The organism is Limnobacter sp. G6BE5S (genome assembly GCF_058448965.1).
Window position 1 is genome coordinate 461,374 of record NZ_JBZFLM010000001.1, and the last position, 57,671, is coordinate 519,044.

Here is a 57,671-nt window from a genome sequence, read left to right on the forward strand (position 1 = left end):
GAAACGCAAACCAGCAATGCCGCTGAAGCGCGCTCGGCCAAACTGCTGATTGTGGAAGATCACCCACTCAACATGGAATTGCTACTCGATTTCCTGAGTCCGGGAAATTATCAGATCCGCTGTGCAAAAGACGGACGCGAAGCCATACAGATTTTGAAAAATACACCTGAACCTTTCGACCTGATGATTTCGGATCTGGAAATGCCCTTCGTTGATGGCTATCAACTGGCCACCTGGGTGCGGGAAAACGCGGTGCATTGCGTCACACCGATCATGGCATTGACTGCTCACGCCTTTGAACAAACTCGTGTCCGCTGCGAAGAACATGGCATCAACGATGTGCTCACCAAACCCTTCCACGAGAAAAACCTGTTCGACGCCATCAAACGCTGTTTGCGCAACACAGAGGGTGTATTGACCGGGTTTGAAAGCAGACCTGAAGCATCACGACTGCCCTTGTCGGAACACGCGTCAACAGCGACCGAACCCGCCAACAGCCCGCGTCACTCCACAATTTTCAAGATGGACAGTTTTGAACCCGAACGAATGGCGAAATACCTGGGCAAGTTTTTGCAAACCAGTGAAAACCTGCTGGAACGCCTGGAAGATTGCGTGAAAACCAATGACATTCAAACCCTTAAACGGGAAATCCACTCCTTGGCAGGCGTACTGGGCATGTTGGGAACAGAAAGCGTCAAACAACAGTTTTCAAGAATGGACAAAGCGCTGGAAGACCCCGAAGCACAAACCATGGTCATGACCGAAATCAAGGATATTTGGCCGACAATCGTGGATGAAGCTGAAAAAATTCTGGTCCTGATCAACCGGTTTGGAAAACATTGACAAGCGCCGCCGCAAACAATTGTTTTCATGCACGGCATGTTTTACACTGAGTTCACAAGATTTAACAAAACAAAAAGTTCCTAGTATTTGTAGTGTCAAGAACTTACCCAAAGTAGTGAAAGTATTTTCAAGGGTTTGACGTGAAACATTTTTTGCATTCAGTAATTACCAGCCTCGCTTTGTTGACGATGGTCGGTGCCCCCGGCGTGGCTCGCGCCGATGTGGTGTTGGTAGGCTCCAGCAGCATTCATTTCAATGAAATTTCGAAAACCAAATTGCGCGATCTTTACACAGGACAAAGCCAGGCTGTCGGCAACTCCACTGTACTTGTCATTGACCGGGACGACGCGTTTGCTGAACGAAGCCGATTCATTTCAGGAACATTGGGCTTCACAACCGAAGAATTTCGCACCGTTCAGCGGCTGCTGGAATGCATCGGCATCAGCAAAGCGCCCACTGTTGCGCGCGACACGCAGCACATGATCAACTTGTTGGCCAACAATCCAAATGCGTTGGGCTACCTCAGCCAAAAGGAGTTGCAAGGTCACGCGACGAGGTCTAAATTAAAATTCATCAAGGTACTGGCCGAGTAAGTGGCCAAGTAAGCAAAACATGGACAAGTACAGCGCAAAATTTGAATGCAAGGGGCAACTACCGCGCTTTGGTTTGCTATTGGTTGTTCTGTTCTTGGCAAGTTCCGGTGCCTATGCATTTTGCGCGGGCACCTTGATCAAGGAAATCAAAGCAATTGCCGCCAGCCCGGAAGTGATCGAGACCGTTAAAGCGGCAAACTCACGCCAACTGAGCAAAGCCCAGATCATGGAACTGGATAGAAAATGGATCAAGCTGAAAGGCCGTCTGCCAGAAGCTGAACAAATCAGGGAGTCCAAAGTGTCTGCCTTGCTTAGCCAGGAAATGAACAGGCAAAGCTACTTTAAAGAAGCCATCCTGACAGGTAACCAGGGTGAAACCGTGGCCATGAATATTGTGACCAGCGACTACTGGCAGGGCGATGAAGAAAAATTCACTGCCATTTTCGACACCAATCTGCCCTCAAGAAAGCCGGACTCACACATTTCCAGAGCCCGCTGGGACGACAGCACCAAGGCCATGATCGCCCAGGTTAGCGTACCGGTTTACGATGGAGAAAACATGATTGGAACCTTGACCGTGGGTGTCGATTTAAAACGCGTTCCCCATCCCAACCATTGACGCGGTATTAGTCGCTCAGCTTCATTTTCACACTGCGCTCGGCCTTCAAGAATACATTCACCGCTTGCGCCTTGTTTGACACTTCCAGACGTTTGAAAATTTCCCGAATGTGCCCCCGAACGGTTTCAGGGCTCAGCCCAATGCGCTGGGCCACCATTTTTGCAGACAATCCTTCGGCCGTCATTCGCATGATTTCCACTTGTCGCCAAGTCAAAGGTTTGGCACCGGGATAAGCCACAATGTTCGACTGGTGTTCATTGGCTGGTGCACTGTCTGAAGAACTGCCATTCAAAATGCCCGACTTGAACAGCACCGATTCTATTTCATGAGCCAAAGCCGACTGGCTGCAGGTTTTCTCTACAACCGAGTAACCAGACTGCGCAGCACGGGCTTGAATGGCTTCACTCACAAAACCCGTGTAAATGAGGCCACATACCTTCGGGAACATGGAGTCTAGCCAATCAATGGTTTCCTGCCCTTTGGAATCAACCAGGGTCAGATCAAAAATAATCAGATCGGGCTTTTCAAACACGTGCTCACGAGCCTGAACCAGACTGGTCACCACATGGATTTGGGTATGCGGCGCCATGTCATTGCACACATCCTCAATCACCATTGAGATTAGCGGGTGATCTTCGAGCACCAATATTTTATGATTTTTCATTGTTCGCAGGCTAAGTCGGGCACACAGGACCTTGGGGTCTCTTCTTCCACCCAAAGAGTACCTGAATTCACCGTAACAATTAAGTCCGCATTTTGCCTTTTTTTACAAAGGGTTCCGCATTTCGGGGGGGCATCAGAAACAAGCATCCTCATTTCACGGAATGGGCAGGAGTTTTCAACTCCGTAAGATGGACTCATACCGAAATTTTAACGGAGCAAGCCATCATGACTATTGCACTGGTCCAGCATCACTTAAATGACAGCGAACCACTCTATTTCCGCCAGTGTGAAGCACGCGTCACCATGGAGCTGGACAACGTAGCACATGGCCTGAAACATTTTGGGCAACAATTGCGCAAGACCACTTCTGCCCAAGCGCGATTTGCCTTGGTAGTTCAACTCAAGACTTGGGCATTGAACAAGCCAACCTTGCAAACCCTGATGGCCCAATACCTTGATGAGGTTGAGCGCACCCAACAGGTGGTTCATCTGGACCCGGAAAGCCACGATGAATCAATTGAATCACTGTGTGAGCAGTTGGTATTTTTGAGTGCGGTGTTCGAACAGGAATCCGAGCTTATCGATCAAATGGCATTTGCTGACCCACAACTGGTGTTGTGCGACTAACGTCACCACTTATTTGCCGATGCAAAACCGGCTGAATATCAAACCCAGTAAATCGTCGGGCAACATGCGCCCGGTGATCTCGCCCAAGGCGTCATGAGCAAGGCGCAACTCTTCGGCAAACAAATCCAGAATCCGGTCATCCTGTTGCGCAAACTCGTGCGCAACTGCCAAATGTTCTCCGCACACCAACAGTGAATCCACATGGCGTTGACGCGCCATGAACCCATGATCTGGCGTGTGGGCAATGCCCACCTTGGTCAATATTGCGTCCTTCAACAATTCCAGCCCCAAACCATTCTTGGCAGAAACCGGCAAAACATCTTGCGGCAGCTGCGGCACCTGGGGCAGCAAGTCCACTTTGTTCAAGACTGTTACGGTAGGCAAGTGCACCGGCAATCCAAGTTGATTGTTCAGCAAATCTTGAGGCCATTGCGTTGCGTCTTTCAGGATCAGCAACAAATCCGCTTCTTCGACTGATTTGCGCGTTCGCTCAATGCCAATTTTCTCAACCTCGTCTGACGTATCGCGCAGACCGGCGGTATCTACTAAAACAAGGGGAATGCCGCGAATATTCAACTCTTGTTTGATCCGATCACGCGTGGTGCCGGCGATCGCCGACACAATCGCCACCTCTTCGCCAGCCAAGGCATTCAGCAAACTCGATTTGCCCACATTGGGCTCACCCACCAACACGATTTGCAAGCCATCACGAAACTTCACACCTTCCTGCGCTGCGCCCAGCAATTCCTTGTGATTACTCAAAATTTGAGCAAGCTGCCCTTTGGCATCTGCCTTTTCAAGAAACTCGATTTCCTCTTCGGGAAAATCCAGCGTGGCCTCCAGCAACAAACGCAAATGAACAATGCGATCGGCCAGTTCATTCACATGTTTTGAAAATACACCGCTGAGCGAAGCGGCGGCTGCTTTGGCTGTGGCCACTGAACCTGCATCGATCAGATCGGCAACCGCCTCGGCCTGCGCCAAGTCGAGCTTGTCGTTTAAGAAAGCGCGCTGCGTGAATTCACCGGGCATGGCATGCCGCAAGGGAATGTTCAACTGCCTGGACAATGCCAGCGCATGGGCCACCACACCTTGTAATACCGCTTGCCCACCGTGACCCTGAAATTCGAGTACATGTTCACCTGTGAACGAAGCTGGCGCATTGAAAAGTAGCGCGATGCCTTCATCGATGGCATGTTGCTCAAAGTCTCGAAGTGTTAACAGCGTTGCCATGCGTGCTTTAAGCGACTTGCCGCAAAAAGCCGTACAAAACGAATGAAAATCGGAAGGGGAAGGAAATGAAAACCGCACCACCCCCACCCCGCCCTTTCCGGGCGCGGTGGCGATGGCCACGATGGGATCACCGTGCGGTGGCTGGTGCTGACTCAATTTGACGCGTAATTACCCACTGCTGGGCAATGGACAAGATGTTGTTTACAACCCAGTAAAGTACCAAACCGGCCGGGAAGAAAATAAACATGACCGAGAACACTAAGGGCATAACCATCATGATCTTCGCTTGAACAGGATCGGGTGGTGTTGGATTCAATTTCGTTTGAATGAACATGGTCACCGCCATGATCACCGGCAAGATGTAAAAGGGATCGGGTGCCGCCAAATCGGTAACCCAGCCAAGCCATGGCGCATTGCGCATTTCAACGCTGGCAAGCAAAACCCAATACAAGGAAATAAATACGGGGATCTGAACCAAAATTGGCATACAACCACCCAAGGGGTTGATTTTCTCGCGCTTGTACATTTCCATCATGGCGCGCTGAAAACCCATTTTGTCATCGCCATACTGCTCTTTCAGTTTTTGCATGCGCGGACCCACCTTGCGCATTTTTGCCATGGATTTGTAACTGGCTGCCGACAAGGGGAAAAACACCAGCTTGATCAAAATGGTGAGCACAACAATGGCCCAACCCCAATTTCCTACAAAACCATGAATTTTTTCCAGCAACCAGTAAATGGGTTGGGCAATCACGGTCAACCAGCCGTAATCCACGACCAGATCCAAGCCAGGGGACAATGCTTCCAATACACCCTGATCCTGAGGGCCGGTGTACAACTTGGCGGTGTAGGTGGCCGATTGCTCAGGCGCCAGGTTGCCCAGGCTGCTGACCAAGCCAATGGAGTACAAATTGGAATCCACTTGTCGCGTGTAATTCTCTCGAGGGCCATCTTGACCAATAATGGCCGATACAAAGTAATGCTGAATCATTGCCAGCCAGCCTGAATCAGCTGTTTTCACATATTCGGCACTGCGATCAGCAATGTCTTCAAACTGGATTTTTTGATACTTTTTCTCGGGTGTGTAAACAGCCGGGCCAGTGAAGGTGGCATACAGGGAAGAATCGCTTTCAAGGGGATTACCGTCGCGGGTAATTTGCACATACGCACTGGGTGAAACAGGTTCAGTGCCTACATTGCGCGCCGTGATGACCAAATCAATGTCGTAGCGGTTCTTGAAAATAGTATACGTAGCGGTGTTTTCAACACCGCCACTGGTGGCCTTGAACACCAATTTCAACTGATCCTGGCCGGGCGCAAATTCTGTAGAACCCGACACCAGGTCAAACAAGGTGCGGTGGTTGGGTGCATCTGGCACACCCACCAACCCCGCTTGGCCTACGTAAGTTCGATTGGTTGTTTGCTCAAACAGTTGAACTGGCAGTTCAGGGTTTTCTGCGGCGGGGTGATCCAGCAGTTTTGAAGAAATCAGTTGTGCGCCCTGGCTTGAAAACTGAAGTTCAAGCACATCGGTTTTCACAGTTATGGTTTGCGCAGCGGGTGCGGTTTCGGTGGCGCTTGCCACAATCGCGTTGGGATCCGCTGGAACGCTAGCCGTGCCTGCCGGTGCTGCAGCCTGTGGCAAATCATTGGCAGTGTTGGAGCCTTCAGATTGTTTGGCGACCTCGCCCTTGTTACTGGTTTGTGAGCCCGTGCTAAGACCAAACAAAGTGGGTTTACCAATAGAAGCCTGATAATTGTCCCAAAGCATGATGAGAGACAAACTGAATATCATCAAGAGGACTAACCTGCGCGTTTCCATTTAAATCCTTAATTACTGAGCTTAATGACTAAGAGTCGTGACTGGTGCGGCGTGCTTCGGGAACAGGGTCCAGCCCGCCAGCATTCCAGGGGTTGCATCGACAAATGCGGCCAAAAGACAAAGCCGCGCCTTTCCATGCGCCATGAATTTTAACTGCTTCAAGGGCGTATTCCGAACAACTGGGGTAAAAACGGCAAGAAGGCGGGAAAAGGGGACTAACAGCAAGCTGATAACCGCGGATCAATGCTGTGATGGCACGCGCCGTGAGAGATCGTTGAAAAGTTGTTGGAGTTCTGTCCACCATGCCGCTCGATCTGAATGACCTACTGCACACACTGGTTTGCTTAAGCGAACCAGAAATTTGCCTTGGTAGTTGCCCAGTGCGTCTTGGCAGGCATGGCGGATCAAGCGTTTTAGCGTGTTCCGGTCCACGGCCCTTTTGGCCAGACGCTTGGGAATCAGTATTCCAAATTGCGGTGGGGTATCCTCAAACAGCGCGTGAAGCATCAATCGATCTGTTTTGGCCACTGGCCGTGTTTTTAACAGACCACCAAATGTTTCAGATCGAGTAATTTTTGTCGCATGCGACCCGGAACCCACCCTGTGCAATTCAGAATGTTCAAAGCACCAGGCTTAAACGGACAAACGTGCACGGCCTTTGGAGCGACGTGCGCGCAGCACGGCACGACCACCACGGGTGCGTGAACGTACCAAAAAGCCGTGTGTTCTTTGACGGCGAACTTTAGAAGGTTGATAAGTGCGTTTCATGGCAAGCCTCTGGCCCACATGGGCTTAAAATTTGGCGAAAAATAGGGTAAAACTGGTTTGGTCCCGAAGGCGCGGCCGGTAAAGATCGAAGCTCACACCAAGGGAACCCGAAAGTATAGAGGCAAATTCGGGAAAAACCTAGAAAAATCTGCAAGTTCGCGTGAAGCCTGCCAATCACTCACTCAATCCGTGGGGGTTTGGATACAATGGAGCGCTAAGTTTTAATTCCTGCAAAGCAGTTCATCCGAATAATAAGGCTGTTCATAACGTGATTGATCAATTCTGGAACCACTGTGTTGAAGCGCTTCGGAAAGAACTTCCAGCCCAACAGATCAAGCTGTGGATCGAACCACTGACTGTGGTTGAATTTGATGAAAACACCGCCAGCCTGCACATGGCTGCACCCAACCGGTTCAAACTGGACTGGGTACTGAACAATTTCGGCGGTCGTTTCAATGAATTGGCCACTGAATTTTTTGGCTGCGACATGGCCATTCAATGGCAAGTGGCCGCAAAACAAGCCAGCCCATTAATGGCCCCACCCCCGGCCGCTGCCAAAAACAACAGCGAAGCTGTAGCTCAGGGCGCACCCAAGGTTGCCGCGGTGAGGCGCGACGAAATCGCCGCCACGGTCTACGAACGCAGCCGCTTGAACCGCGACCTTTGTTTTTCCAACTTCGTGTCGGGCCGAGCCAACCAACTGGCCAGGGCGGCGGCTGAACAAGTGGCCTCCAACCCGGGCGTCTCCTACAACCCGCTGTTTCTCTATGGCGGCGTGGGATTGGGCAAAACCCACCTGATTCACTCAATCGGCAATCGCTTGCTTGAGCAAAACCCCAACACACAAATTCGATACATTCACGCCGAGCAATATGTGAGCGATGTGGTCAAGGCCTATCAAAAAAAGGCATTTGAAGAATTCAAGCGGTCTTATTATTCGCTCGATCTGCTGTTGATCGATGATATTCAGTTTTTTGGTGGCAAAAGCCGGACTCAAGAAGAGTTTTTCTATGCCTTTGAACAATTGATTGCAGCCAAAAAGCAAATCATCATCACCAGCGACACCTATCCCAAAGACATTCAGGGCATGGATGACCGCCTTATTTCACGTTTCAACAGCGGCTTGACCGTGGCCATTGAGCCGCCCGAGCTTGAAATGCGAGTTGCCATTCTGCTGAAAAAGGCTGAACAACAAAAAATATTGTTTTCAGAAGATGTAGCCTTTTTCGTGGCCAAGCACATGCGCAGCAACATTCGCGAACTGGAAGGTGCCTTGCGTCGAATCATGGCCTTTGCCAGCTTTCACAACAAGCCGGTCACCATGGATTTGGTTCGTGAAGCATTGCGTGACATGATTTCTGTGCACCATGGACAGGTTTCTGTAGAAAGCATTCAGAAAACCGTGGCTGACTATTACAAAATCAAGGTGGCAGACATGTTCTCCAAGCGCAGGCAAGCGCAAATTGTGCTGCCGCGGCAGGTGGCCATGTACCTGGCCAAAGAACTCACCGAGAAAAGTTACGTTGAAATTGGCGAATTGTTTGGGGGACGAGACCACACAACGGTGCTACATGCCGTCAATAAGATATCGGAATTGCGAAATCAGTCCTCAGAGTTGAACCATGCGCTACATGTATTGGACCAAACCTTAAAGGGTTGATTTAGAATTGTGGATAACTGTGTAACAACCGTGCACAACAATGCGAGTTATCCACAGAAAAAAAAGAACTTCGGAAAATCGAAAAAAGTTATCCACAGTATGCAGATCGAGTCCCAGAAGTTCTACACCAGTTGTGAAAGAACCTAAGAAGCTCAATTCAAAGGGAAAAATAGAGTTGTCCACAGAATTGAATCAACTCTATTAACTAATCCTATAAGGAAATATTAAATGGAATTAATTCATAGCTCACGCGATGCATTGGTTCGAAAACTGCAAATCGTCAGCAACATCGTCGAACGTCGAAACACCTTGCCGGTGTTGGCCAACATTCTGTTGAAGAAACAGGGTGGCCTGCTGACACTGCTGTCTTCAGACATTGAAATGCAGATTCAAACCAGTGCTGAAGTGGGTGCAGGGGGTGAAGACACCGCAACCACGGTAGCGGCTAGAAAATTCCTGGATATTTTGAGATCACTGCCTGAAGACTCGGATGTGATGGTGAAGCTGGACGGCAAAAAAATGTCCGTGCAGGCCAAGAAAAGCCGGTTTGCCCTGCAAACACTGCCTGCAGAAGACTTCCCGCTGGTGCAGGAACCCAAAGAATGGGTAACACAAATCAGCTTGCCGCAAAAAATGCTGAAAAACCTGTTGGGCATGGTTCATTTTTCCATGGCTCAACAAGATCTGCGTTACTACCTGAACGGTGTTTTGTTGGTCATTGAAAGCGCGTGTGTGCGTGCAGTGGCCACTGACGGACACCGATTGGCCTATGCAGACGCGCCTGGTCAAGGCGGTACCGCCAAGCATGAAGTGATTATTCCGCGTAAAACAGTGCTTGAGCTGTCGCGTTTGTTGAACGACACCGACGACACCGTGACCATTGATTTGGCCAGCAACCAGGCCAAGTTCACTTTTTCGGACATTACCCTGATCACCAAGCTGGTTGAGGGCAAGTTTCCCGACTATCAGCGGGTTATTCCAAAAACCCACCAACACCACGTGGTGATTGCGCGTGACGCACTTTTGCATTCCTTGCAACGTGCCTCCATTCTGACCAGTGACAAGTTCCGCGGCATCCGCTGGGTGCTGGGTGCGAACGGTTTGACCATCGTGGCCAACAACTCGGATCAGGAAGAAGCCAGGGATGAAATGGAGGTCGAGTACCAAGGACCCGAGATTGATGTGGGTTTTAACGTAAACTACCTGTTGGATGTGTTGAACAACCTCAAGTCGGAAACCGTGCAGTTTACATTGCAAGACGGAAACAGCAGTGCATTGGTGACCACCCCAGGCAAAGACGATTTCAAGTATGTCGTTATGCCCATGCGTATTTAAAACGACAATAAAACGAAAACAACAACACCCTATGACTTCAGAAACACAGAACGGCGGTGATTTGCCCGTGCAGGGCAACAACGCAGACTACGGCGAAGGTTCAATCCAGATTCTCGAAGGCCTGGAGGCTGTGCGAAAGCGGCCCGGCATGTACATCGGCGACACGTCCGATGGTACGGGCCTGCACCACCTGGTTTTTGAAGTCGTAGACAACTCGATTGACGAAGCACTGGCCGGACATTGCGATGACATCGTGGTGACCATTCATGCTGACAACTCGATCAGTGTGACCGACAACGGCCGGGGTATTCCAACCGGCGTGAAAATGGATGACAAGCATGAGCCCAAGCGCTCTGCTTCGGAAATTGCACTGACTGAATTGCATGCTGGTGGCAAATTCAACCAAAACAGTTACAAGGTTTCCGGTGGTTTGCACGGTGTGGGTGTGAGTTGTGTAAACGCACTTTCCAGTTGGCTGCGCCTGACTGTTCGTCGCGACGGTAAGGTTCATCAGCTTGAGTTTGCACGTGGTTTTGTGCAGAACCGGATTATCGAGCAAGTAGACGGCTTTGATGTGTCACCCATGAAAGTTGTGGGCACCACCGACAAACGCGGTACAGAAGTTCACTTTTTGCCCGACACACAAATTTTTCAGCAAAACTACGATTTTCACTATGAAATTCTGGCCAAGCGCCTGCGCGAACTGAGCTTTTTGAATAACGGTGTGCGTATTCGCTTGAAAGACGAACGCACAGGCAAAGAAGACGACTTCGCTGGCAGTGGCGGTGTTATGGGTTTTGTTGAATTCATTAATGCCAACAAGAAAATTTTGCACCCGAACACCTTTTATGCGGCGGGTGAACGCCCGGCCGAAACTTACGGCGGCATTCCCGGCACCAGCATTGGTGTGGAAGTGTCCATGCAATGGAACGATGGTTTCAATGAAGCGGTGCTGTGTTTCACCAACAACATTCCACAACGTGATGGTGGTACGCACCTGACGGGTTTGCGTGCGGCAATGACTCGCGTCATTGGCAAGTACATTGAAGTCAACGAGATTGCCAAAAAACAAAAAGTGGAAGTGACTGGCGACGACATGCGCGAAGGTCTTTGCTGCGTGTTGTCAGTCAAAGTACCCGAGCCAAAATTTTCAAGTCAAACCAAAGACAAGCTGGTGTCAAGCGAGGTGCGTGCACCCGTTGAAGACATTGTGGCCAAAGTGCTCAGCGAATATCTTGAAGAACGCCCGAACGATGCCAAGCTGATTTGCCTGAAAATTGTAGAAGCGGCACGCGCACGTGAAGCCGCGCGCAAAGCGCGAGACATGACACGTCGAAAAGGCGTGTTGGATGGCGTTGGCTTGCCAGGCAAGCTGGCAGACTGCCAGGAGCGTGACCCAGCCAAATGTGAAATTTACATTGTCGAGGGTGATTCCGCGGGCGGTTCGGCCAAGCAGGGTCGTGATCGCAAATTCCAGGCTATTTTGCCATTGCGCGGCAAGGTACTGAACGTTGAAAAAGCACGTTTTGACAAGCTGCTCACCTCGGAACAAATCACGACTTTGATTACGGCCTTGGGTACCAGCATTGGGAAAGACGATTTCAACCTGGCCAAGTTGCGTTATCACCGAATCATCATCATGACCGATGCGGACGTGGACGGCGCACACATTCGTACATTGCTGTTGACCTTGCTGTATCGCCAGATGCCGGAATTGGTTGAGCATGGCCATGTGTATATTGCGCAGCCACCGCTTTACAAAGTGAAGCACGGCAAGGATGAGCGTTACCTGAAAGACGATCAGGAAGAAGCCCAGTACATGTTGGCGATTGCTTTGGAAAAGGCCGCGCTGATTCCGGGTGAAGGCAAAGATCCCATTAAAGGTGAGGCACTGGAAGAACTGGCCCGCCAGTTTGTAACCGTTGAAGCTGTGGTGCGCCGTTTAAGCCGAATGATCGACCCCGATGTGCTCAATGCAATTGTGGAAGGTGTGGAGCTGGACCTGGACAACGAGGAAGCATCCAAAGCGAGTGCTGCCAGGTTGCAAGCGGTGCTCGACCCAACCATCATGACCGTGTTTTCGCAGTTTGATGAGCAAAGTGATAAGCACCGTGTTCTGATTCACCGCCGCCACCATGGCAATGTTCGTGTAACAACAATTGATCCTGATTTTGTACATGGCGCGGATTATCCCTTGTTGTCTCACGCCGCAAAAACCTTCAAAGGCCTGATTTCCGAAGGTGCAGAAATGCAACGCGGTGAAGGTGAAAAACAGAAGGTACAGGCAGTACAAAGCTTCCGTGAAGCCATGCACTGGTTGCGTGAACAAGCCGAAAAATCAATTTCGAAACAGCGTTACAAAGGCTTGGGTGAAATGAACCCACAGCAGCTTTGGGAAACCACCATGGACCCTGCAGTGCGCCGTTTACTGCGTGTTCAGATTGAAGATGCGATTGCAGCAGATCAAATTTTCACCACCTTGATGGGCGACGAAGTTGAGCCAAGACGCGCGTTTATTGAAAGCAATGCCTTGAAAGCCGGGAATATCGACGTTTAAAATCTTGGTCGCGTGCTTCTGTAAACAGATGGGCGTTCGCGGTGGCTAAACACCAGCTGCCACAACATGCCCTTTCTGGCGCGAAAGTACGCTGCACAGGTTAATAGGTAATAAGTCCACATCCGGCGAAAACGTTCATCGTAATTTGCTTTCAGTGCGGGCCATGCATTTTCGACGTTGACATGCCAGGCCACCAAGGTTTTGTCATAGTCTGTGCCAAAGTTATGCCAGTCCTCGAGCACCAGCTTGCCATCCAGGTGTTCGGCGATTTCGCCGGGCGAGGGAATTTTTCCATTCGGAAAAATATACTTGTCTATCCAGGGATCGGTGGCGTCGGTTTTATCAAAACCACCAATGGTGTGCAACAAGAAAAGTCCATCAGGCTTCATAAGCCGTTGTACCGCATCGAAGTAAGCTGGGTAATTTTTAAGACCCACGTGTTCAAACATTCCTACTGACACGACTTTGTCAAATTGGCCTTGCAGGTCACGATAGTCGATCAGCTCAATTTCTACAGGCAAGCCTGCACAACGCGCGCGGGCATATTGTTGCTGTTGGTTTGACACGGTAATACCCAACACCTGCACACCGTAATGTGTTGCGGCGTACCATGCCAGTCCTCCCCAACCGCAGCCGATGTCCAATAACTTTTCGCCAGACTGAAGTTGAAGTTTCTGACAGATCATGTCGAGTTTGTGAAGCTGTGCTTCTTCAAGATTTTGAGCATGCTCCCAATAGCCGCAAGAATAAATCATGAGTGGATCGAGCATGGCTTCGAACAAATCATTGCCGGTGTCGTAATGGTGTTCGCCCACTTGAAACGCGCGGGTGGGTGCTTGCAGATTGATTACTTTTTCGCGCAAGGCCAGCATTAGCCACTGCATTTTGGTCCAGGCTTTGGTGTGTTCGTCAGCGTTGTTTCGCATTAATCGAAACATCATTTCATCAAGCTGCGGCACTTGCCACCAGCCGTTCATGTAGGCCTCACCAAGCCCCAAAGAACCATGACTTAAAACGGCATTGAAGAGGCGTTCATCTTGAATCTGGATATCGTGAGAAGCCGAGCCGTTGATACGAATGCCAGCGTTGCGCAACATGTCGGCAATGGGTTTGGGAACCCTTTGTGCATCGACCAGTTCGAAGGTACTTGTTTTCATAGTTTCCGCGAAGTTGCTATGACGACAAGTTGATTATTGCAGACTTGGATAACACAGGCAAAAACTAACGTGAAAATTTAAATGCCGGTACACCGTGCGGAACAGTTTTGTTGATATTGCCGTTCCAGCCTTCTACGCGTGCAGCCAGGTGCGCCAAACCTTGGACCATCAATGTGGGGGCAGACAGCAAGAACATGAGGATACCGATGTTGGTCATTGAAAAATCAACCGGAAAATTCCCGTTGGTACTGACCGTGGAGGGACTGCCTGAGGCGTCTGCTGCGATCGGGATAAAAGTACCGAAAATGATGGCAAGTACAGCACCTCCGAAAAAGCGCCCAAGACTGTTGCACATGGATCGAGAAGCTGGGCTGGTACCTACGGAGTTGTTGATGAAAAGAGCCATGTTGTTGAAGATTCGTGACAGGTTGGCATTTGATGCCAAAACCACGTTCATGTTGAACAAGCGCATACCTTCAGCAATTTTGATGCATGCCCGGGTTACAGGCCCGTATTGGTGAATATTTTTGGCCATGTATTCACCTTTGAAACAGTTTTTTGAGGCCCGGCTTGGGTCATTCATTTTTTTAATTTGTGCCTTTTGGTAGTCTTCACTGGCCCATTTCCGCAAGGTGGGCGCAATGTTGGTGTTGGCCACGCGATCCAGCAAAGCTGCGGGGTAGGCAAGTGTTTTCAGGGCAAAATTGTGGATTGCCGGGGCAAGAATTTCTTCTGTTTGCCGCCGGGCATCCTTCATGGCTTTCGCGTGGGGATTGGCAACTTCCATGTGGTCAATGGTACTGGCCAGTGCAACATAATGACTTTCTTTGGTGGTTACCGCTTTGGCGTAACGGTAACGTGCCCACAAGGTGGCTGACTCGCTCGGTGGTTTGTCGACCTGTAAATATTCGCCCAGCGCAGTTTTAAGGGAATGCATGTTTTCAAGGTCACTTTTTGCTGGGTCGATTGCTGAAAGTGCGTTGTTCAGTATGTGTGGAATACCGTGTTTGTCCAGGCTGTCGGTTTTGATCTTTTTCAGAATGTGATGCTTGCCTTGCATGGCTTGGGCCATGACCTTGACTAGTTCGGGCTTGTCTTTGATTGACTTGAGTTGTGACAGAATTTTTTGAAGATTTTCACTGACGTCTTTGGACAGGTTTTTTTGTTGTTTTGGGTTTACTTTGTGTTTTTGAACTGCAATTTGGCTGGCCATGCCGCTACAAAAACCCAAAAAACCAAGCGCAGAGGAAGCGATCGGGAACGCAATCAGTAAACCCAGAATACCTTGCCCCAAAAAAGTCGCTGTGTTTTCAGAGGCACTTCGAATGCACTTCAATAATTCGGTGGTGCCGACACCGATGAACCCCAACAAGCCGAACATGAGTATTTTGTTTTTGGTGCTTTTTTCATCAACGCCACTTGTGCCGGTATTGCGCATGGTGTTGTAGGTCATGCCAGTGGGGGCTGCGTTCATTTCGCACATGCCATGCAGCACATGGCTTACCTTTGAAAATCGGCGGGCCCACAGGTTGCGAGACGTGGTGCCATTTTCCTTGTCGTAGTAATTCGGGCTGTAACGAATATAGTCTTCGCGCATTAAGCGGCTTTGAACACCATCAGAATTCCAGACGGTGTCGTTGTACTCTTCGTCGGTCAGGTCGCGGCCCAAGGCAACTGATTTTTGCGTGGCTTGGAAGTCTTTTCGAAGAATTGCAGCCTCGCAGTATTGCTTCGATTCAAAATGCGCTTTGCCGACCACATTGATAGCACGTGTGGAACTTGCAAAGTCGCATATTTTTTTCCAAGCGGTGCGTTTTTTGTAGGTGTCGCCACTGACATGTTTGTTGCCAGATTTGCGCGCTATATTGTTTTTCATCCCGCGATCAAGCGCGGGTGTGATCAGGTTCGGTGAGGCTGTAATTTGCAAGGCCACGACAGGTCTCCAGAATGCACATTTCAGGTGCGCTTCAGTTCTTATTTGACCTTAAACATGTCACAAACTGTGACTTTGTCCAAAAGCGGGCAAACAGGTATCACCCATTGGGTGTCACTTTATTCAATAAAGTTTGACAAACTCAGGGTTTTCCCTGTTTTTTGTGCACCGCAATAGCGCAGTACTTGAATTCGGGAATTTTGCCGTCGGGATCGAGCGCTGCGTGGGTGAGTTTGTTGATCGCGGCTTCTGCATAACAAAATGGCACAAAGACATGTCCCGGTGGTGTGCCTTGGTCGGCCCTTGCGAAAAGCCCTATTTCGCCGCGACGGGATTGAAGCCAGACCATGTTGCCCGCCGCAATGTTCATGGCTTTTAAATCGCTGGGGTGCAACAGCGCGGTGGGTTCGGGTTCTATGGCATCGAGTACGCTGGCGCGACGGGTCATGCTGCCCGTGTGCCAGTGTTCCAGTTGACGTCCGGTGATCAATACAAAAGGATATTCGGCATCGGGTGTTTCGGCTGCGCCGCGGTACTGCGCAGGCACCAGGCGCGCCTTGCCGTTTGGCGTCGGGAAGCGGTCTGTAAACACCACGGCTTCGCCGGCATCGCCCTCGTGGGCGCAGGGGTACACCACAGCGTGTTCGCGTTGCAGGCGTTGCCAGGTGATGCCTTCAATGCTGTGCATGGCATGGCGCATTTCATCAAATACTTCTTCAACGTTTTGGTAATTCCAGGGCAGGCCCAGCCTTTGGGCAATGTCTTGAATAATCCAGAGGTCTTGCCTTGCTTGCCCGGGTGGGTCGATGGCCTGTTGACCCAGTTGCACCACGCGATCGGTGTTGGTGAAAGTACCGGTTTTTTCGGGAAAGGCGCTGGCGGGCAAAACTACGTCGGCCAAGGTTGCAGTTTCGGTGAGGAAGATATCCTGAACCACCAGAAAATCGAGTGCAGCAAGTGCCTTGCGGGCGTGGTTCAAATCAGGATCGGACATGGCGGGGTTTTCACCCAGTATGTACATGCCCTTTACCTGACCGGCAAGAATGGCTTGCATGATTTCTACCACGGTGAGCCCTGGCGTGTTGCTTAGCGGAGTGTCCCACAGGGCTTCGAACCGCTGTTGTGCTTCGGCACTGCACACCCGTTGGTAGTCGGGGTACATCATGGGGATCAACCCCGCATCCGATGCACCCTGCACATTGTTTTGTCCGCGCAAAGGGTGAAGGCCTGTGCCGGGCCGCCCAAGTTGCCCGGTGATCAATGCCAGTGAAATCAGGCACCGCGCGTTGTCGGTGCCGTGGGTGTGCTGTGAAATGCCCATGCCCCATAGAATGATGGAGGCTTTTGATTTGGCATAAAGGCGGGCCACTGCGCGCAATTCATTGGGTGAGATGCCGCAAATCGGGGCCATGGCCTCGGGGGTGCATGCGGCGACATTGGCTTTCAATTCCTTGAAGCCCTCGGTGCGGGTGGCAATGAATTCTGCGTCGATCAGGTTTTCGTCGATGATGACGTGCAGCAAGGCATTCAACAGGGCCACATCACTGTCGGCGTTGAACTGCAAAAAATGCGCGGCATGGCGGGCAAGGTCTGAACGGCGGGGATCGGCCAATATTAATGTGGCGCCCTGTTTCACGGCATTTTTGATCCATGTTGCGCCCACTGGGTGGTTCACTGTGGGGTTGGCACCAATCACGAAAATTACCTCGGCCTGGTTCACATCCATCACCGGGTTGGACACCGCGCCGGAGCCAATGCCTTCTAGTAGGGCGGCCACTGACGATGCGTGGCACAAGCGGGTGCAGTGGTCCACATTGTTGGTGCCAAAGCCGGTGCGCACCAGTTTTTGAAACAAATAGGCTTCTTCGTTGCTGCACTTGGCTGAACCAAAACCAGCCAGTGCATGGCTGCCGTGGGTGGTTTTTATGTGTTTGAACTTGCTGGCGATCACGTCAAGCGCTTCGTCCCAGGTGGCTTGGCGAAAGGCCTGGTTCACCTGTTCTGGATCCAGCAGATTGACCGGGTTCTTGGGAACGCCTTCACGGCGAACAAGTGGGTGGGTCAGGCGTTGTTCATGGTGTACATAGTCAAAGCCATAGCGGCCTTTCACGCACAAGCGACCCTGGTTGGCAGGGCCTTGGCGCCCTTCCACACGGATCAGGGTGTTGTCTTTGATGTGATAAGTCAGTTGGCAGCCGACACCACAATATGGGCAAACTGAATCCACGGTTTTGTCCGCCTGCTGGCGGGCCGCTGGTTGTGCGGGGCTTAGTGCTCCGGTAGGGCAGGCTTGCACGCATTCGCCGCAGGCTACGCAAGTGGACTGCGCCAGGGCATCGCCCTGATCGAACACAATGGCGGCTTGCTCGCCCCGATAAGCCAGGCCAATGACGTCATTAACCTGCACTTCCCGGCAGGCTCGAACGCAGCGGGTGCATTGAATGCAGTGGTCCAGATTCACGGCAATGGCGACATGTGAATGATCAACAGGCACAGATTTGCGAGCATTAAACCGGCTGCCCTTCACACCCATGGTTTGACACCAGTGGGTCAGTTCATTGTCGGCTTTTAGCGGGTTTGCCGGGTTTTGTTCCGGCATGTCGGCCAGTAACAATTCAAGCACCATTTTTTGCGCAGCAACTGCTTTGTCCGATTGGGTGTTCACGACCATGCCGGTCGACACCTGTCTGCAGCACGAGGCCGCCAATGTTCTTTCACCCTCCACCTCCACCACACAGGCGCGGCAGTTGCCGGCCCCTTCAAGGCCTGCCTGGAAACACAGGTGAGGCACATCGATGCCTTCCCGCTGTGCGACTTGCAACAAGGTTTCTCCCGGTAACGCCTGAACGGTGTTCCCATTGAGTTGAAGGCGGATCATTTGCGAGGCATTCATGCTTGCTCACCGCATGTTGTGTGTTCAATTTCGTGTGGAAAGTAGCGAATTACACAATCGATGGGGTTGGGGGCGGCTTGGCCCAGGCCGCAAATCGAGGCATCGCGCATCACGGCGGAAAGTGCTTGAAGCAATGGCACATTCCATTGGGGTTGATTGATCAATTCGAGCGCTTTGGCTGTGCCAGCCCGGCAGGGTGTGCATTGGCCACAGCTCTCATGCACGAAAAAACGCATCAGGTTGCGGGCCATGCCCACGGCACTGTCGGCTTGAGAAAACACCACAATGGCCGCTGAACCGATGAAGCAGCCGTGGGGCTGCAAGGTGTCGAAATCAAGTGGTATGTTGGCCAGCACCGCAGGCAAAATACCCCCTGAAGCCCCGCCCGGCAGGTAGCCGTACAAGGTGTGCCCGGCTTGCATGCCGCCGCAATGCTCGGCAATCAATTCGTTGAGCGTGATACCCGCAGGTGCCAGGTGCACACCGGGTTTGTTGACCCGCCCCGACACGGAGAAGGAACGCAGGCCCGCTCGTCCGTGGCGCCCTTGTTCTGAAAACCACGTTGCGCCTTTTTCCAGAATGGCAGGCACCCAGTACAGGGTTTCAAAGTTGTGAACCAGGGTGGGTTTGTTGAACAAGCCCACTTGTGCCACATAGGGCGGGCGTAGCCGGGGCAAGCCGCGTTTGCCTTCAATCGATTCCAGCATGGCAGATTCTTCGCCGCAAATGTAAGCACCCGCCCCGCGTCGCAATTCAATACTGGGCATGTTGGGCATGGGTGGTTGGGCTTTGAGTGCGGCCAGTTCGGCCTCCAGCATGGCCCGGCAGGCGTGGTACTCGTCGCGCAGGTAAATGTAAATGGAACTGGCTTGCACGGCCCAGGCGGCAATCAGCATGCCTTCCAGAAATTGGTGTGGATTGTTCTCGAGGTAGGTGCGGTCTTTGAAGGTGCCGGGTTCGCCTTCGTCGATGTTCACGGCCATTAAGCAAGGTGTGGGTTGGTCGCGCACAATGCCCCATTTTCGCCCGGCCGGAAAACCGGCACCGCCCAAGCCGCGCAAGCCTGAATTGGACAGGGTGTCGATCACCGATTCAACGGTGCGCTGGTTGGCCGTGCATTCCTGCAACACGTGGTAGCCACCTTCGGCCAAGTAAGCGGTCAAATTGGTATAGGGCAGCGGCAAGGCTTTGGTGTGCTGTCCAAAGGCGGCTTCCATAATGTCATGGTGATTGGCCCACCCCATTTCATGCTGACCCACTGCAACAGCAGGTGCCTGTTCACAACGACCAATGCAGGGCACGGCTTGAACCCGTACTGTGCTTCCAAGCAATGCTGGCAGTGTGTCGATCAAGGAGTTTGCACCCGCCATGCAACAGGTTGGGCCATTGCACACCCGCACGGTGAGCGCATGGCGGATAGCGTTTCCGGATTCGACAACATCAAAGTGGTGATAAAAAGTGGCCACTTCGAACACTTCGGTTTGACTTAAATTCAGGCATTGCGCCAAGGCTGCCAAGTGGCTTTTGGGCAAACAACCCAGGTGGTCTTGCAATTGATGAAGGTACTCAATCAACAAATCGCGGCGCAATTTCTGGTGGCCCAATATGGTAAGTACCGAGGAAATATGGTGCGGGTCTGTTTGACGGCCTTTGGGCGCACGGCGGTGTTGTTGCGCAAAGTCAACAGCCTTGGCAATCGGAATGATTGCGTGATTCATGTCGTCCCCAATGGTATGAATCGGTCTTGCATGGTGGCTCCCAGTGTGACTCTATTAAGCCGGTATTGAACTTACACGGCCCTTTCTAGGACCCAATGAGCTTGGCCAAGTTCATCGTAAACCGGCACATGCCTTTGCCGTTAGTGGATATTGTCAACCCAAATTTGTTGCGCTGCGGTAGCATCGGGCTCTTGAAACGGTTTTAGAACTATGTGTATGAAAAACAAGCCTTTTGGCAGTGTGTGGACTTTGTTGCTGGCTTTGACCTTGTCGGCTTGCGCCACTGTGGCGCCACCCATGGCGCCCGTGCCTGAACCTGTACCCGCCGCACAGGCGCAAGATCCGGTTGCGCCCAAAACCCGTGAGCCGGTGATTGCGTTGGTGCTGGGTGGCGGCGGTGTAAAGGGCTTCGCCCATGTGGGCGTGATCAAGGTTTTGGAAAACCACGGCATTAAGCCCAGCATCGTGGTGGGAACCAGCGCAGGCAGTTTTGTGGGCGCTTTGTACGCCAGTGGCATGAATGCCTACACTTTGCAAAGTGTGGCATTGGGCATGCAGGAAGCCGATATTCGTGACCTGACTTTGAGCAGCCAGGGGTTTTTGATCGGCGACAAGTTGCAGCAGTACGTGAATACGCAGGTGAAGAACAAGGCAATTCATCAGTTTCCAATTCGTTTTGCGGCCGTGGCCACCGACCTTGAAAGCGGTGAGAAGGTTGCGTTTAACTATGGCAATGCCGGGCAGGCGGTGCGTGCTTCCTGCAGTATTCCGAACGTGTTTTTGCCCACCCGCATTGGAAAACGTCAGTTTGTGGATGGGGGCTTGGTAAGCCCAGTGCCGGTATTAACGGCGCGCGAGATGGGTGCCGATGTGGTGATTGCGGTCGATATTTCTGCCAAACCGCGCACAGGGGCGGGTGCCATGGGATGGTGGGGGCTGCTGGACCAAAGCATCAATATTTTGAGTCAGCAGGCCATTCGTGCTGAATTGGCGCGAGCCGATGTAGTGATTCAACCGAGCGTGCAACACGCCGATGCATTGAACCTTGACCAGCGTCATGAGTTCTTGCTGGAGGGTGAAAAGGTGGCCCAGAAACTGGTACCTAAAATTCAGGCTGCCATTCAGGGAAGCCGGGAACAGCTAATGGCACAAACAAGCCCACAGGCACGGCTCTAAATTTTCGCAGTACAATGCCCGAATGACACTAGAAAAAACAGGGCATGCAAACATGGGTTCGCAGACGGACAAACCCACGATTTTGATCGCGGAAGACCATCCGATGATCTCAATCATGTTGGCGGACATGATCGATCAGCTGGTCACCCACAGTGAGATCATTGTGGTTGAAAGTATGGAAAAAGCCCGGGCAGTTCAGGCTGTACCCAATCTGGTTATTGCCGATCTAGACCTTCCGGATTCCAAGGGTGTGAACACCATCAACACCTTTGCCGTGTTGTTTCCGCAGTGCCCAAAACTGATTTGCTCCGGCGTGCTGGACAAGAACCTGGCGCGTGAAGCCGAACGCGCAGGCTATTTCTATGTGAACAAGGCCAGCACCTATCCTGAATTGCTTCGAGCCCTTCAAAACCTGCTGATACAGGCAGGCGTAATTGACGAGATGCCCAAAGGCTCTGAAAAAGTCGCTAATGAATACCATTCCAATATTTATGCTCCGGGATCTGACAAACCCCTGACCTGGAAACAGGTTGAAATCATGCGCAAAACTGCAGGGGGTTTATCCGCCAAAGAGGTTGCGCGTGAAATGGACATCAGCCCCGACACGGTGCGTGGCCACATCAAGGAAATATTTCTTCGATTGGGCGCCAAAAACAAAGGTCAGGCGGTCGACATTTTCATTCGAGCCGAGCGCAAAGCGCGTTTGCTTGATTCTTGAACACAGCTGCCTGGGAGGCCAAGATGATCCGATTAACCCGTTCTGTGCTGGTGGCATTCGCTCTTGTTTTTACAGGTGCTGCTGCGGCCGCTGATTTGAGCGGTATTACCAGCAAAGAAGCCGTGACGGCTTTGCGCACCACCTTGAGCAAAGGTGCAGATGCTGCCGTGGGCAGTTTGGGCAAAACCGATGGCTTTTTGGGCAACCCGGCTGTGCGAATCAAGTTGCCGGAGTACCTGGAGAACAGCAAGGGCCTGTTGAATATGATGGGCATGGGCTCGCAGCTTGATCAAATGGAAGTCAGCATGAACCGCGCTGCCGAGGCAGCGGTTCCGCAGGCCAAGGCGGTGCTGAAAAAAACAATTCAGAACATGACTGTGGAAGACGCCAAGCAGGTGCTGAGTGGTGGAGACACGGCCGTGACCGATTTTTTCCGAAGTAAAACCCAGGCAGACTTGTACACCCAGTTGTTGCCCATTGTGAAGGGCAAGACTGCGCAAGTGGGTTTGGCGCAGCAATACAACACGCTGGCCGAAAAAGGCAGCCGCTTTGGCTTGGTGGATGCAGAAGACGCGAATTTGGAAGGTTATGTCACCAACAAGGCGCTTGATGCGTTGTTCCTGATGGTGGCCGAAGAAGAAAAGGCGATACGGGCCAATCCTGTTGCGGCCGGAAGTGCGGTGCTTAAAAAAGTATTTGGGAGTTTGAAGTGAAACGAGTGATTCAATTGGCGGCATTTTCAGCCGTGGCAATGTTGGCGGCCTGTTCCGAGCACCATGATCACGGTGCAGAGTCTGGTCATTCTCATGACACCCCTGCTGTTGCCGAGCAAGCGGCTGCGAGCGCACCCGCACAGGTGCAGGATGGTATCGCGGTACAAAATGCCTGGGTACGCCCCACTGTGGGCGAGCAAGACGCCACGGGCGCTTATTTGACCATTACCAGCCAGGAGCCCATGACTTTGGTGGGCGTGGCCACGCCTGCGGCTGAAATTGCTGAAGTGCATGAAATGAAAATGGACGGCGACATCATGCGCATGCGCATGGCCGAACGTATCGAGATCAAGGCCGGTGAGCCTTTGGAGTTAAAACCAGGTGGCTACCATGTGATGTTGATGGCTTTGACTGCGCCTGTGGAAGCAGGTCAGGAAATTGAGTTGAGCCTGCAATTTGAAAAGGCCGATGGCAGCAAAATTGAAATGCCGGTGAAAGTTGTGGCTGGCCAGAATGCAGCGGGTGACCACCACAGCCATGGCGGCGGTGGTGATCACAAACACTAAATACCGAACCGCTTTAGAACGCCAGTTTCACCCCCACCAAGGCGGAGCGCCCAGCCAGCGGTGTGTAGCCGCGCACTGTGTTCAGTGTTGTGGCTGAAAATGCCAGTTCATCGGTCAGGTTTTGCAGGTTGGCGAACACCTCGCCACCTGTTTGCCCCCAAGTGAAGGACTTGCCGATTCGCAGGTTCAGCAATTCATAACCATCCACTTCGACATCACCTGCCCCTGGTTTGCTGTCGCTGACCCAAATCAGTTCTGGTGTAATCGTCCACCCCTGTTGCGAATATGCGGCACTGGCCACCACGCGTTGTGGACTGATGCGTGGCAGGTTGCCAGCACCATCGGTGCGTTTGCCGCGAATCAAGTCGTACTGAATGCTGGGTTGCAGTTTGCCTGCGCCCATGGCGTAAGCAGTTTGATAACCCAGCTCGATCCCCTGAAATTCAGCAGGTACCGCGGTGAAATCGAAAACCTGAACAGGTGGTTCGCCCGGTTCAATAAATTGGGAATTGGCGCCAGTGCGGCCAATCAGTGCAATGTAATTGCTGTATCGGCTGGCAAAGGCAGTGGCATTGAATTTTGATTCCCCTTGCGCCCAAGTGCTGCTTAACTCCAGGTGGCGGCCCCGTTCTTCCTGCAAATTCGGGTTGCCTTTTTCGTAGGCATCGGTAGCCACATGCACGCCATCGGCGTACAACTCAAAGCTGGAAGGTGCACGTTCAACCCGGGACACGGAACCGCCCAATGACCAGCCATTGCCGATCGGCGCTGTGTAGCCCAGAGACACCGAGCTGGGAGTGAACGAGCGGTTGATTGCGGGACCTGCGTCAACACCGGCACCCGCAACAGGACCATTCAGAGGCGACAAGCCGCTGCTGGCCGCATTCACGTCAACTTGATCGCCGCGCAGACCAAACTCGAACACCCCGCTGTTTTCTTGTCCGCGGCTGGCGCGGAAAATCGTGAACAAGCCCGTTTGATCGGTGCTGGTGCTGGGCACGAACGCCTCGTCGCCAATCGCTGAAAAATCGGTGCGCTCAAACTGTACCCCTGTGCTGGTGTTGATGTTGAAACCCGCAACGGAAAAGGCTTGCAGCGCCACTTCAACGCGACCGTCCACGCCGTCATTCACGAACAGGGTGGCGGGTGCGCCGTCTTCAAATTCCCGGTGCTGGTAATCGGTTTTGGCCAGGCGGTATTTCACTTGCTTGAAGGCCGCGTTGTTGAAGTTTTGCTCGCCTTCCAGGGCATAGCGTTCGCTTTCCATGCCAATGCGAACATCAAGCGATTTGGGCACGCCATATTCATTGTTGTAACGTTCGGCAGACACGCCAATGTAGCCATTGCCTGTTTGGAACGACGCGCCAATGGCTGCGCCATCCGATTTCGAGGACGAGTTTTGTACCCGGTTTCCGGTCACACCGTCGGGATCGGTGAAAGTGGGTGTTTCGAGATCTCGGGTGGTGCGCTTGAAACCATCCAGATGAATGCTGACGCCCTGCCCCAAACCGGCATCCAGCTTGAAGCCGCCTGCGGTTTGGTCGGCTGCACCGCCACCCAGCAAATTGACTTCGCCTTGAAAGCCTTGAACGGGTTTACGGGCAATGCGTTGATCCACCAAATTCACAACACCACCGACTGCGTTGCCGCCGTAGGCCAGTGCTGCGGGACCGCGAAGAATTTCAATCTGATGCAAGGCGAAGGGGTCGACCGGCAAGGCGTGGTCGAAGCTGAGGGCCGATACATCGACCGTGGCAGCCGAGTTGCGAAGAATTTTAATGCGGTCGGAATCCTGGCCGCGCACAATGGGGCGGCTGGAGTTGGGGCCAAATCCGGTAGCGGATACACCGGGTTGATAACGCAAGGCCTCGCCAATGGTGCTGGCGCCGCTGGCGTTGAGCTCATCGGCGGTGATGATGGAAAACGGTTTGTTGATGGAATCGGGTTCTTCGGCTGTGCCGGTCACCACCACGGATTCAAGTAGGGCCTCTTGCGCCAAGGCTTGTGTTTGCGCAATAAAAAGCAAGCTGGCCAACGCCACGGCGTGGCGCTGAAATTTGGATTTGTTCATGTCTATTTCCTGAAATACAGCACGTCACCGACCCCCTTGGTAGGTACCAAGCGGCGGTGAATTAATTGGGAATTGCGATTGCGTCAGGAAAAACGGGGTGGGTCGCGCACACGCACGCGTTGCGCAAACAGGGTGTTGCGTGGCGCTGGGACAGCACTGCTTTGGGTACCCAGTTGGGCCAGCAAGGGCAAGGCACAGCCAGTTGGCGGATTGGAAACCGCAGCTTGTGCCGTGGTGAGCCCGTCGAATAACAGGCAAGAATGCAGCAAATCGCTGGTGCCAGCATGTTCGTGTGCATGGGCATGGCCAAGTCGCGACTCGGTTTGAAGCGTGTCCCGGTGCTCAATGCTGTGGGCAAGCCCGGCCCATTGCGCGGCAAGTACGGCCAGCGCGAGCAGCATGTGTTTGAACCAGCGGAAATGCATTGGGGGAATCACTTGAATACGCTACAACTCGAATAGTTTAACAAACCTGTCAAGTGGGGCTACAGGTTAGTGCCCGGCTTTCTTTCTTATTTCAGCCAGGCGTTGGTCTTTCAGGGTCCAAATGTCGCCAATCCAGGTTTTGAAGCGACCTTTGAAGTTCAGGTCATTGCGAAAATCTCCGGCAATCATGTCCGTTGGAATGGGCAAGATTTCGATGTGTACTTGCATGTTGGGCTGTTTGCCGCACAGCCAGCTCCAGGTGATGTTGCCAGTGCTTGGACCATAAGCGATGGTCACATTGACCATACTTTCGAACTGTTCGCCCATGGCATTCAATGAAGCAGACAAGCCACCGTACTTTGGGCCCAGCAGGTGGGTGTAGGGTGATTTTGTTTTGGCTTTTTTAGCTGGGGTAAACCGCGTGCCTTCGAGAAAGTTGATTACCGTGACCGGGCTTTCTTTGTACACCTCACAGGCTTTGCGGGTGGTTTCCAGATCCTGACTGGCCAGTACCGGGTTTCGGGCAATGGCAGCGCGACTGTGGCGCTTCATGAAGGGGAAGTCCATGGCCCAGCACACCACGCCCACAATGGGCACCCAGATCAATTCTTTTTTCAGGAAGAAGCGGCCAAATGGCGCATGGCCATGTAGCACATCAAACAGCACCACAATGTCGGCCCAGGCGGTGTGATTGCTGACCACCAGGTAACTGCTGTGGGGTTTGAACTCGCCGTGTATCTCCACTTGCCCTTGTTGACCGTGCAGCAACTTGTACAGCAGTTTGTCTGAACCCACCCACCAGGTTGCGATTTGCACGCAGCAGTTGGAGGCCACACGCTGAATTTTGTACCCCGGCACCAGGCGCAACAGGATGAACGGGAACATCACGATGAACCAGAAGGTAATGCAAAGGGTCATCAGGGCAACAGTGAGTACGCCAATGAGTGGGGCTGGGAGGATTTTTGACAGGGGCACTTTGGGGATCCGGGCGCAGGTGTTGGTCTAAGAAACAGCCCGGATCTTACCTTAGAAACGTTTAAACACCCAACAGCCCAATGACTTCGTCCACTGGGAATACGCCCTGCTGAGTAATGCGGTTCGCGCCCGTAGCAACGTCGAATGTGGCGGACAGTTGTTCTGAACCGCCCCGCTCAAGAATCGTGTCGACTGCCCAATATTCGCAGGTGGTTTTGTCCGCCGCCACCCGCAAGACACTGTAGCCGCGCTCGGTTACATTCACATGTTTGATGTGCGGGCTGGTCAGGCGAATGGATTCAATAACCTGATTGGGTACGTCCAGACCTGGCGAAGTGACTGAGCTCACGACAAATTCGGTGGCCACGCTGCCCTGCCCGGTCAGTGGATTGTAACCACCCACAGCGTCAACGGGCTGGTTGGGGTTGTCGGTGATGTCGGCCACCCATGCACTGTGAACATCGCCCGTCAGTATCACCACATTGTCGATGGGTTCACCACCATCATCACCGCGCAGTGCGTTGATAATGCGCTGGCGCTCGGCGCTGTAGCCGTCCCAAGCGTCGCCATTCAGGCCCGAAGGCGCCAGCAATTCGCCAAGTTGCGCGGGTGCGGGATTGTTCAAACCAGGTTTGATGATCCACTGGTGAAACACCACCTGGTTGCCAATCAGTTTCCATTGGGCCTGCGAGCCGCGCATGCCGTTGATCAGGAAGTTGTATTGCTCCTCGCCGATCATCGTGCGGTCGGGCTGGCTGGCCACGCCGTCGGTGGGGTTCACCGGGGTGGCGGCTTCAATGTCGCGGTCAAACAAACGGGTGTCCAGCAAGAACAAATCGACCATGTCGCCAAACTGAACGCGGCGGAAAATCTTGGACTGGTTACCCGCTTCGGGAAGGCGAATGGGCATCCACTCGTCGTAGGCACGCTGAGCGAAGCCTTTGCGTTCCTCCCAAACCCCTTCAGCACCTTCTGTGTGATTTTCTGCGCCGTCGCGGTAGGAGTTGTTGGTGGATTCGTGATCGTCCCAAATTGTGATGAACGGGAATCGCTCATGAAGTTTTTGCAAATCTTCATCGCGCTTGTACTGGGCATGGCGGGTGCGGTAATCAGAAAGCGTCACAATTTCCGTGGCGGGTTCGTACTCCCGCACATTGCCGTACTGGCCGGTGCCGTATTCGTAAATGTAGTCGCCCAGGTGAATAATGGCGTCGATGTCGTCTCGCTCAGCGAGCTTGGCATAGGCATTGAAAAAACCATGGGCCAGGCTGGAGCAGCTGACCACACCAAAATTCAATGGCCGTTTGTTGCCGGCTGCCGGTGTGGTGCGCGTGCGGCCCACCGGGCTGGTTTTGCCATTGCTGCGGAATTGGTAGAAGTAAACCGTATCCTGTTCCAGGCCATCGCAAATCAGCTTCACGGTGAAATCTTTGGCGGCAGAGGTTTGAAAGTTTACGGATTTTACAAACAGGGTGAGCGCTTCATCCTTGAACACATCGACGCGGCCTGCCACGGTGCGGTTCGTGTTCTCGGGTGCATTGTCAGGCGTAACGCGAGTCCACAACACCACGCTGTCAAACGCGGGGTCACCACTGGCCACGCTGTGCAAAAACTGAACGTTTTGCGAAGGGGGCCCCTCGCTGGGTGTGGTGCGATTGTCGGTGAGGGCAGTGTTGTTGTCGCTGGTGCAAGCTGGAAGCAGACCAATACCAGTAACCCCTGCTGTGCCCAAACCAAGGCCTTTCAAAAATGAGCGACGTGTAATGCCCGGGCGCTTTTGTATGCGGCTTCGTTTGCGGCGTGGACCTGACATGGTTTCTTTTCCTTTTTGATTATCTGGATTGTGCGTTTGGCAAGTTATCGGGGATCATCAATTCATAGAGCATTCCCAAACCAAGGCCATAGCCACCCTGCAGGTTCGGACCACCCCTGTCGCTGGTGAAGTACATGCGCTTTCCATCCGGGCTGAATGCAATGCCTGCAATTTCGGATTGGTCTTGACCCACAATCTGGAGCAAAGGCACCAAGGTGCCGTCGGGGTACACCACCACAACCTGCATGTCGCCGCCGTCTTCGGCCACCAATATTTCCCCGAAGGGCGTCAGGGTGATGTTGTCCACGCCGGAGAGAATGTTGTTGGGAGCTTTCGCGGTTGTCAGGTCGTAAATCACTTCAATGGTCTGGTTGGTGGTGTTCAACATCCACAGGCGTTCATCGCCTTTGGTCGCGAAAAACACGCGATCATTTTGATACCAAACGCCTTCCCCACCATCGAACACGGCAGTCTCGGGCAAACGGTTTTCTGTTTGGGGCGCATTGGGGTTAACAGCGTTCACCCAGTTGTAACGCACTGGGCCATTCATGGCATTGTTCAGGTCGTCCTCTACTTTCAGTATTTGCAGCAAGCCTTGATTCATATTGGCGCGCTCCGCACCTTCGGGCCAGTCGCCGGCAGTAGGAACCCAGCGGTAAAAGCGGCCATCGGGCATGTCCTCTGTCATGTAGAACACGCGGCGTTCGCTGTCGATCGCCACTGCCTCGTGGCTGAACATGCCCAAAGCGGGTAAAGGGCGTGCGGCTTGAATGCCAAATGGATCGCATTCCCACACCAGACCGGTTGGAATTTCTTCGCAGCTCAGCCAGGTCTTCCAGGGTGTTATTACGCCAGCGCAGTTGAATGTGGTGTTGCCCAAAATGCGATAGCTGTCTTCAATGGTGCCGTCCGGGGCGAATACCAATGCACTCGCACCACCAAGACCTGGGCTGAAAGTCTCTAGCGTGTTACCAATCGGGGCCAGTTCGGGCACTGTAAAACCAAGGGTGCCGAAGCCGGGAATTTCACTGTTCGAGCAGTAGATCCAGCCCCCATCTTCGCGGGGCACCACGCCACCACCATCGTTGAAAATATGCCAGGGCGTTGCACCAGGCGCAGGCGGCATGTTGCTGATGGCGACTACACGAGTCGAGAAACCCGCTGCGGTACGCACCCCATTGGCGTCTGGCTCGCCCAGTGGGCCAATATTGCGAAAGCGAAACTGATTGTTGCTGAGTGCGGTTCCGCCAAATCGGTTTGTTTCTGATGCACCCACTCGTCCGGCGGCGCTGCTGCCAGTTGGGCTGTCTGAACCGCCACAGCCTGCCACCCAAGGCAGGGCGCTGGCACTGGCCCCATACAGGAAAGTTTTAAGCAGATTGCGTCGGCGAATGCCGGGAAGTACAGCAGGTGAGAACGACATGGTGGAATATCCAGATTGAACAACATCAATCTGTAATACCCGCCGAACTGAATTTTGGTTTCCGAGGTGTTACTCAGTGTGACCGGTCACGCATTTGTCACATGTGTGGTCACACTGAAATCTGCCTCAGGTTTTGAAGTAAGACACTGCGCGTTGAAGGTCATCCGACATGCTTTCGACTTGTCGGGATTGGCCCTCAAGCTGAATACTTGCGTTTTTCAATTGCTCTGACAATGCCGAGATATCACTGACCCGTTCTGAGATATCCATGCTTGCAGCCTCTTGCTCCTTGGTGGAGTTGGCCACGGCTTGCGCATATCCAACTGATTGCTCAAAGTGCTGAACGATTTCTTGCAGGCCGCCCATCAATTTGTCGGCGTACTGCATGTTCTCGCTCATGTGCTCGCCCACCTGTTCAACCGATTTGTTTGATCGTTCGGAGTAAGTACAAATTTCGCCAATCAGGGTGCGAATTTCGTCGGTGGCAGTGGCAGTATTTTGTGCCAATGTACGCACTTCATCGGCCACCACGGCAAAACCCCGGCCCTGTTCACCCGCGCGAGCGGCTTCAATGGCGGCGTTCAATGCCAGCAAATTGGTCTGTTGGGCGATACCCTGTATCACCGACACAATGCCGTTGATGCGATCCGACCGCTCTACCAGTCCTGCAATTTCCTGAGTGGTGGTTTGCATTTGACCCGCCATGTCATTCATCTTGCCTTGCAGTGACTGCATCAGGGCCATGCCGTTCTTCGCGGTATCGGCCGACAGTTTGGCCTGAACTTCGGTTTTGTGTGCGTAGTCAGATATGGACTTGGCGCTTGCGCTCATTTGCTCCACGCTCACGGCCGTGGCGTTTGAACTGTCCGCCTGTTTTTCTGCAGAACCCGACAGGCCCGACGCCACGTTGACGAGTTCGCTTGACGCAGTTTTAAAAGTGCCGCAAGCCTGAGATACTTGGTTGATGATCTCCCGCAAGCGCACTTGCAACTGTTGCATGCCATCCATGAGCGAGCCTTTCTCGCAATTGGGTACCGATTGGATCAGGTTGCCCTGTGCCATGGTGGCCACTACATTCAGTGCTTTGGCGGGTTCGCCACCAATTTGTTTGCGCAGCGACGATGCCACCAAACCCACGGTAATGCCGCACAACAAAACAATGGCCACGCAGACAATGCCAATTGTGACCAGTGCGCGTTGAAAGACAGCGTCGCCTTGGGCAACCGCTGCCGCCATGGTGCTTTTCACACTGGAGTTCAGCGCATTCATGGCGTTGTCAATTTGCTGCTCAAGGGGATCGCCTTCGCCAAGCAGCATCAGGGTTGCGGCCTGTACTTCACCCAACTCGGATTGTTCAATCACCTTTTGGTACACCGTGTGCAAGGCTGAGTTGTCCGTGTTGATGGTTTCGATCAGCCCGCGCGTTTCGCCTGCAGGTGCACTGGCCAGCATGCTTTGGCCCAGTAGACCGATTTCAGCATCCAGCGTCAGCATGCGGGATTTTGCCAGATCGAATCGCGCCTGTTCATCGGCAAGAATCACGTTTCTGGCCTCGCGGGCCAACAGGGCCGATTTGCTACCCAGGTTGGACACTTGTGTGAGCAAGGCGACCTGTTTCTCGGTGTTTTCCTGATTGAACCGGTTCAGCATGTGGATTTCATAAACAGCAAACACACTCAACGCCAGCAAGGCCGCAATGGGTATGGCCATGACAATACCCAGCCGAACATTCAGGCTGGTATTGATGATCTTGTTCATAAAGGTGGAAGACATAATTGATTGCTCATGGAAGGGCTTGAACATTCACGCCAATGGTTAACGTGCCAATGGCTTTGCCGCCATCCATCACAGGAACAGAAACTTGCGAGACCACAGTGCCAGAGCTTTCATCTTTCTTGGCGCGGGCAATGTAATCGTCGCCTTTGCCGTCGGCCCAGGCCTTCACAAACTTGGGCTCATCGCCTTGCCAGTAGTCCGAGGTCATGGCGCTAATGGCCACGTTGGCGCCTTGGTTGTCTGTCAAAATTGTTTCAGTGAAATATGGTTTGGCTTTTTCAGCAGCCAGCAGTGCTTTGGACACCGGGCTCTCCATCATGGCTTTGCCTTCGGGCAAACCGCCTGCTGCGGAAATCCATTTGCTGTCCATCGCCTTGATGGCGTCCAGCGTCAACCCTTTTCCGTTTTGGGCTTTTACAGCGGCAATGACCTCGGGCTTTGCTGCAATTGCTTTAATTTCGGGCAATACGTCGTTTGCAGTACCTGCAAACACCGCGCTGCCGGTCGTCAAGATCAGGGTGGCCAAGCTGGCCTTTGCGAAAGACTGGAATCGGTTCATTTGCTGTGCTCCATGCGATTGAGCTTGGGTCTCAATCAGTTGTTGGTTAAGTTTTTCCACCACAAGGGGGATGTAACTAGGTTAAGGATTTGATTCTCAATGCAATTCGTTGATAAGCAGCAGGAATAGGCTCTACTAAAATTCGTTGGTTCAAATGGGGGGGGGTGTAGGGTAAACCCTTGCATCTATCTACGGATTGACGCAACTGTTGCGTAGATCAAGCGTTGGCGCTATGTTTGAGCAGGTAACAACTGTTGCGCAAACAAAAAAAGGGGAAACAATGAAGAAATTAATGCTTGCTGCTTCTGCAGCTGTGGTTTTGGCGGGTTGTGCCGCTGGCGGCATGTTTGGCCCAGCCCCGAAAGACGGTGAACTGGCTCAGCCCACCGATTACAAATCCTGGCCTGTATTCCTTGCTGGAATCGAGAAGCCCACAGGCCACGTTCGCGACATTTACATTAACCCCACCGGCGCAGCGGCCAAGAAAGGCGAGACTTTTGCCAATGGCACAGTCAGCGTCATGGAAATTTACAAGGCCACCAAAACTGGCGACAAAATGACCAAGGCCGGCCTGGAAAAAGTGTTCGTGATGTACAAGGGCAACAACTGGGGCAGCACTGCACCAGAAGGCATGAAGACAGGTGACTGGGTATATGCGGCCTTCGAAGCGAACGGTCAGCCAGCCAAAGTGGACTACGCCACTTGCCGTGGTTGCCACCTGCCATTGGCTGACAAAGATTACATTTTCCACTACGACAAGTACTTTGACACACGCAAGAGCGCCCAGATTCTGGACGGCCATGCAGGCAAAGTAGCCATGTCCGTTGAAGAAGCCCATTTGGCTGCCTTGGTTACCAAGTAAGCTGTTTTCTTCAATACAATCAAAAAGCCACCCAACTCGGGTGGCTTTTTTTTCGGGGTATTCCATGCGCGTATTGCGTCCAGCTCTGTATGTTTTGTGTGCACTTGTCTTTCTGGGTGTAGGCGCTTTGGTTTTTCTGTTGCGATCCCACCCAGCAGTTCCAATGTCGGCTTCATTGGAATCTACGCCTGCGGCAAACATACGTGCTTTGTTTTTAGGGACCTCGTCCATGGCTTGGACCGACGGAAGAAGCACTTGGTTGGTGGATGGCTTTTTTTCACGTCAACCCTTGAGCGAGGTTATTTTTACCCGCCTGAAGGTCGATGAAACCCAGGTCAGCGCGGTGGCCTCGGAAATGTTCAAACGCCTGAATATGCCCAGTACCTTGACTGGTATTGTGGTGGCGCACTCGCATTACGACCATTCCATGGACGCCCCATGGCTGGCCAAGCAGTACGGCGCGCGTGTTGTGGGTTCAGAATCCACCTGGCAAATTGCAAAGGGTCAAGATTTGCCTGCCACACAAATGGACGTGATGCCCGGCAACGGACGTGTCAAGCTGGGTGAATTTGAAGTTCAGCTGATTGAATCAGCTCACGCACCCACAGGTTTCACAGGCGGGTTCAATGCAAAGCCGGTGTTTTTACCCGCCCATGCCTTGCAGTTCAAAGAAGGAATCAGCTATTCATTTGTCGTGTCGCATCCCGACCTTGGTCCCGCACCATTCGCGCTGATTCAGCCCAGCGCCGGTTTTGTCCCAGGGCAGAACAAGGGTGTGAACGTGAAGCATGTTTTTTTGGGGACAGGAGGTTTGGGCAAATCAAGCGACGCCTACATTTCGGATTACTGGCAAGAAATGGTTGTGAACACCGGGGCCAAACAGGTTTACCTCATTCACTGGGATGATTTCACGCAACCCTTGATCAATCATGGGCAATTGGCCAGCTTGAAACCGATGCCAAAATTGCTGGATGACTTCCCAAGATCCCTTGAATTGTTAAAGATGTTTGCAGAACGCGATGGCGTGACCCTTCATGTGTTGGATGCATGGAAATTGGTCAATTTTTGATCACTGCCGTCTAAGTTTGCGTGCATACTAAAACCGCATGCAGTGTGGCATGTGTCATCATCGCCAGTCGCTGAACTGTAAGCAAATATGTCAAATCAACGCGGTCTGCACACCGAAACCAACAAAAAGAACTTTGCGGATCTGTTTCACAACGAGGTCACGGCCTGGTTGGTGTTTGCGCTGTCAATTGTCATCACAGCGCTTGGCGGGTTGTTAGCTAGCCAGGCGATCGAGAAACGTGCCAACGATCGCTTTTCTTTCGAAGTTCGCGACGCCCAAGAGCGCATTCAGAACCGAATTAACCAGTATCAACAAATTTTGCGCGGCGGGGTCGCTTTTTTTGATGCTCACGCCAGTGTCAATCGAGCGCATTGGCACGCGTATGTTTCATCGCTCGATTTGCAAAATGAGCTACCGGGCGTGCAGGGATTCGCTTTTGCCGAACGGGTAAATCCTGACATGCTTGAGCAACATCAGCGTCAAATTCGTGCTGAGGGATATCCCGCCTATTCGGTTAGCCCTGCAGGCGATCGAGAAGTGTATTTTCCAATTACGTTGATTGAGCCATTTGAGGCGCGTAATCAGCGTGCATTTGGCTATGACATGTTTTCTGAACCTGTGCGCCGCGAGGCCATGCAGCGCGCCATGGATACCGGCCAACCCTCTGTGTCGGGGCTGGTGCAGTTAAAGCAGGGCGATGGGCGTAGCTCGTCCGCGGGTTTTCTGATCTATTTGCCTGTGTACAAGAAGGGTGCGGATTTGAGCTCGACCGATGCGCGTCGACAAGCGATTCGGGGGTTTGTGTATAGCCCCTTCTTTGCAGCTGACTTAATGCAAAACGTATTGGGCAACGAGAAAATACCCTTGGACTTTCGGCTGTACGACACCGAGAAGATGGGGCAAGAATCGCTGATTTACGAGTCGAAAACCGGATTTGCGCCTCGATCGGACTCCCAATTAGACCATACTCATTCAGCCACTGTACCGATAACGCTGTCAGGCAGAACCTGGACAGCGCGTTTTGAAAGTACCCCCGACTTTGATCGGGATGTCCACAATTCATTGCCCAAGCTGATTCTGTTCGCGGGTGGCATCATCGGCGTACTGCTGTTTTTCACCATTTATGCCTTGGTGCAACAACGCAGGCGCCAAAATGCAAGCAAGGCGAAAAGTCAGTTTCTCGCCAACATGAGCCACGAGATTCGAACCCCGCTCAATGCGATTCTTGGGTTCAATTCACTGCTTGCCGAGCAGGTGAAAGACCCGCAATCTACAGTGTATGTGAAACAGGTTCAGGAGGCCTCGGAACAATTGCTGGGCATGGTCGAAGATGTGCTCAGTTTCTCGCAGATTGAAGCGGGCTCCATCAGGATTGAGAACACTGAATTTGATTTGCATGAGAGAGTTCGCAAAACCCTGCGCCTGTTTACCGCAAAAGTTCAACACAAAGGTTTGAGTCTCGAGTTGGACATTGATGCGATGACGCCTGTGCTGGTGAAAGGCGACCCGGCTCGTTATGTTCAAGTGTTGTCCAACTTGTTGAATAATGCGATCAAGTTTTCTGACAACGGTACAGTTCGAGTGAAAGTGAAGGCCGACCGACTGGATACTCAAGAAGCTGTGATTCGCACTGAAGTGCACGATGAAGGAATCGGTTTTGATGTCAACGATTTCGAACGCCTTACTCGTCCATTTGAACAAGCGGACAACACGGCCACCCGCCGATTCGGTGGCAGTGGTTTGGGCTTGGCCATTTGTAAACGGTTAACCGAGTTAATGGGTGGTGAACTGTTTGTGGCCTCTGTTCCGCAGGCAGGCAGTGTGTTTGGGTTTACGCTTCGCGTTCAAGCGGTTCATGCCAATGCAGGTAGCGCTGCTGTTACATTGAATCAAGAAGCTTTCTCTCTCAAGGGCTATAAAATTCTGGTGGTTGAGGACAACAAACTGAATCAGCACGTGGTCAAAGCCTTGCTCTCGAAAATGCAGGCCGAGATGGTGCTGGTGGACAATGGACAAATGGCCATAGAGGCGGTTGTTGGTGACTCGTCAATTGATTTGGTGTTGATGGATATTCACATGCCCGTGATGAACGGGATTGATGCTGCAATTGCCATTCGACAATTGCCCGGCCCGGCGAGCCGATTACCGATTGTGGCTTTGACCGCCGGGGCACTTCAGGAAAATGAACAGGTCTGCATCGACGCGGGCATGAATGCCTTTTTGACCAAACCCGTGGACGTTTCAAAATTGCGCCAGGTGTTGGCCAGTCAATTACTGATCACGCACTGAAAACGCAAACATGCCCGCCAGCATGGCGGCGATAAAAATCAAACCATCGGTGGTCAGGCTGGCTGCAGCCACCACTGCAGGGCCAGGGCAAAAGCCACCTATGCCCCAACCTGCGCCAAACAGCACCGCCCCGATCAACAGTTTTTTGTCGATTTGCGTGTTGTTGGGTAAATTCATGGGCAAACCCATCAGGCTTTTCTTCAAGCGCTTGGCCAGTAAAAACCCGGGCAAACCCAAGGCAATTGCACCCCCCATCACAAACATCAGCGAGGGATCCCAAGGCCTGGCAAGATCCAGAAAACCAATGACCTTGGCGGGGTTGGCCATGCCTGAAATGATGAGGCCCCAACCGAAAACCAAACCGGCCAGGCCGCTGATCAATGCAAAACGTATGTGCGTGCTGTTCATCGCATCGATTCCCTTAAATGGCATGCATAACAACAGAAGCAACGACAAAGCCGGTGGCCATGAACAAGCCGGTGGCTGCCAGTGAACGTGGCGACAAACGTGACAGTCCACAAACCCCGTGCCCGCTTGTACAGCCTGACCCCAACCGCGTGCCATAACCCACTAACAAGCCTGCAAGAATCAAGGCCACAGTGCCCCGGGGGCTTTCAAATTCAAAGTCTCCCACCACGGTCTGGTATAGCCACGGCGCAGCCGCCATGCCCAACACAAAGGTAAGTCGCCACAGCGTTTCACCACGTTGTGGTGTCAACAGCCCCCCCACGATGCCACTGATACCGGCCACCCGACCTGTTAGCAAAATCAGCATGACCGCAGACAGGCCGATCAGCAGCCCGCCAAACAAGGCTGGATACGGTGTAAAGGCCTCCCAATTGACAGTAAACATCGCGTACCTGACTAAATATGATTGATCGCTCATATTATCATGTGCAAAAAATAATGACCAGCAGGGTCGTGGGTTACAATGCGGCGTCTGTCTTGTTGCAACACAACCCCATGTCTTCCTCGGAAACAGCTTCCCAAGCCTTGTTTGATGCGCCCCAACCGCCCTCCACGGTTGCAGTAATTGGTGCGGGCATTGCTGGCAGCAGCGTGGCGCTAGCGCTGTGTAAACAGGGCGTGCAGGTGCACCTATATGATTTGGCCAACGGCCCGGCGGCGGGGGCTTCTGGCAACTGGGTGGGGGCGTTTCATCCGCACATTACTCGTGGCGACTCACCTTTGTCGCAATTGACTCGTTTGGGGTTTGATCACACCTTGCAAGCGCTCAAGGATTTGACCGCGCAAGATTTGCTTGAAAAAGGCACAGATTGGGACACCCCTGGGCATTTACAAACCGTGCCACCTGAAGAGGCTGACCGTGCACGAGAAACGCTTCAGTTGTTGAATTTTCCACACACCCTGGTGCGTTGGGTGCAGCCCGATGAATTGTTACCCACTGCCTTGGGTGGTCTGTTTTTTCCGCAGGGCGGCTGGGTGAAACCCGCACGTTGGGTAGAGGCCAACTTGCAGGCGTGTGGCGAATTGCTTCACACGCATTACAACACTACGGTAACTGACATCAGGTCTTTGCAAGCGCAGCACTCAGCGGTGGTGGTGTGTGTGGCTGAAAATGCACTTGAACTGGCACCAATCCCTGGTGCCAGAGCGAACACCGTAAAAGGGCAAATCAGCAAACTGCGGTGCGCTGCAAAACCGGGCGTGGTGTTGTCGGGTGAAAGTTATGCCATTGCCCCCGCAGCCGACGATTGGTTGGTGCTAGGGGCCACCTATGAGCGGCCTGTGCTGCACATGAACCCCACAGCAGAGGCCGACGAGTTGAACATTGCCCGGTTCAAAGCTGCATTTCCTGAGTTGCCACTTGGCGACTTGCTCGATCACCGTTGCGCAGTGCGATCAGTTTGGCACGACCGCCTGCCCGCCATTGGCCCAGTACCGCACATGCCGGGCGTGTACATGAGCACAGGATTCGGATCGCGAGGTTTGTTGTGGGCGGCTTTGGGTGGGGCGATTGTGGCTGGTCACTGCATGGGTCAGCCGCTTGAGTCGAAACTGTTGGGAAAAATTACGCCCCGCGCTGCGAAGGCGTAATTCTAATCAAACTCAAGACGTTTCTTTGGTGGCCTTGGGCTTGGCTTTTGCCGCAGGTTTGGCTGCCGCTTTGCCTTTGGTTGCACCAGGTTTTTTCTCGGCTTTCGCTTCAAATTCAAAACCGATTGCACCGTCGGGTTTTTTCACCAAAAATGCCTTGAATGCACGGCGTGTTTTTGATGACACAAAGCGGGTCAACAAATCCGTTTTGCCGTCGAGCAGCAGTTTTTCCATTTGTTCACGGTCAATGGGCTGCTGCAAAATGACTTTGCCTGAACGGAAGTCGCAGCTTTTGTTTGGCCCAACCGATTTCTCGCACACATAGCTGGTGGCTTGCTCGTACACATTCGAGGCGCATTTGGGGCAAGGACCCAGCCGCGTTTCACCGGAAAAATCAACCGGCTCGCCGTTGTCGTCGTCTTTGGCCTGTCCGAAATCGAACTCAAGCTTGTGTTCGTCATTGAGCTTCAGCACGGCGGCAAAGGGGCGGCCCATTTTGCTACGGAAGCCGTCGAGCATCGGCAGCTCGCGGTCTTGCAACAGCTTTTCTACTTCTGCCACTTCAAACTGGCGTCCACCCGGTACTTTCGAAATCGAGAATTCGCATTTTGTGCAGGCAAAGCGGCGGTAGTTTTCTTTCACCACGCTGCCGCAATTCGGGCAAGGCGTAACCAGTGTGGCGTAGTCGCCTGGAATCGTTTCTTCGGTGTAGTTCTTCGCGCGATCCACAATGTTCTGCGTAATCTTTGCGATTTCCTGCATGAACTGCTCGCGCGACAACTCGCCCTTTTCCATCAGGGAAAGCTTGTACTCCCATTCCCCGGTCAATTCTGGCATGGTCAGTTCTTCAACATCCAGGCCGCGCAGCAGCGTGAGCAACTGGAATGCCTTGGCGGTGGGCACCAGTGCGCGTTCTTCTCGCACCAGGTATTTTTCGTTGATCAAACCTTCAATGGTCGCTGCACGGGTGGCGGGTGTGCCCAAACCTTTGGTACCCATGGCGTCGCGCAGCTCATCGTCGTCTACCAGTTTGCCCGCGCCTTCCATGGCGGAAAGCAACGTGGCTTCGCTGTAGCGTGCGGGTGGCTTGGTGCTCAGTGTGTGTACATCAATTTCGTCAGTGCTGACTTTTTCACCGGCATCAACAGCCACCAGGCTGTCATCTCCAGCCGCAGCGGCAGCACGGCCATAAATGGCCAGCCAACCTGGCTTCACCAGCACCTTGCCTTCCGTTTTGAAGGGATGCGTTTCCACGGTGGTAATGCGCGTGGTGACATTGAATTCCGCTGGCGGGAAAAACACTGCCAGGAAACGCTTCACCACCAAATCGTACAACTTGGCTTCAGGCTCACTCAGGTTTTTCGGCACTTGCAGGGTTGGAATAATCGCAAAGTGATCTGAAATCTTGCTGTTGTCGAATACACGCTTGTTGGGCTTCACCCAGTTATTTTTCAGAATTTGTTCGCAGAACTGACCATAAGCGCCGGCGATGTGGCCGTGGTCCAAACCCACAAAGCTTTTCAGGGTTTGGTTGACCGTGCCGATGTAATCTTCGGGCAATGCCTTTGAATCGGTACGCGGGTAGGTCAGTACCTTGTGCTTCTCATACAAGGCCTGGGCCAGCCCCAAGGTATTTTTTGCTGAAAAACCGAAGCGGCTGTTGGCCTCGCGCTGCAGGCTGGTCAAATCGAACAGCTGCGGTGCAATTTGCGTGGTGGGCTTGCTTTCTTCTACAACCGTACCGGGCTTGCCATCACAAGCCGCCACAATGGCTTTCGCCTTTGCTTCATCCCAAAGGCGGTCGGCGCGCTGTTCAGGGTCTTCTGCTTTTTTAAAGTCGCGGTCAAACCACTTGCCTTCATAGGCACCGGCCTGCGCGCCAAAACTGGCCCGAATTTCAAAGTAAGTGCGTGGCACAAACTTGCGAATTTTTTCTTCGCGTTCTACAACAATGGTCAGGGTGGGGGTTTGCACACGGCCCACTGTGGTCAGGTAAAAACCACCTTCCTTGCTGTTAAATGCAGTCATGGCGCGCGTGCCATTGATGCCCACCAGCCAGTCGGCTTCCGAGCGGCAACGTGCAGCGTCGGCCAGCGGCATCATGTCGGCGTCGCTGCGCAAGCTTGAAAAGGCTTGTCGAATGGCCGCGGGCGTCATGGATTGCAGCCACAGGCGTTCAACAGGCTTGCTGCTCTTGGCATATTGCGCAATCAGGCGGAAAATCAATTCGCCTTCTCGCCCCGCGTCACACGCGTTGATCAGGCCAACAACGTCTTTGCGTTTAATCAGTTTGTTCAGCACCTTCAGGCGCGATTCTGTTTTCGCGATCGGGTTCAGATCAAAGTGTGTGGGCAGCACCGGCAAATTGGCAAAACTCCATTTGCCGCGTTTCACTTCAAATTCGTCAGGTGCCTTGATTTCCACCAAATGACCCACGGCCGAGGAAAGCACGTACTCGTCACTTTCGAAGTAATCGTCGTGTTTGGTAAACCCACCCAGCGAGCGCGCAATGTCTGCGGCCACAGAGGGTTTTTCCGCGATGATCAGTTTTTTTTGGTTTTCGCTACTCAATTGGTCCAACTCGTCGGTGTGTGTAATTTCAAGGCCTTGTGCGCCGAAGTGTAAGTGTCAGTCCTCCAACAAATCAAGGCTTTCTCTAGAATCTTCAATTCAGGTGTTGCAACAGCCTTTTTTAAAATACACCATTTGAGCGCACCCAACGGTTGCCGCTCTCACCCAATACAAGACCCAACAGCTCCAGTTCGGTCAGTGCCGCCAAAGTTGTTTCGGTGTCCAAACCCAATTGTTGGGCCAGCGTGTCTGAATGTGCCGGTTCGTGGCCAAGGCACTGAAGCACGCGGCTGAGTTCCTCGTCCAGTTCCATGTCAGTGTCCATGCTGCAGTTCATTGTAGTGTGGCAATCGTTGTCATCTTCTTGCAACATGGCGGTAATTTTGAACACTGGCAGGCTGGCTTGTACTTCATCCAGTAACTCCTGGGCGGTTTCTATCAGCATGGCACCTTTTTTGATCATGTCATGGCAGCCTTTGCTTTGACTGCTGTGAATCGAGCCCGGAATGGCGCCCACGGTACGGCCCAGCTCACTGGCCACCCGGGCCGTGATCAGCGAACCGGAACGCATCGCCGCTTCGACCACAAGCAAGCCATCGGCAAGGCCAGCGATAATCCGGTTTCGGCGGGGAAAGAAACCTGCCTGCGGTGCAGTTCCCGGTGGGTACTCTGAAAGCACCAGGCCGCCTTGCGCAACGATTTGCTGTTTTAAACCCGCGTGGTGCGGGGGGTACACCTCGTCGGGTCCGCACCCCAGTACGGCAATTGTGGCGCCTGTTGCTTCCAGTGCGCCCGTGTGCGCGGCGCCGTCAATACCCTCGGCCAGGCCGCTCACCACCACCCAGTGCGCTTTTGCAAATGCCTTGCCAAAGCCATGCGCATGGCCCAATCCCGTGCGGGTGGCATTTCTGCTGCCCACAATGGCAACCCCACGGGCGCTGAGCAGTTCCCGCCGACCTTCGCCGAACAGCACAAGCGGCGGGTCTTTGAGTGCGAGCAGGCTTTGCGGATAATCGTGGCAGTGAATACCGACCCAGAAACGTTTGTTGCTTTGCAGCAACCAAGTGCAGGCCAATGCATGCCAAAGCCGAACCGCCTCGCACGGCACGGGTAAACTGTGGCTTGGGCCCTGTTGGGCTAATTCGTAGCGGGCGCGTGCTTTGATGGTGGTGTTGTAGGCCAGGTTCATGGCCACGAGCAGCTCACCCATGCAACAGACCATGCAACAAGTGATGGAATTTGCGAACTATTTTTGCCACAGAAGGTATATCCTTTTAGTGTTGACTGTGAAGGTTTTTTGAAAGCATGGCTTTACTCCCAATTTTGCGTTATCCGGATCCGCGCCTGAAAACGGTTGCCACCCCTGTCACCCAGTTTGATGACGCGCTTGTCAAGCTGACCAAAGACATGGCAGAAACCATGTACGACGCCCCAGGCGTAGGCTTGGCCGCGACGCAGGTGAACGTGCACAAACGAATCATCGTGATTGATGTGACCGACGACAAATCGGGCTTGACCGTGTTCATCAACCCGGAAATCACCAGCGCCAGCAAGGAATGCAAGGTGTACGAAGAAGGTTGTTTGTCTGTGCCGGGCATTTACGAGAAGGTTGAGCGCCCCGACACTGTGAAGGTGCGCGCCCAAAACGTGAAGGGCGAATGGTTTGAAATCGATTGCGACGAACTGCTCGCGGTTTGTATTCAGCATGAAATTGACCACCTGAATGGCAAGGTGTTTGTGGAATACCTGTCGCAGCTGAAACAAACCCGCATCAAAACCAAGATGAAGAAGCAAGACAAGCTTCAAACCGCTTGATCAACCAACTCCCCATGAATCGAACCCTGAATGTGGGTTTCGCTGGCACACCCGAGTTCGCCCGGGTTGCCCTGGCGAAGCTTATTGCTGCCGGCTATAAAGTGCACCTTGTGCTAACCCAGCCTGATCGACCTGCTGGCCGCGGCATGAAACTGCAAGCGTCCCCCGTTAAACAACTGGCACAGGAACACGGCATGCCCGTGTTGCAACCCCTTAGCTTGAAAAAAGGCGAGGAAGCGGAGCAAGCGTTGCATGCGCTAAAAACCGCAGTGCATGGCCAGCCTTTGGATGTGTTGATTGTGGCGGCCTACGGGTTGATTTTGCCGCAAACCGTGCTGGATGCACCCAGGCTGGGTTGTCTGAATATTCATGGCAGCCTGTTGCCGCGCTGGCGCGGTGCCGCGCCCATACAGCGTTGTATTGACGCGGGCGACACAGAAACCGGCGTTTGCATCATGCAAATGGAGGCCGGGCTCGACACAGGGCCGGTACGCCTGTGGCGTGCCTTGCCCATCGAGCAAAACGACACCACCAGCACCCTGCACGATAAATTGGCTGTACTTGGTGGCGACCTGTTGGTCGAGGCACTGGACTCCCTTCAGGCAGAAACACTGCCCTTGGTGCCGCAACCGGCCGTGGGGGTTACTTATGCCGAGAAGATCACAAAAGCCGAGGGCGTGATCAACTGGGCCCGCAGCGCGGTAGAACTTCAGCGTACACTGCGTGCCTTCGATCCTTTTCCGGGTGCCAACACCACATGGCGCGGCGAACCCTTGAAATGTTTTGACCCTGAAACCGTGGCCTTGGCTGGCTTGATGGGTAAACCGGGTGAAGTCTTGTCCGTTGATTCCAATGGCCTGGAAGTTCAGTGTGGGCAGGGCGTGTTGCGCATTCGCACGCTTCAAAAAGCAGGCAGCAAGCGCCAGCCTGCCCAGCAGGTGGCACAGGCCTTGGGATTACAAGCTGGAAACCAATTGGGCGAACACCGCTCCAATTAGGGCAGGTGTGGCAGTGGCCAATCTTGAAATTGCGCGAAAAAGCCTTATTTTTAAGTAGTCGAATCAATAGGCTGTTGATCAGCCGGGATGAATAAAATCATGTTCAATTGGATGAAAACCTTCATGTTGATGGCGGCAATCACCGCCCTTTTCGTGGTGCTGGGTGGCATGGTGGGTGGCCGTGGCGGCATGTTGCTGGCATTGGGTTTTGCCTTGGTCATGAACTTTGGTGCATATTGGTTTTCCGACAAAATGGTTTTGCGCATGTACAAAGCCAAAGAAGTGGATGCAAGCAATGCCCCCGAGTTTTACAACATGGTGGCTGAACTTGCCCAGCGCGCCGACATGCCCATGCCCCGTGTTTATTTGATCAACGACAGTGCACCCAATGCATTTGCAACCGGGCGCAACCCTGAAAATGCTGCTGTGGCCGCAACAACCGGTATTTTGCAGGTGTTGTCTGCACGAGAACTGCGTGGTGTCATGGCCCATGAGCTGGCCCATGTGAAGCACCGCGACATTCTGATTTCCACGATTTCTGCGACCATGGCGGGTGCCATTTCAGCCCTGGCCAACTTTGCCCTGTTTTTTGGTGGCCGCGACGACAGCGGCCAACGCATGAATCCGATTGCCAGCATTGCCTTGGCCATTCTGGCGCCCCTGGCTGCGTCGCTGATTCAAATGTCAATTTCTCGCGCCCGTGAATACGAGGCAGACCGTGGGGGAGCCGAGATTTCCGGCGACCCGGCTGCCTTGGCCAGCGCGCTGGACAAAATTCAACGTTATGCCAAAGGCATTCCGTTCCGTACCACTGAAGCGCATCCGGAAACCGCTCAAATGATGATCATGAACCCACTTTCAGGCCAAGGCATTGCTGGCTTGTTTTCAACCCACCCACCTACTGAAGAACGCATTGCCCGCTTGATGGAAATGGCTCGCACTGGCGGCCCGCGTTGAAGCCGGTTCACAGCACGCCGCCCAAGCTGACTGAGGCCAGCTTGGCATTTGCCCTGTTAAAGGCGGCCGCAGTCATGACGCGTGTATTGCGGGAGGGGCGCTCGCTTGATCAGGCCCTGGCCGCAGAAACCAAGGGCGTTAAAACCCCGCAAGCTGTGGGTGCCATTCAAGACCTGGCTTATTTTGGCATGCGAAATTTGGGCCGTGGGCAAGTGCTTACGCGACTGATCAGTGGCAAATCCTTGTTGAGTCCCGAGCCCTTGAATGAATTGATGGCCCTGGGTTTTGGTTTGCTGTGGGATAACAAAAATCCCAAGTACCCAGCGCACACGGTGGTCGATCAAATGGTTTACGCCTGCACCGGTAGCGAGCAGTTTGCGCGTGCCAAAGGTCTGGCCAATGCCTGTTTGCGCAATTTTTTGCGCGATTCAAACACTTGGCGAAACAAGGCCATGGAAGATCCGCTGGCGCAGCACAACTTGCCAGTTTGGTGGGTAGATAAGCTGAAAACCAGCCACCCGCAACACTGGGAAACCCTGTTGGCGCAGGCGCAAAGCCATCCGCCTTTGGTGGTGCGTGTGAATACGCGCAGCAGCTCGGCTGCCGCTTATGCCGAGCAATTGAATGCCGCAGGCACTGAAGCCAGCGTTCTCGGTGAGCAGGCTGTGTTGTTGGCCAAACCAGTGCCCGTGTCTGCCCTTCCCGGTTTTGATTTGGGGCAGGTCTCAGTGCAAGACAGTGCAGCGCAACTGGCTTCGCAACTGCTAAACCCTCAAAAGGGTCAGCGCATTCTCGATGCTTGCGCAGCCCCGGGCGGAAAAACCGGTCACCTACTTGAACTGGCCGACATCGAGCTGGTGGCAATCGATTCCAGCCCGCAGCGCTTGGGCAAGGTGGAAGACAATATTCGCCGCATCGCACCCACCCTGAATGGTCAATGGGATTTGCGCCTGAAAGTGGCGCAGGCAGAATTGCTGGATACCTGGTGGGACGGAGTCCCTTTCGACGGTATTTTGGCCGATGTACCTTGTACGGGTTCAGGCGTGGTGCGCAGGCACCCCGATATTCCGTGGTTGCGAAGACCGGACGATCTTGCCAAGTTGTCGCAGATTCAACACAAAATACTGAATGCCTTGTGGTCTACCCTAAAGCCGGGCGGTACACTTTTGCTGGTGACCTGTTCCATCTTTCCTGAAGAGGGGCCCCTGTTGGCAAAAGCATTTCTAGATAATCATTCCGATGCCTTGGCGCAAACTGCGCCCGGTTGGGTGTTGCCAGTTGCACCGGCCAATCCCGATCAAGGCTTTGATGCGTCTCCCGACGGGTTCTTTTACGCCAAGTTTGAAAAATCCCTAACCTCTTGAGGATGTGCCTTGAAATTTAGCCAGGCCCACTCCTCGTTATGGACTCGCGTTCTGCATGGGCTTTTGGGCCTTGCGCTGATGTGCGTCCTGACCATGGGGTTGGCCCAGCTTGACTCCGCTACACGGGTTACCGCAGTCAAGCTGGAGCCCAACAAGGCACCAGCCCCTGCGGCATGGAACCTGGCTGCGGAGTTCGAAATTGAACTGGGGCACAAATTGCGCGAAGCGGTTGATCGGGGGCTACCCCTGCAATTCACCGTTGATTTTCAGCTGATGCGGTCTCGCTGGTATTGGGTTGACCAAGAAGTGGTCAGCACCACTTACCCGCTGAATTTGTCCTACAACGCACTCACACGCACTTACCGCGTCATTACCCCTGGTAACACCTACAACACCCCCACGCTTGAAGATGCCATGCAGCACATGACCAAGGTGCGTGATTGGGCAGTCATTCCCCGTGATCGAATTGAAATAGGTCAGCCCTACACGGCACAGGTTCGTTTTCGCCTTTTGCTCACCGAGTTGCCCAAACCGTTCCAGATCAGTGCTTTGGTCAATAGCGAATGGGATTTGTCGTCAGAATGGCTGGCCTTTGAGTTCACGCCCAAGCGCGAGGCCTGGAAATGAATCCCTGGCTGGAGAACACCCGGTGGCTGCGTTACACGCTGCTGATTCTGGGCAGCCTGGGTGGCGTGCTGCTCTTCCTTTTGGCGTCAGCCTCGTCGAACACTGATTTTTTCGAAAGCAATTACCCTTTACTCATTACGCTGAACGGCATTATTGCGGCCGGCCTGTTTGCCATTTTGCTGTTGCTGATTGTGCGCATGGTGCGCAGGTACCGCGCGGGTGTGTTCGGCTCGCGGCTCATGCTGCGCATGTCGCTGTCTTTCGCGCTCATGGGCTTGATCCCCGGCTTTGTGTTGTACCTGGTGTCGGTTCAGTTTCTCGCGAAAAGTATCGACAGTTGGTTTGATGTGCGGGTAGACGGCGCACTGGAATCGGGTTTGAACCTGGGCCAAACCGCACTGGATAGCTTGATCAACGAACTGGCCTTGAAAGGGCAGTCCATTTCCATTGAACTGTCGCGTTCCACACCCAGTGAACAGTTGCTGGAGCTGCCCCGCTTGCGCGATGCAGCCAATGTGCAAGAGCTGACTTTGCTGTCTGAAACGGGCCAAATTCTTGGCAGTTCGGGTGGTCAACTGGACAGCCTGCTACCTAGCCTGCCCACACAAGTCATGTTGCGCCAAGCGTTGATGACCCGCCCGTTTCAGCAAATTGAACCCGACCCCGACGATCCCGAAGAACGGCTGTACATGCGCGTGGTGGTGCCGATTGCGCCCCCATTGACCAGTTTCGATTTGGGCCAGCGTTATGTGCAAATTATGCACCCGGTGCCCACCACCCTTTCGCAACGAGCCAATGCGGTGCAAAGTGTGTATCGCGATTATCAGGAACTGCAGTTGTCGCGTTCGGGTTTGCGAAAAATTTACGGTATTACGCTGACTCTGGCCTTGTTGCTCACAGTGTTTGTGTCGGTGGCGGCTGCGTTTTGGTTGTCGTCGCGCTTGTCGTCGCCCCTGCTTTGGTTGGCCGAAGGCACCAAGGCGCTGGCCAGTGGCAACTTCAAAACCATGCAGCCAGTGAATGCCGATGATGAATTGCGCGAGTTGGTGGATTCATTCAACACCATGACGCGGCAATTGTCGGAAGCGCAGCGCCGCTTGCAGGCCAATCAAAACCAGCTGGCCGCCAACAACGATTTCTTGCAAAGCCTGTTGACCAGTTTGTCGGCAGGTGTCTTGGTGCTGGATCACAAGCTGCGCCTGAAAATGTACAACGACGGCGCACTTCGAATTTTTGACCGGTCGCTGGCCGAAAACCAGGGCCATCCGCTCGATGACATGCCCGGCCTGGAAGGATTTGCCATGGCGGTGCGCGCCAGCGTGGCCGACAATCAGGGCAATGAAGGCGAGGAAAGCGGTATTTGGCAAAAGCAACTTGAAATTCCACGTGCCTTTGATTCGCAAAGCTCAAAGTCCATTCTGGTTCGGGGCTCGCGCCTGCCTGGCGAAAAAGCGGGTTATGTGCTGGTGTGCGACGACATTACCGCATTGATTTCAGCGCAGCGCACTGCGGCATGGGGCGAGGTGGCGCGTCGCCTGGCGCATGAAATCAAGAATCCGCTCACCCCCATCCAGCTCTCTGCGGAACGCTTGCAAATGAAGCTGGCGGATAAACTGCAAGAACCGGAGTCCGGTATTTTGCAGCGGGCCACGCGCACCATCGTGAACCAGGTGGAATCGTTGAAACGTTTGGTCAATGATTTCCGCGACTATGCCCGGTTGCCGCCTGCCGATTTGAAGCCGCTTGACTTGAATGATTTGGTGGTCGATGTGTTGGCGCTGTACGATGTACACGTTGGCATTGAAGATCAACTGGACACACGCTTCATTCCAAAATTAACTGAAAAATTACCGCTGGTGGCAGGAGATTCGTCGCAGCTGCGCCAAGTCATTCATAATTTGTTGCAAAATGCATTAGACGCATGTGTCGATTGTGATCAACCCAAGGTTGAAGTTCGCACTGAAGGTTTGAAAGCGCCGGAAGGTGAACAAGAGCAGTTGGTGGGCGTGAAATTGGTGGTGGCTGACAACGGCCCGGGTTTTAACCCTGACCTGTTGGCCAAGGCCTTCGAGCCTTACATCACCACGAAAACCAAGGGCACCGGTTTGGGTTTGGCAATCGTCAGAAAAATTGCAGATGAACACAAGGCACGAATTGCCATTAGAAACAGGGTAGATGCACAAGGGCGGGTTGTTGGTGCGGCGGTGGAATTAACCTTCCCCGTGTTGCAAGACACCTTGAACAATGCCGAACATAGTCAGGCCGCATAAAGAAGGAACTTTCTAACCATGGCGACCATTCTCGTTGTTGATGACGAAATTGGAATTCGAGAACTTTTGTCCGAAATTCTCGGTGACGAAGGGCATGCTGTGCTGCTTGCGGAAAACGCAGGCCAGGCACGCGCACTTCGGGACCAAGAGCAACCCGATTTGGTGTTGCTCGATATCTGGATGCCCGACACCGATGGTGTGACCCTGTTGAAAGAATGGTCGGTGAAGGGCTTGTTGACCATGCCCGTGATCATGATGAGTGGCCACGCCACAATCGATACTGCGGTTGAAGCCACTCGGATCGGCGCACTCGATTTTCTGGAAAAACCCATTTCATTGCAAAAGCTGTTGGGCGCCGTTGAAAAAGGTTTGGCCCGCGGAAAAATGGTGCAATCAGCCCGTGCGTTGATGCAATCGCAGCCCAAAGCCAACGGTGTGGGCGGTGTGTCAAACAATGCAGGCGGTGCTGCGGTGTCGGCAGTGGGTGGTGCCTCGTCCACGCCCGATTCCAGTCCTTTGGGGCAGGCTTTGGCCGAATTGTCCACCCTCGATCTGGATGCACAATTGCGCGATGCCCGCGATTCATTTGAACGCATTTATTTTGAGTACCATTTGCGCCTGGAGAATGGCAGCATGACTCGTTTGGCCGAGCGCACTGGTATTGAACGCACGCATTTGTATCGCAAACTCAAGCAGCTGGGCGTGGAAGTAGGCCGCACTGCGCGCAAAAATATCGCATGAAAATCATCATCGTCGGCGCCGGGCGTGTGGGCGCGAGCCTTGCCGAAAGCCTGGTGTCCGAACACAACGACATCACCCTGATTGATCCAGACCCCAGGGTGTTGGCCGATCTTCAAGACCGCTACGACTTACGAACCATTGCTGGTAACGGCGCTTTGCCGCGTGTGTTGAAGCAGGCCGGTGCTGAAGACGCAGATATGCTGGTGGCGGTCACGCGCAGTGACGAAACCAATTTGGTCGCCTGCCGCATGGCTGCACTTATGTTCAATGTGCCGCGCCGAATTGCGCGTGTGCGTTCGCCAGAAATGATGGAACAGGCGAATTTGCAAGGCGATGAAGGTTTCAATGTCGACCATGTGATTTGCCCCGAGCAAAGTGTGACAGAACACATTGAACGGCTGATCGAATTTCCCGATGCCTTGCAAGTGCTTGATTTTGCCGATGGCAAAGTGACGCTGGTTTCCGTGCGCGCTTACGCAGGCGGGCCTTTGGTGTCTCACCCCATCGAAGACCTGCGCAAACACTTGCCCAAAGTCGATGTGCGCATTGTGGCCTTGTTTCGCGAGAATCAACCCGTTGCGGTAGAAGGCTACACCACCATTCAGCCTGGCGACGAGGTGTTTTGCCTGTCGGCTACAGAGCATGTGCGTACCGTGATGTCGGAATTGCGGCGCATGTCAAAACCAGTGACCAAGGTGATGATTGCCGGTGGCGGCAACATTGGTTTGCGACTGGCCCGCAGCCTTGAAGAAAACTATCAGGTCAAGGTGATTGACGCCGATCGCAAGCGCTGCGAAGACCTGGCCAACCAGCTGGGTTCACGAACCTTGGTGTTGTATGGCGACGCAACCGACGAAGATTTGCTGGCCGAAGAAAATGTGCAGGACGTGGACACGTTCATTGCACTGACCAACGACGATGAAAACAACATCATGTCGTCTTTGTTGGCCAAACGCATGGGTGCGCGCCGGGTGATCGCCCTGATTCAGCGCAAGGTGTATGCCGAGCTGGTGCAGGGCGGGCAAATCGACATTGCGTTGGCCCCATCAAACGCCACACTCAGTGAATTGCTCAAGCACATTCGCCGGGGCGACGTGGTGGCCGTTCACCGTTTGCGCCGTGGTGTGGCCGAGGCAATTGAATCCATTGCACATGGGGATTCGAAGTCGTCGAAAGTGGTGGGCCGTGCCATTGAAAAAATCGACATGCCCAAGGGGGCTGTGATTGGCGCCATTGTGCGTGGCGACCAAGTGATCATGGCGCACCATGACACGGTGATTGAAGCCGAAGACCACATCATTACATTCGTAGAAAACCGCAAACTGGTGCCGCAAGTGGAAAAGCTGTTCCAGGTCGGCGTGGGGTTTATCTAAAGTGGTACTTGCAGCATGAGGAACTCGCTTTTTCCGGTGCTGGGCGTATTGGGCTTTGCGGTGGCCTTGTTCTCGGTGGCATTTTTGGTGCCGCTCACTTACGCTTTTTTCACAGGCGAACCCACCGTACATGCATTTGCCACAGGTTTTTTGGTGACGTTTGGTATCGGTGTCACCGCGCACGTGCTGACCCGTCGTTTTCGCCGAGAGCTTCAACCCCGCGATGGTTTTCTGTTGGTGTCAACCGTGTGGTCCGGCTTGCCTGCCTTTGCCACCATTCCCATGGTGCTGTTTTTTGAAGACCTCAGTGTCGCGGATGCCTACTTTGAAATGGTGTCTGCGCTAACTACTACCGGCGCGACTGTGCTGAGTGGTCTTGACGACATGCCCGCCAGTATCAACATTTGGCGACACTTGCTCTCGTGGATGGGTGGCATGGGTATTCTGGTTTTGGCGGTGGCCATTTTGCCCTTGCTGGGTGTGGGTGGCTCGCAGGTGTTCAAGGCCGAAACACCCGGGCCCATGAAAGACAACAAACTCACTCCCCGAATTACAGAAACCGCCAAGTCTTTGTACATGGTGTATTTCATGTTGTCTGTGGCCTGTGCCATCAGTTACAAGCTGGCTGGCATGGACTGGCTGGACGCGTTTTTGCACACGGGTACTACTGTGTCATTGTCGGGATTTTCATCGCACGACGCGAGCTACGCCTACTTTGATTCCGCAGCAATTGAGATGGTTGCAGTGGTGTTCATGATGATTGCGGCAGTGAATTTCTCGATTCATTTTTTGGCTTGGCGTGGCAAATCGTTTCGCCCCTATGTCAATTGTCCGGAAGCAAAATGGTTTTTCATGCTGATGATTGGTGCTGTGTCGCTGATCACCATGTATTTGCTGGCATACCAGGAATACACCACATTCAGTGAAGCGTTTCGGTATGCGCTTTTCAACACTGTGTCGGTTGCTACAACCACGGGTTATGCCAACACCGACTATGGGCAGTGGCCGCTGTTTGCACCGCTGTTGATGATGTTCCTCAGCATGTTTGCGACCGCGGCCGGTTCCACTGGTGGCGGTATCAAAATGCTGCGCGCAGTAATCCTGTTCAAGCATGCCATTGGCGAGCTTTCACGCATTCTGCACCCACGCGCCATCAACCCGGTGCGAATTAGGGGGTCGGCTGTCAGTTCGCAGGTCATTTTCGGTGTGTTGGCCTTTATGCTGATGTACGGCATGAGCGTGATTACTATTACCATGCTGTTGATATTCACCGGTGTTGATCCGGTGTCGGCCCTGACCACGGGTATTTCCATGATTAACAACCTGGGCCCTGCCTTGGGTGAATTTGGTCCTGCCAACAATTATGCGGGGCTGGGTAATTTCCAAACCTGGGTGTGCTCTTTTGCCATGTTGCTGGGCCGCCTGGAAATGTTCACTATTCTGGTGCTGTTCACGCCAGCCTTTTGGCGCAAATGAAAACGCATCTTTTCCTCGTGTCTGGCCGCAATCCTGTACAGCGCGCCACTCGAATTGAACAGTTACTCCTTGAGCAGACGGGTGCCGGCAAAATCACCCTGATGGCCAGTACGGAAATTTTTTCAGTGGCTTGCGTCGAAGCGCAGGCTGAATTGTTTCAACTCGATGCCGAGCGCAAGGCGCGTGGTATCCACGTGCTGCGTTTAAGCCCCGGTTGTTTGTGTTGTTCCTCCAAACTGGTACTGACAACTCACCTTGCTCGCACCTTAAGATTGAACCAACCCAATGTATTGTTAATGGAACTGGAAAGCCAAAGCCACCCGGAACAAGTGTTAAAGTTATTAAACGAGCCTCAATGGACGGATTGGTTTGCCGATATCAAATTAGTGGAGGAAGTTGCGTAAGGGGTTAGACGCCCAAGGCGTGGCCTTGAAATTGCTAGATAGATCACCATATTCAACCTGAAAGTATTATTTGGAGGTTTGCGATGTTAATGATGATTGATAGCCCCTTTTACTGCGTGGTGGATTTGGTCATGAGCGAGGGGCAACCCAGCCTTGGCATTGAAATCGTGGACAAGAACAATCAGCGAGAACTGTTTTTGCAGGGCGATGCGGCTGAAAAATTCCGCAAAGAGGTGAAATACCTTGCCGCCCAAGAACCCGATATCGACGACATCGAAGCTTTTATTGAAAGCTACAAGCCCTGGATGCAGCATCCAGTGACTCTGCACTAATTCATCCCTTTCAAAGCCTCTGTCAATTTGGCAGGGGCTTTAAATCGAATTCTCCCTATGCAAACCGCGGCTTGGCGTGAGTTTCTTTGCTCAACATCAAACTGACAATCGAGGTAGCAACCCAGGCTGCCAACACCAATATGCACACAGTCATCCCGGCTTTTGAATAGGCCCCCGTGATGTTTTCTGCGGCCGCATAATGGTCAAGAATGGCACCCAGCACCGGTTGCTGCACCAGCGGGCCAACCATCACCCCCAAGTTCACAATACCCACGGCAGTGGCGCCCAAATGGTGTGGCACAGATTCTTTCACATAGCCAAAGCTAAGCACCATGGACCCACCACCAAAGGCGGTCGCCCATAGCAGTGCAGAGACCACCGCAATGGGTAGATCGGGTTTCAAACCCAAAATGATGAAGCCGCCAATTGACAGGACAGCACCGAGAAAATATGGCAGTTTGCGTTGTTTTAACTTGTCGGAAAACGCACCAAAAAACAGGCTGCCTGCAGCAAAGGCGATCAGCATGCCGGTGATAATCAGCGAGGCTTCTTTTACGCTGAGCCCATGCCAGGTGGTGAGGTAAGGAACACCCCACAAACCCGTGAATGTGAGAATGGCTCCGCACACCCCACTGGGTATCCAGAAGATCAGCCACACCGCCGGAAAACGCAGCGTGTGGCCCAATGCAGTGAGCAGGGGCAGCGTCACTTCATTCTCGGGCCGCTTGGCGACATGATTTTTGTAGCCGCGGTATGAAGGCATGTCGCGCACATAAATCCAGATGAGCACACCCAGTAACGCTGCGATCAGGCCACTGGCACCCATCACCACCCGCCAGCCGAACAAATCGGAAAGGGCGCGTAACGGAACACCGGCCAACACTGCGCCCATGGTGCCCACAGCCAGGCTAACGCCCGACATGCTGGCAAAGCGCGAAGGTGAAAACCACTGAGCCACCAGCATCAGCATGGAAACCCATGCAACCGCCACGGCACCTCCCACCAAACCACGGCCTACCGCCGCCCAGCCCAATGTAGGCGCAAAGCCGAACATCAGTGCACCCAAGCCACCCAGAATGCAGCCCACAGTGAGAATTTTGCGTGGGCCGATGCGGTCAACCAGCAGGCCCACTGGTATTTGCATGGCTGCATAGAAGTAGAAATAGAATGCCGACAAATTGCCCAAGGCGGCGCGGCTTAGGTCAAATGTTGAACTGAGTTCTTCAGTGAGTACGCCAGGGGTAACGCGCTGGAAAAAACCAAACAGGTAAAACGCGGCGGCCAAGCCCCAGATGATGAACGACATCCGCAAGGGGGGCGGGGAAAGGTGATTGGGTGACATGGTGTTGTTCTTGTGAATACTGCATGCAGTGTCGCATGGGGGTGGGTTTGTGCCACTTGGGTGTAACCCGAGGAGGCTGAAGCTGAACTTGAAGGGTCACTGCTTCGGTTTCTTGCCAACTCGGCGTGAGTTACTTGTGCCGCACTGGAAACCGCTTGATCCCTTTTTGAATTTATTCTTGCTCACCGAGCTCGGCAAAAGGGCGGGCCGAGTCTCGGTGTCGGCTTGAAGCCGAACGCTTCTAATAAACTCAAACGGGGCAGTTTCCTTGAAGTGCGTCCCAAGCAATCCCACTGCCGAGTTGGCTTAAACCTCCCGAGTGCGACCACTTGCAAGTTCAGCTCAGCGTCACCGGCGGCTGAATTTACAGCCCAATCGGCGGCGGTGTTTCGATCGCCTCGCCTTCAAGAAAACCTGCCCGTTTGAATTCACCCGCCACGGTCGGCCATTGGCCGGCACCGAGACTCGGCCCGCCCTTTTGCCGAGCGAGGTGAGTCAGGGTGAATCTCAAAAAGGGAAGTACAGGTTTTCAGGCGAGAGATCGGAACCCAAGCCGATCGGGCAGTTAATGAACAGTCGAGAAAGCTAAACCCAAGCCGATTGGGCCAAATAAAATAGCTGGGTTATTCAAACCAGCACGGTGTTGTTCCATGCCGCCATCGCTAGTGCTGCACGTTGCTCAACCACCTTGGCCACATTGTTCACGCCATCAAGACCTGTCGTCAGCCAAGTACCGCCCACTGCTTGCACTGCCTTGATTTCACGCCACTGCGGGAGATTTTCCAGCGTGACTCCGCCCGTGGGCACAATGCGTGCTGCGGCCAATGGGGCGGTAATTCCTGCCAGTGCTTTGGGCCCGCCCGCCGCCATGGCCGGGAAAAACTTGAGCAACTCGAACCCCAACTCAAGCCCACGCATTATTTCAGAAGCGGTGGCCGCACCGGGCACCCAAGCGTAGCCGTTCTTCAGTGCATGGTCAGCCAGCGTTTCGGTAAGGCCCGGTGAAATGAAGAGCGTGGCCCCAAGGTCGGCGCTTTGGTCAAATTGCGCAGGCGTTAATACCGTGCCCGCTGACAAATTCATTTCCGGGAAGCGCTTGGCAATTTCGCCCAAGGCTTGCAGTGCCACCGGGGTGCGCAGTGTGATTTCAATTTGGGTAATGCCACCGGCACAAAGCCCTTCCGCAATTTCAAGGCCCTGCTTTAAATCAGCAATAACCACCACAGGCAACACGCCTTGGCGCAGCCAGTTTTTTGTTCGTTCCAGGCGGGTGTCCGGGGTGTGTGGGGTGTTCATGGGTTTTCCTTGATTCATTGGGGAAACAGGTTGCTTGCGCCTTCTTCGGCACTGCTCACCGTATTGCGCCACACCTGAAAGTAGCCGCGCCCGAGGCTAACGGCCTGTGCCGGCTCGGCCATGGGTTTGCGGGTGCTGAGGTCGGCTGTGGTGTACAACTCACCTTTGTTGGCATCCACACGCACCACATCGCCATCGCGAAGCCGCGCAATGGGCCCATCGGCTTTGGCTTCGGGGCACACATGAATGGCGGACAACACCTTGCCCGAGGCACCGCTCATGCGGCCATCGGTAACCAATGCCACTGGCAGACCTTGATCTTGCACAATGCCCAGAATGGGCGTGAGTTTGTGCAGCTCGGGCATGCCGTTGGCGCGCGGGCCTTGGTGGGCCAGCACCACCACAACAGGTTCGGTAAATTCACCCTTGTTGAAAGCGTCGATCACTTGATGTTGGTCAGTGAATACACGGCAGGGCGCTTCAACAAACCGGTGTTCTTTTTTTACCGCCGATACTTTGCAAACACCACGGCCCAGGTTGCCTTTCATCAGGCGAATACCGCCGTCGGGCTGGAAGGCGTCGGTGTGCGGGCGCAGTACTTCTGTATTGCGCGAGCCACCCGGTTTGCGCGTTGAAAACACCTCCGCAGTGGGTAGCACTTCGGCCACTGTGTTGGCCATGCTGGTGCCCCACACAGTGGGTGCGTCGCCGTCTACAAAACCGCCGTCGATCAATGTGGCCAACAAGCCTGCGGTGCCGCCTGCGGCTTGAAACGCGTTCACATCCTCGGTGCCGTTGGGGTACACGCGGGTGAGCAGCGGGGTGACGCTGGAAATGGTTTCCATGTCGCTCCAGTCGATCAGGTAACCCGCTGCGCGGGCAACGCTGACCCAGTGAATGGTGTGGTTGGTTGAGCCGCCAGAGGCCATCAAACCGACCAAGGCATTCATCAGGCAACGTGAATCCACCAGCGTACCCAGTTTCAAGGCTGGGTTGCGTGTGGCGCTTTCAAGGGCGCGCACGCTTTCACCGATCAGGGCCTGGCGTTGTGGGCTGCTGGGCAATTCAAACGCTCCCCCGGGAAACTGCAAACCCATGAAATCGAGCATTAACTGATTGGAATTGGCCGTGCCATAAAATGTGCAGGTACCAGGGCTGTGGTAAGCCTTTTCTTCAGACTGCAACAAGGTT

General features: G+C 53.4%; 50 protein-coding genes (2 of these 50 only partly in view). 26 read left to right on the forward strand and 24 right to left on the reverse strand.

All coding sequences use genetic code 11. The features are described 5' to 3' along the window. From ACVL1J_RS02260 to ACVL1J_RS02270, 3 genes are all read left to right on the forward strand, one after another. On the forward strand, positions 1-843 hold the end of the coding sequence (locus ACVL1J_RS02260; protein WP_341237042.1) for a hybrid sensor histidine kinase/response regulator. It extends 2,154 nt beyond the left edge of the window; only the last 843 of its 2,997 coding nucleotides appear in the window; its start codon lies beyond the left edge, outside the window; its stop codon occupies positions 841-843. Between the two features lie 140 nt (positions 844-983). Next, positions 984-1,436, forward strand: a complete 453-nt coding sequence (locus tag ACVL1J_RS02265; RefSeq protein ID WP_341237041.1) for a type 2 periplasmic-binding domain-containing protein — start codon at positions 984-986, stop codon at positions 1,434-1,436. Positions 1,437-1,455: 19 nt separating this feature from the next. Then, the gene (locus ACVL1J_RS02270) at positions 1,456-2,055 is read left to right on the forward strand and encodes a PDC sensor domain-containing protein (protein ID WP_341237040.1); all 600 of its coding nucleotides are present in this window, start codon (positions 1,456-1,458) and stop codon (positions 2,053-2,055) included. Between the two features lie 7 nt (positions 2,056-2,062). Here the strand turns inward: ACVL1J_RS02270 and ACVL1J_RS02275 are convergent, their stop codons facing one another. Continuing rightward, entirely contained in the window at positions 2,063-2,719 is a 657-nt protein-coding gene (locus tag ACVL1J_RS02275) for a LuxR C-terminal-related transcriptional regulator (protein ID WP_341237039.1), read from the reverse strand. Between the two features lie 224 nt (positions 2,720-2,943). On the opposite strand from ACVL1J_RS02275, the gene ACVL1J_RS02280 reads away from it, so the two are divergent. Then, the gene (locus ACVL1J_RS02280; RefSeq protein ID WP_159569358.1) at positions 2,944-3,345 is read left to right on the forward strand and encodes a hypothetical protein; all 402 of its coding nucleotides are present in this window, start codon (positions 2,944-2,946) and stop codon (positions 3,343-3,345) included. 9 nt (positions 3,346-3,354) lie between these two features. Here the strand turns inward: ACVL1J_RS02280 and mnmE are convergent, their stop codons facing one another. From mnmE to rpmH, 5 genes are read right to left on the reverse strand one after another with little or no spacing between them, the layout of a single operon-like run. Then, entirely contained in the window at positions 3,355-4,734 is a 1,380-nt protein-coding gene (gene mnmE, locus ACVL1J_RS02285; protein ID WP_341237038.1) for a tRNA uridine-5-carboxymethylaminomethyl(34) synthesis GTPase MnmE, read from the reverse strand. Continuing rightward, complete coding sequence (gene yidC / locus ACVL1J_RS02290; protein ID WP_159569354.1) at positions 4,706-6,400, reverse strand: membrane protein insertase YidC; 1,695 nt, start codon at positions 6,398-6,400, stop codon at positions 4,706-4,708. The genes mnmE and yidC overlap by 29 nt, the downstream gene beginning before the upstream one ends. A gap of 28 nt (positions 6,401-6,428) precedes the next feature. Next, positions 6,429-6,704: a membrane protein insertion efficiency factor YidD gene (yidD, locus tag ACVL1J_RS02295; RefSeq protein WP_341237037.1), complete on the reverse strand. Its 276-nt coding sequence runs from the start codon at positions 6,702-6,704 to the stop codon at positions 6,429-6,431. Then, the gene (locus ACVL1J_RS02300) at positions 6,641-7,000 is read right to left on the reverse strand and encodes a ribonuclease P protein component (RefSeq protein WP_159569352.1); all 360 of its coding nucleotides are present in this window, start codon (positions 6,998-7,000) and stop codon (positions 6,641-6,643) included. Before ACVL1J_RS02300 ends, yidD begins: the two co-directional genes overlap by 64 nt. 33 nt (positions 7,001-7,033) lie before the next feature. Beyond that, complete coding sequence (gene rpmH / locus ACVL1J_RS02305) at positions 7,034-7,168, reverse strand: 50S ribosomal protein L34 (RefSeq protein ID WP_008247028.1); 135 nt, start codon at positions 7,166-7,168, stop codon at positions 7,034-7,036. A gap of 271 nt (positions 7,169-7,439) precedes the next feature. On the opposite strand from rpmH, the gene dnaA reads away from it, so the two are divergent. The 3 genes from dnaA (at position 7,440) to gyrB (ending at position 12,720) form a co-directional block, all read left to right on the forward strand. Further along, positions 7,440-8,828 (forward strand): chromosomal replication initiator protein DnaA, encoded by a 1,389-nt coding sequence (gene dnaA / locus ACVL1J_RS02310; RefSeq protein ID WP_159569725.1) that lies wholly within the window; start codon positions 7,440-7,442, stop codon positions 8,826-8,828. A gap of 228 nt (positions 8,829-9,056) precedes the next feature. Further along, positions 9,057-10,163: a DNA polymerase III subunit beta gene (gene dnaN / locus ACVL1J_RS02315; RefSeq protein ID WP_159569350.1), complete on the forward strand. Its 1,107-nt coding sequence runs from the start codon at positions 9,057-9,059 to the stop codon at positions 10,161-10,163. A 31-nt stretch (positions 10,164-10,194) separates the two neighbouring features. After that, positions 10,195-12,720 carry a DNA topoisomerase (ATP-hydrolyzing) subunit B gene (gyrB, locus tag ACVL1J_RS02320; protein ID WP_341237036.1) on the forward strand — a complete coding sequence of 842 codons (2,526 nt, stop codon included), beginning with the start codon at positions 10,195-10,197 and terminating at the stop codon, positions 12,718-12,720. Here the strand turns inward: gyrB and cfa are convergent. The 4 genes from cfa to ACVL1J_RS02340 form a co-directional block, all read right to left on the reverse strand. Further along, the gene (cfa, locus tag ACVL1J_RS02325) at positions 12,717-13,877 is read right to left on the reverse strand and encodes a cyclopropane fatty acyl phospholipid synthase (protein ID WP_341237035.1); all 1,161 of its coding nucleotides are present in this window, start codon (positions 13,875-13,877) and stop codon (positions 12,717-12,719) included. The two genes, gyrB and cfa, sit on opposite strands and share 4 nt — an antisense overlap. A 64-nt stretch (positions 13,878-13,941) precedes the next feature. Then, on the reverse strand, positions 13,942-15,810 hold the full coding sequence (locus ACVL1J_RS02330) for a hypothetical protein (RefSeq protein WP_341237034.1): 1,869 nt from the start codon (positions 15,808-15,810) through the stop codon (positions 13,942-13,944). A gap of 142 nt (positions 15,811-15,952) precedes the next feature. Further along, complete coding sequence (gene fdhF, locus ACVL1J_RS02335) at positions 15,953-18,703, reverse strand: formate dehydrogenase subunit alpha (protein ID WP_341237033.1); 2,751 nt, start codon at positions 18,701-18,703, stop codon at positions 15,953-15,955. Then, the gene (locus ACVL1J_RS02340; RefSeq protein ID WP_341237032.1) at positions 18,700-20,421 is read right to left on the reverse strand and encodes an NADH-ubiquinone oxidoreductase-F iron-sulfur binding region domain-containing protein; all 1,722 of its coding nucleotides are present in this window, start codon (positions 20,419-20,421) and stop codon (positions 18,700-18,702) included. The genes fdhF and ACVL1J_RS02340 overlap by 4 nt, the downstream gene beginning before the upstream one ends. Positions 20,422-20,637: 216 nt before the next feature. On the opposite strand from ACVL1J_RS02340, the gene ACVL1J_RS02345 reads away from it, so the two are divergent. Genes ACVL1J_RS02345 through ACVL1J_RS02360 form a run of 4 tightly spaced genes read left to right on the forward strand, consistent with a single transcriptional unit; the run spans position 20,638 to position 23,594 of the window. Then, positions 20,638-21,597 carry a patatin-like phospholipase family protein gene (locus tag ACVL1J_RS02345; protein WP_341237031.1) on the forward strand — a complete coding sequence of 320 codons (960 nt, stop codon included), beginning with the start codon at positions 20,638-20,640 and terminating at the stop codon, positions 21,595-21,597. A gap of 22 nt (positions 21,598-21,619) precedes the next feature. Continuing rightward, positions 21,620-22,315 carry a response regulator transcription factor gene (locus ACVL1J_RS02350; protein WP_491665082.1) on the forward strand — a complete coding sequence of 232 codons (696 nt, stop codon included), beginning with the start codon at positions 21,620-21,622 and terminating at the stop codon, positions 22,313-22,315. A gap of 23 nt (positions 22,316-22,338) precedes the next feature. Continuing rightward, entirely contained in the window at positions 22,339-23,028 is a 690-nt protein-coding gene (locus ACVL1J_RS02355; protein ID WP_159569334.1) for a DUF4197 domain-containing protein, read from the forward strand. Next, a complete protein-coding gene (locus ACVL1J_RS02360) occupies positions 23,025-23,594 on the forward strand; it encodes a copper chaperone PCu(A)C (RefSeq protein WP_159569332.1) in 570 nt (189 codons plus the stop codon). Before ACVL1J_RS02355 ends, ACVL1J_RS02360 begins: the two co-directional genes overlap by 4 nt. A 13-nt stretch (positions 23,595-23,607) precedes the next feature. On the opposite strand, the gene ACVL1J_RS02365 is transcribed toward ACVL1J_RS02360, so the two are convergent. From ACVL1J_RS02365 to ACVL1J_RS02395, 7 genes are all read right to left on the reverse strand, one after another. Beyond that, complete coding sequence (locus ACVL1J_RS02365; protein WP_341237030.1) at positions 23,608-25,665, reverse strand: TonB-dependent receptor; 2,058 nt, start codon at positions 25,663-25,665, stop codon at positions 23,608-23,610. Positions 25,666-25,748: 83 nt separating this feature from the next. Further along, positions 25,749-26,102, reverse strand: coding sequence for a hypothetical protein (locus ACVL1J_RS02370; protein ID WP_491665083.1), 354 nt, complete (start codon positions 26,100-26,102; stop codon positions 25,749-25,751). A 54-nt stretch (positions 26,103-26,156) separates the two neighbouring features. After that, the gene (gene yihG, locus ACVL1J_RS02375) at positions 26,157-27,065 is read right to left on the reverse strand and encodes a 1-acylglycerol-3-phosphate O-acyltransferase, YihG family (RefSeq protein ID WP_341237028.1); all 909 of its coding nucleotides are present in this window, start codon (positions 27,063-27,065) and stop codon (positions 26,157-26,159) included. Between the two features lie 61 nt (positions 27,066-27,126). Further along, on the reverse strand, positions 27,127-28,878 hold the full coding sequence (locus ACVL1J_RS02380; RefSeq protein ID WP_341237027.1) for an alkaline phosphatase D family protein: 1,752 nt from the start codon (positions 28,876-28,878) through the stop codon (positions 27,127-27,129). Positions 28,879-28,897: 19 nt separating this feature from the next. Continuing rightward, positions 28,898-30,301 carry an alkaline phosphatase PhoX gene (locus tag ACVL1J_RS02385; RefSeq protein WP_341237026.1) on the reverse strand — a complete coding sequence of 468 codons (1,404 nt, stop codon included), beginning with the start codon at positions 30,299-30,301 and terminating at the stop codon, positions 28,898-28,900. A 126-nt stretch (positions 30,302-30,427) separates the two neighbouring features. Further along, positions 30,428-32,059, reverse strand: coding sequence for a methyl-accepting chemotaxis protein (locus ACVL1J_RS02390; RefSeq protein WP_491665084.1), 1,632 nt, complete (start codon positions 32,057-32,059; stop codon positions 30,428-30,430). Between the two features lie 25 nt (positions 32,060-32,084). Next, positions 32,085-32,636: a hypothetical protein gene (locus ACVL1J_RS02395; protein ID WP_341237024.1), complete on the reverse strand. Its 552-nt coding sequence runs from the start codon at positions 32,634-32,636 to the stop codon at positions 32,085-32,087. A gap of 280 nt (positions 32,637-32,916) precedes the next feature. Between ACVL1J_RS02395 and ACVL1J_RS02400 the strand changes: the two genes are divergently transcribed. The 3 genes from ACVL1J_RS02400 to ACVL1J_RS02410 all read left to right on the forward strand — a co-directional run bounded on the left by ACVL1J_RS02400 (position 32,917) and on the right by ACVL1J_RS02410 (position 36,856). Next, the gene (locus ACVL1J_RS02400; protein WP_341237023.1) at positions 32,917-33,498 is read left to right on the forward strand and encodes a cytochrome P460 family protein; all 582 of its coding nucleotides are present in this window, start codon (positions 32,917-32,919) and stop codon (positions 33,496-33,498) included. A 163-nt stretch (positions 33,499-33,661) separates the two neighbouring features. Next, positions 33,662-34,567, forward strand: coding sequence for an MBL fold metallo-hydrolase (locus tag ACVL1J_RS02405; RefSeq protein ID WP_341237022.1), 906 nt, complete (start codon positions 33,662-33,664; stop codon positions 34,565-34,567). Between the two features lie 87 nt (positions 34,568-34,654). After that, positions 34,655-36,856 carry a CHASE domain-containing protein gene (locus ACVL1J_RS02410; RefSeq protein WP_341237021.1) on the forward strand — a complete coding sequence of 734 codons (2,202 nt, stop codon included), beginning with the start codon at positions 34,655-34,657 and terminating at the stop codon, positions 36,854-36,856. Here ACVL1J_RS02410 and ACVL1J_RS02415 read toward each other — a convergent pair. Further along, positions 36,839-37,264, reverse strand: coding sequence for a DUF6691 family protein (locus ACVL1J_RS02415; RefSeq protein WP_341237020.1), 426 nt, complete (start codon positions 37,262-37,264; stop codon positions 36,839-36,841). The genes ACVL1J_RS02410 and ACVL1J_RS02415 overlap by 18 nt on opposite strands. 13 nt (positions 37,265-37,277) lie before the next feature. Then, positions 37,278-37,709, reverse strand: coding sequence for a YeeE/YedE family protein (locus ACVL1J_RS02420; RefSeq protein ID WP_159569309.1), 432 nt, complete (start codon positions 37,707-37,709; stop codon positions 37,278-37,280). A gap of 53 nt (positions 37,710-37,762) precedes the next feature. Between ACVL1J_RS02420 and mnmC1 the strand changes: the two genes are divergently transcribed. Then, complete coding sequence (gene mnmC1, locus ACVL1J_RS02425) at positions 37,763-38,914, forward strand: FAD-dependent 5-carboxymethylaminomethyl-2-thiouridine(34) oxidoreductase MnmC1 (RefSeq protein WP_341237019.1); 1,152 nt, start codon at positions 37,763-37,765, stop codon at positions 38,912-38,914. 12 nt (positions 38,915-38,926) lie between these two features. Here the strand turns inward: mnmC1 and ACVL1J_RS02430 are convergent, their stop codons facing one another. Beyond that, positions 38,927-41,485 carry a DNA topoisomerase III gene (locus ACVL1J_RS02430; RefSeq protein WP_341237018.1) on the reverse strand — a complete coding sequence of 853 codons (2,559 nt, stop codon included), beginning with the start codon at positions 41,483-41,485 and terminating at the stop codon, positions 38,927-38,929. A 121-nt stretch (positions 41,486-41,606) separates the two neighbouring features. Continuing rightward, entirely contained in the window at positions 41,607-42,695 is a 1,089-nt protein-coding gene (gene dprA / locus ACVL1J_RS02435) for a DNA-processing protein DprA (RefSeq protein WP_341237017.1), read from the reverse strand. A 95-nt stretch (positions 42,696-42,790) separates the two neighbouring features. On the opposite strand from dprA, the gene def reads away from it, so the two are divergent. The 11 genes from def (at position 42,791) to ACVL1J_RS02490 (ending at position 53,842) form a co-directional block, all read left to right on the forward strand. Then, positions 42,791-43,300 carry a peptide deformylase gene (def, locus tag ACVL1J_RS02440; RefSeq protein ID WP_159569301.1) on the forward strand — a complete coding sequence of 170 codons (510 nt, stop codon included), beginning with the start codon at positions 42,791-42,793 and terminating at the stop codon, positions 43,298-43,300. A gap of 26 nt (positions 43,301-43,326) precedes the next feature. After that, a complete protein-coding gene (fmt, locus tag ACVL1J_RS02445; RefSeq protein ID WP_341237051.1) occupies positions 43,327-44,298 on the forward strand; it encodes a methionyl-tRNA formyltransferase in 972 nt (323 codons plus the stop codon). A gap of 99 nt (positions 44,299-44,397) precedes the next feature. Beyond that, on the forward strand, positions 44,398-45,255 hold the full coding sequence (gene htpX / locus ACVL1J_RS02450; RefSeq protein WP_159569297.1) for a zinc metalloprotease HtpX: 858 nt from the start codon (positions 44,398-44,400) through the stop codon (positions 45,253-45,255). Further along, positions 45,252-46,619 carry a 16S rRNA (cytosine(967)-C(5))-methyltransferase RsmB gene (gene rsmB / locus ACVL1J_RS02455; RefSeq protein ID WP_341237016.1) on the forward strand — a complete coding sequence of 456 codons (1,368 nt, stop codon included), beginning with the start codon at positions 45,252-45,254 and terminating at the stop codon, positions 46,617-46,619. The genes htpX and rsmB overlap by 4 nt, the downstream gene beginning before the upstream one ends. 9 nt (positions 46,620-46,628) lie before the next feature. Then, positions 46,629-47,246: a DUF4390 domain-containing protein gene (locus tag ACVL1J_RS02460; RefSeq protein ID WP_159569293.1), complete on the forward strand. Its 618-nt coding sequence runs from the start codon at positions 46,629-46,631 to the stop codon at positions 47,244-47,246. Continuing rightward, positions 47,243-49,516, forward strand: coding sequence for an ATP-binding protein (locus tag ACVL1J_RS02465; RefSeq protein WP_159569291.1), 2,274 nt, complete (start codon positions 47,243-47,245; stop codon positions 49,514-49,516). The genes ACVL1J_RS02460 and ACVL1J_RS02465 overlap by 4 nt, the downstream gene beginning before the upstream one ends. 18 nt (positions 49,517-49,534) lie before the next feature. Continuing rightward, on the forward strand, positions 49,535-50,257 hold the full coding sequence (locus ACVL1J_RS02470; RefSeq protein WP_159569289.1) for a response regulator: 723 nt from the start codon (positions 49,535-49,537) through the stop codon (positions 50,255-50,257). After that, the gene (gene trkA / locus ACVL1J_RS02475) at positions 50,254-51,630 is read left to right on the forward strand and encodes a Trk system potassium transporter TrkA (RefSeq protein ID WP_159569287.1); all 1,377 of its coding nucleotides are present in this window, start codon (positions 50,254-50,256) and stop codon (positions 51,628-51,630) included. Before ACVL1J_RS02470 ends, trkA begins: the two co-directional genes overlap by 4 nt. Before the next feature lie 15 nt (positions 51,631-51,645). Further along, positions 51,646-53,106, forward strand: a complete 1,461-nt coding sequence (locus ACVL1J_RS02480) for a TrkH family potassium uptake protein (protein ID WP_341237015.1) — start codon at positions 51,646-51,648, stop codon at positions 53,104-53,106. Next, positions 53,103-53,510, forward strand: a complete 408-nt coding sequence (locus ACVL1J_RS02485) for a GTP-binding protein (protein WP_341237014.1) — start codon at positions 53,103-53,105, stop codon at positions 53,508-53,510. Before ACVL1J_RS02480 ends, ACVL1J_RS02485 begins: the two co-directional genes overlap by 4 nt. Before the next feature lie 83 nt (positions 53,511-53,593). Continuing rightward, on the forward strand, positions 53,594-53,842 hold the full coding sequence (locus ACVL1J_RS02490; RefSeq protein WP_159569281.1) for a BTH_I0359 family protein: 249 nt from the start codon (positions 53,594-53,596) through the stop codon (positions 53,840-53,842). A 55-nt stretch (positions 53,843-53,897) separates the two neighbouring features. Here ACVL1J_RS02490 and ACVL1J_RS02495 read toward each other — a convergent pair whose 3' ends face one another. The 3 genes from ACVL1J_RS02495 to edd all read right to left on the reverse strand — a co-directional run. After that, complete coding sequence (locus ACVL1J_RS02495) at positions 53,898-55,184, reverse strand: MFS transporter (RefSeq protein ID WP_341237013.1); 1,287 nt, start codon at positions 55,182-55,184, stop codon at positions 53,898-53,900. Between the two features lie 627 nt (positions 55,185-55,811). Next, complete coding sequence (locus ACVL1J_RS02500; RefSeq protein ID WP_341237638.1) at positions 55,812-56,480, reverse strand: bifunctional 4-hydroxy-2-oxoglutarate aldolase/2-dehydro-3-deoxy-phosphogluconate aldolase; 669 nt, start codon at positions 56,478-56,480, stop codon at positions 55,812-55,814. A gap of 14 nt (positions 56,481-56,494) precedes the next feature. Next, positions 56,495-57,671, reverse strand: partial view of a phosphogluconate dehydratase gene (gene edd, locus ACVL1J_RS02505; RefSeq protein WP_341237637.1) — the 3' portion only. The gene runs 617 nt beyond the window's last position; the window shows 1,177 of its 1,794 coding nt (coding positions 618-1,794); the start codon falls outside the window, past its right edge; its stop codon occupies positions 56,495-56,497.

What these genes read in the sequence shown, in the direction of transcription:
- ACVL1J_RS02500 (WP_341237638.1), bottom strand. Translation starts at nt 56,480, where the DNA reads ATGAACACCCCACACACCCCGGACACCCGCCTGGAACGAACAAAAAAC.
- ACVL1J_RS02355 (WP_159569334.1), top strand. Translation starts at nt 22,339, where the DNA reads ATGATCCGATTAACCCGTTCTGTGCTGGTGGCATTCGCTCTTGTTTTT.
- fdhF (WP_341237033.1), bottom strand. Translation starts at nt 18,703, where the DNA reads ATGAATGCCTCGCAAATGATCCGCCTTCAACTCAATGGGAACACCGTT.
- ACVL1J_RS02275 (WP_341237039.1), bottom strand. Translation starts at nt 2,719, where the DNA reads ATGAAAAATCATAAAATATTGGTGCTCGAAGATCACCCGCTAATCTCA.
- yidC (WP_159569354.1), bottom strand. Translation starts at nt 6,400, where the DNA reads ATGGAAACGCGCAGGTTAGTCCTCTTGATGATATTCAGTTTGTCTCTC.
- gyrB (WP_341237036.1), top strand. Translation starts at nt 10,195, where the DNA reads ATGACTTCAGAAACACAGAACGGCGGTGATTTGCCCGTGCAGGGCAAC.
- def (WP_159569301.1), top strand. Translation starts at nt 42,791, where the DNA reads ATGGCTTTACTCCCAATTTTGCGTTATCCGGATCCGCGCCTGAAAACG.
- ACVL1J_RS02415 (WP_341237020.1), bottom strand. Translation starts at nt 37,264, where the DNA reads ATGAACAGCACGCACATACGTTTTGCATTGATCAGCGGCCTGGCCGGT.
- cfa (WP_341237035.1), bottom strand. Translation starts at nt 13,877, where the DNA reads ATGAAAACAAGTACCTTCGAACTGGTCGATGCACAAAGGGTTCCCAAA.
- ACVL1J_RS02340 (WP_341237032.1), bottom strand. Translation starts at nt 20,421, where the DNA reads ATGAATCACGCAATCATTCCGATTGCCAAGGCTGTTGACTTTGCGCAA.
- yidD (WP_341237037.1), bottom strand. Translation starts at nt 6,704, where the DNA reads ATGGTGGACAGAACTCCAACAACTTTTCAACGATCTCTCACGGCGCGT.
- ACVL1J_RS02470 (WP_159569289.1), top strand. Translation starts at nt 49,535, where the DNA reads ATGGCGACCATTCTCGTTGTTGATGACGAAATTGGAATTCGAGAACTT.
- ACVL1J_RS02465 (WP_159569291.1), top strand. Translation starts at nt 47,243, where the DNA reads ATGAATCCCTGGCTGGAGAACACCCGGTGGCTGCGTTACACGCTGCTG.
- ACVL1J_RS02405 (WP_341237022.1), top strand. Translation starts at nt 33,662, where the DNA reads ATGTCGGCTTCATTGGAATCTACGCCTGCGGCAAACATACGTGCTTTG.
- ACVL1J_RS02420 (WP_159569309.1), bottom strand. Translation starts at nt 37,709, where the DNA reads ATGTTTACTGTCAATTGGGAGGCCTTTACACCGTATCCAGCCTTGTTT.
- ACVL1J_RS02350 (WP_491665082.1), top strand. Translation starts at nt 21,620, where the DNA reads ATGACACTAGAAAAAACAGGGCATGCAAACATGGGTTCGCAGACGGAC.
- ACVL1J_RS02410 (WP_341237021.1), top strand. Translation starts at nt 34,655, where the DNA reads ATGTCAAATCAACGCGGTCTGCACACCGAAACCAACAAAAAGAACTTT.
- dprA (WP_341237017.1), bottom strand. Translation starts at nt 42,695, where the DNA reads ATGGGTGAGCTGCTCGTGGCCATGAACCTGGCCTACAACACCACCATC.
- ACVL1J_RS02480 (WP_341237015.1), top strand. Translation starts at nt 51,646, where the DNA reads ATGAGGAACTCGCTTTTTCCGGTGCTGGGCGTATTGGGCTTTGCGGTG.
- ACVL1J_RS02270 (WP_341237040.1), top strand. Translation starts at nt 1,456, where the DNA reads ATGGACAAGTACAGCGCAAAATTTGAATGCAAGGGGCAACTACCGCGC.
- ACVL1J_RS02400 (WP_341237023.1), top strand. Translation starts at nt 32,917, where the DNA reads ATGAAGAAATTAATGCTTGCTGCTTCTGCAGCTGTGGTTTTGGCGGGT.
- trkA (WP_159569287.1), top strand. Translation starts at nt 50,254, where the DNA reads ATGAAAATCATCATCGTCGGCGCCGGGCGTGTGGGCGCGAGCCTTGCC.
- ACVL1J_RS02390 (WP_491665084.1), bottom strand. Translation starts at nt 32,059, where the DNA reads ATGAACAAGATCATCAATACCAGCCTGAATGTTCGGCTGGGTATTGTC.
- ACVL1J_RS02385 (WP_341237026.1), bottom strand. Translation starts at nt 30,301, where the DNA reads ATGTCGTTCTCACCTGCTGTACTTCCCGGCATTCGCCGACGCAATCTG.
- dnaN (WP_159569350.1), top strand. Translation starts at nt 9,057, where the DNA reads ATGGAATTAATTCATAGCTCACGCGATGCATTGGTTCGAAAACTGCAA.
- mnmC1 (WP_341237019.1), top strand. Translation starts at nt 37,763, where the DNA reads ATGACCAGCAGGGTCGTGGGTTACAATGCGGCGTCTGTCTTGTTGCAA.
- ACVL1J_RS02280 (WP_159569358.1), top strand. Translation starts at nt 2,944, where the DNA reads ATGACTATTGCACTGGTCCAGCATCACTTAAATGACAGCGAACCACTC.
- rpmH (WP_008247028.1), bottom strand. Translation starts at nt 7,168, where the DNA reads ATGAAACGCACTTATCAACCTTCTAAAGTTCGCCGTCAAAGAACACAC.
- ACVL1J_RS02495 (WP_341237013.1), bottom strand. Translation starts at nt 55,184, where the DNA reads ATGTCACCCAATCACCTTTCCCCGCCCCCCTTGCGGATGTCGTTCATC.
- ACVL1J_RS02365 (WP_341237030.1), bottom strand. Translation starts at nt 25,665, where the DNA reads ATGAACAAATCCAAATTTCAGCGCCACGCCGTGGCGTTGGCCAGCTTG.
- ACVL1J_RS02345 (WP_341237031.1), top strand. Translation starts at nt 20,638, where the DNA reads ATGAAAAACAAGCCTTTTGGCAGTGTGTGGACTTTGTTGCTGGCTTTG.
- ACVL1J_RS02490 (WP_159569281.1), top strand. Translation starts at nt 53,594, where the DNA reads ATGTTAATGATGATTGATAGCCCCTTTTACTGCGTGGTGGATTTGGTC.
- ACVL1J_RS02395 (WP_341237024.1), bottom strand. Translation starts at nt 32,636, where the DNA reads ATGAACCGATTCCAGTCTTTCGCAAAGGCCAGCTTGGCCACCCTGATC.
- htpX (WP_159569297.1), top strand. Translation starts at nt 44,398, where the DNA reads ATGTTCAATTGGATGAAAACCTTCATGTTGATGGCGGCAATCACCGCC.
- ACVL1J_RS02485 (WP_341237014.1), top strand. Translation starts at nt 53,103, where the DNA reads ATGAAAACGCATCTTTTCCTCGTGTCTGGCCGCAATCCTGTACAGCGC.
- ACVL1J_RS02380 (WP_341237027.1), bottom strand. Translation starts at nt 28,878, where the DNA reads ATGTCAGGTCCACGCCGCAAACGAAGCCGCATACAAAAGCGCCCGGGC.